Origin of the sequence: Stenotrophomonas sp. 59 (genome assembly GCF_030291095.1) — a bacterium.
In the GTDB taxonomy this organism is placed as follows: domain Bacteria; phylum Pseudomonadota; class Gammaproteobacteria; order Xanthomonadales; family Xanthomonadaceae; genus Stenotrophomonas; species Stenotrophomonas maltophilia_Q.
The window spans coordinates 4,342,982-4,399,167 of the sequence record NZ_CP127408.1; the positions used below are offsets into that span (position 1 = coordinate 4,342,982).

Genomic DNA, 56,186 nt, shown 5'->3' on the forward strand with positions numbered 1-56,186 from the left:
CTGCTGTGGCTGTGGCGTGGCGGGCGTGGAGGCGGCCATGCGCATTGACCGCCTGGACGTGGTGCTGCGTGCACGCAGCGGCTGGGAAGCGATGGAGCTGGGCAGTGCCCTCGCCCGCCGCCATGCGCGCGCCGTGTGGGGCAGCTGGCTGCTGGCCAGTGCTCCGTTGTTCGTGATCTTCAACGCGCTGGGATGGTGGCTGGATGCCTTCGGCTGGGCCTGGCTGGCGATGTGGTGGTGCAAGCCACTGTTCGAGCGTGCGCCGCTGTATGTGCTGTCACGCGGCATCTTCGGCGAACCGGTCAGCACGCTTTCGGCCCTGCGTGCGCAGCGCCACTGGGGCAACTCCGGTTTCTGGGGCTACCTGGGCTGGCGCCGCTTCAGCGTGCTGCGCAGCCTGTGCCTGCCGGTGAACCTGCTGGAAGGCAACGCACCGGGCCAGCGCGGTCCACGCCGCCGTGTGGTGGCGGCCGGCGCCGCAGGTGCGGCGACAGTGCTGACCGTGACCTGCATGGCGTTCGAAGCGGTGCTGGTGTCCGGTGCCATCGGTGCAGTGTTCATGTTCATGCCACTGGACCTGATGTCCGAATCCTGGCGTGCGGCGTGGGACATGATCGGCAAGGACACGCCGGCCTGGGCACGCTTCGGTTTCAATCTGGCCTGCTGGCTGGCCTCGGCGCTGATCGGCCCGTTCTTCGTCGGTGCGGGCTTTGGCCTGTACTTGAACCGGCGTACGCAGATGGAAGCCTGGGACGTCGAAATCGCCCTGCGCCGCCTGCGCGATCGCCTGCTGCCGGCAGCGTCGACGCTGGCCCTGCTGCTTTGCCTGGCACTGCCGCTGGTCTCCGCCCCGGTGCACGCGCAGGACGCAGATGCCGAGCCCGGACGCGCCATGGGCAAGCCCAGCGACAGCGGCATCGCCTCCGAAGAGGACGACGAAGAACCGACCGTCGACCCGGCCAACACGCCGGCCACCATCTTCGGTGGAACGCCGGTGGACACTGCTGGTTTCCGCCAGGCGGTGAATCGCGCCTATGAGGATCCGCTGCAGCGCCCGACCCGCCAGGTCACCCGCTGGAAGCCGATCGAACAGGCCGAGGAAAAGAAGAAGGAAGACAAGCAGCTGCAGAGTGACAGCAGCCCCCGGGGCGAACGCAAGGCGCGCAAGGAGGGCATCGCCTGGCTGGCACGGTTGGCCGAGTGGGGCCTGTGGGGCCTGCTGGGCATCCTGCTGCTGGTGCTGCTGCTGACGGCCCGGATGTGGTTGCCCTGGCTGCGCGGCAGCGGCCGGCGCAAGGCCGATGCACCACCGCAGGTGATGGAGGAACAGGTGGAACTGCCCGTGGTGCTGCCGCCGGACGTGGCCACCCAGGCCGGCCTGCTCTGGGACCAGGGCCGGCCCCGCCAGGCGCTGGCCCTGCTCTACCGTGCCAGCGTGGGTACCGTGGGAGAGCGCAGCGGCATCGCGCTGCCCCCCGGCGCCACCGAAGCGCAGTGCCTGCGTGCATCGCGACGCATGCCTGACGCCACCGACCGTGACCTGTTCGCGCGCATCGTCCGCATGTGGCAGTACGCGGCCTACGGTGGCCACCTGCCCAGCCGCAGCGATTTCGACGCATTGGCCGCAACGCTGCGCCAGCAGTACGGGTGGCAGGCATGAGCCCGCGCGTGTTCTGGTCGTTGTTGCTGGGCGTGCTGGTTCTGTTCGGCGTGCCGCTGACCATCCTCTACCTGCGCACGCATGAGCGCGTGACCGAGACCATCCGGCTGCCGCCGCAGGGCGAGGCCGGTTACAACCCGCTGTACGTGCTTGGCCAGGCCCTGCGTGCCGACGGCATCGACGTGCATTCGCTGCCCCGGCTGGAACTGCAGCAGATGACGCTGGGGCCGCACGACACGGTGGTGCTGCTGCAGGACAGCAGCGAACTGCCGCCGCCCGTCGCCAACGCCCTGCTGGATTGGGTCGAGGATGGCGGCCACCTGCTGGTACGCACGCCGCCGCCGGCCGAGGACGATGCCGGCAGCACGCAGGGGCCGCTGCTGGACCGGCTGGGCGTGGACAGCCTGTTCCAACGCAGCGACTGCCAGCCTTTCCATGTCGATGATGATCCGGGCCACGTTGAATTCTGCGGTGGCCGCCGTTTCACCCTGGGCTTTGCGGCCAGTGCGCAGGCCGAACGCCGTTGGGGCGGTGATCGCGATCTCGTGTTCGCACGCCTGCGCCATGGCCAGGGCAAGGTGAGCGTGCTGGCCGACATGGACTTCATGCGCAGCGAGGTGGATTCACCGGCAGCGCGCCTGGCCTCGGCGGGCGGCAAGGCCAGCGATGGCCTGCACGATGCTTCGCACCGCGACCTGACCCGCTATCTGCTCGACCCGAACTACGGCAAGGGTACGGTCTGGCTGATCTACGCCAGCCGCCCGCCATCGCTGTGGGCACGCATCTTCTACCAGGGCTGGCCACTGTGGGCGCCGCTTCTGCTGGCCCTGCTGGGTTGGCTGTGGAGCCGCTCGCAGCGCTTCGGCAGCCTGCAACCATCGCCGGTGCTGGAACGCCGCTCGCTGCTGGAGCATGTGCGCGCCAGCGGCGAACTGCTGCTGCGTTTCGGCCACGGTACACGCCTGTACGACGCCGTGCTCGCCCTGTTCCTGCATCGCCTGCGACTGCGTGCACCGGTTGCCGCCGCGCTCGATGGCGCACCACGTGAGCAGGCTATCGCCGCGCTGCTGAAGTGGCCACAAAGCCGCGTCGCCAGCGCGCTCACACCGCCTCCGCCGCACGATTCCTCCGCCCTGCGCGAGCGCATCCGCTTGCTGCTCCAGATGAGATCCCTGCTATGACCGAAGTCCCCGAGCTGCCGGCGGCCGCCGATGCCCGCCTGATCGAACGCGTCGATGCCATCCGCGAGGCCGTCGGCCGCGCCTTCATCGGCCAGGCCGACGTGCTGGACCAGATTCTGGTGGCCCTGCTGGCCGGTGGCCACGTGCTGATCGAGGGCGTGCCCGGGCTGGGCAAGACCCTGCTGGTGCGCGCGCTGGCGCAGGCGATGGAGCTGGACTACGGGCGCGTGCAGTTCACCCCCGACCTGATGCCCAGCGACGTCAGCGGCCACGCCGTGTACGACCCGAAGAGCGAGAGCTTCAAGATCCGCCGTGGCCCGGTGTTCACCAACCTGCTGCTGGCCGATGAGATCAACCGCGCGCCGGCCAAGACCCAGTCGGCGCTGCTGGAAGTGATGCAGGAGGGCCAGGTGACCATCGAAGGCAAGGCCTTCACCCTGGCGCCACCGTTCATGGCGCTGGCCACGCAGAACCCGCTGGAACAGGAAGGTACCTACCCGCTGCCGGAAGCCCAGCTGGACCGCTTCCTGCTGAAAGTGCTGATCGACTACCCGCAGCTGGAGGACGAGAAGCGCATGGTGACCGCGATCACCAGCGGCCGCTCCGCCAGCGATTTCGACCTGAGCCAGGTACCGCGCGTGCTCGGTGCCGGTGAACTGCTGGAGCTGCAGCGCGCCACCGCGGCCATCACCGTGGATGACGAAGTGATCGACTACGCGGTGCGGATCGTGGCCGCCACCCGGCAGTGGCCGGGCATCGCGGTCGGTGCCGGCCCGCGTGGCAGCATCGCGCTGGTACGTGCATCGCGCGCACAGGCGGTGCTGGCCGGCCGTGACTTCGTTACCCCCGACGACGTGCGCGACATCGCGCGCCCTGCGCTGCGCCATCGCATCGCGCTGGCCCCGGAGCTGCAGATCGAGGGCCAGGATGCCGACGACGTGCTGGGCGCGCTGCTGGCCAAGGTGGAAGCACCGCGCCGATGAGGCCTGCCCCGCTGCTGCTGGCGCTGTTGCTGGCCTGGGCCGCTCTGGGTGGCCTGGTGCTGGGCGGCCTGCTGCCACGCTGGAGCTGGGCGCTGGCCGCGGTGGCCATCGCGCTGCCTGCGCTGTTCGACCTGTGGCGGCAGGCGCGGCGTCCATCGCCGCAGATCCAGCGTGAGCTGCCCGAAGCGCTGGCATTGGGCGTGCGCCGCGAGGCCGCGCTGCGCCTGCAGGCGGACGCAGCGATGACAGTGCAGGTGTTCGACCTGGTCCCCGGCGGCTGGCCGCTGGAATCGCTGCCGCAGCGCGTGCGCCTGCAGCCCGGCAGCGCCTCCACCCTGCACTACCACCTGCAGCCGCTGCAGCGTGGGCGCTTCCGCTTCGACGGCGTGCATCTGCGCATGCGCTCGCCATGGCGGCTGTGGTGGCAGCAGCGCACCCTGCCACCGGCGCTGGACGTACGGGTCTATCCGAACTTCGTGCCGCTCACCCGCTTCGCCCTGTTCAGCGCCGACCAGGCCTCGCGCCTGGTGGGTGCGCACGTGAAGCGTCGCCGTGGTGAAGGCACCGACTTCCACCAGATGCGCGAATACCGCGTGGGCGACAGCCTGCGCCAGCTCGACTGGAAGGCCACCGCACGGGCGCGCAAGCTGGTCTCGCGCGAGTACCAGGACGAGAAGAACCAGCAGCTGCTGCTGATGCTCGACAGTGGGCGGCGCATGCTGGCCAGCGAAGGCGGTCTCTCGCATTTCGACCACGCCTTGAACGCCTCGCTGGTGGTGGCGTACCTGGCATTGCGCCAGGGCGATGCCGCCGGCCTGTTCGCTGCCGGTGGCGAGCGCCGCTGGGTGGCGCCGCAGCGTGGCATGGGCACGGTCGAGCACCTGCTGCGTGCCAGCTACGACCTGCAGCCGCGCGCGGTGGCCACCGATTACCTGGCCGCCGCCACCGAGGTGTCGCTGCGCCAGCGCCGGCGCGCACTGGTGATGCTGGTCAGCAACGTGCGCGACGAAGACATCGAGGATCTGCTGGCGGCGGTGCGCCTGCTGCAGAAACGCCACCTGGTGTGCGTTGCCAGCCTGCGTGAGCGCGAACTGGATGCTGCCCTCGATGACGAGGTGCAGTCGCTGGAGGACGCCGCCCAGGCCGGCGCTGCGGCGCTGTACCTGCAGCAGCGCGCGAAGGCGCACGAGGCACTGCGCAGCGAGAAGGTGATGGTGCTGGACGTGACCGCCGATGCCCTGCCCGGCGCGCTGGTGGAGCGCTACCTGGCGGTGAAGCGCGAAGGATTGCTCTGAGCGGTAGCGCCGGGCCATGCCCGGCGGATCACCGTGGCCGCCGGGCGTGGCCCGGCGCTACCGACGCGTCGCTCTGGTAGGTGCCAACCTTGGTTGGCACGCATGCCACCGCGTTGCCGGCCAGTGGCCGGCACTACCCCCGCAGCAATCGCCGCTGCAACCGCTCCACCGCGCGCTGCAGCAGCACCCGGTTGCGGGCCAGCTTCATCCATTGCGGCAGGCGCGAGAACATCGAACGGTTATATCCGCTGCCCTCGCGCAGCGTGGCCGTGGCGTAATCGTGCAGTGCCTGCAGGTGTTCGGCGTTGTATGCCCACAGCAGACCGGCAGCGGTCTTTTCCACCAACCGCAACGGCAAGCCGAAATCGGGGTCGATGGCTTCGTTGCCACGCCAGCGCGATAGGGTGACGTCCACATCACTGCTGCGACCACATTGGCTGCAGTCCGCAGCCATGGTCCGCAGCGGCATGGTGGCACGGGCACGACGCACCTCGATGCGTACCCACTGGTGGCCGCAGTAACCACACGGCCGGCAACCGCTGTAGCGCACCGGCCCCACCCAGTCACCGGCACCACAGCGGTTGCAGCCACACCCGCCGTCCAAGGCTTCGCTGCACCCCAGACAACGGAAGCGCCGCGCGTTGGAGGGGCCTGTCACCCAGCCCGGCGTATCGCAGCGATGGCAGCGCACTGCCACCCGGTCGGCATAGCGGAACAGGGCACGGCCGTCATCGCGATGGCGCCGCGGCGGCACCGCCATCAGACGTAGATCCGCGTCGGCGCCTCATCGACGATCGCGTGCGGCACGAAACGCGCGCTGTCGCGGGTGATCGCGCTGTCGTCCTCGCGGATGCCGATGCCGCAGGCGTGGTCCCCCACCACCCAGCTGCCGATCAGCGGATAGCCGCCTTCGAAGCGGGTGAGCGGATGCGCGCGCTGGATGATCGCGGGGCCATCGTAGGGGCCGTCGCTGCGCTGGGTGCTGCCATCGGCCAGGTGCATCTCGATGTTGGCACCCTCGCGCGAGAACAGCGGCTTGCGCACCCAGCCCGAGGCCAGCGTGCTGCCGTCATCGAAGTGCGCTTCCAGCAGGTTCGGATGGCCCACGTTGCGCTGCCACAGCAGCGGCAGGATGCCCTTGTTGCTCAGCACCGCCTTCCATGCCGGTTCCAGCAGCTGCACGCCCGAACCGGGAAGCGCGCGACCGAATTCCTCGACCATCAGGTCTTCCAGCGGGTACAGCTTGAACAGCGTACCGATCACCGAATCATCCAGCGCGGTGAAGCGGCCGTCCTCGGACAGCCCGATATCCTCGACGGCGATGGCCTGGCCATGCAGGCCGGCCTGCGAAGCGCAGTCGCGCAGGTAATCGACGGTGCCACGGTCTTCTTCGGAACTGCCGACCGCGCTGAAGTACAGCGGCGGCGGCAGCTGCGTGGCCAGTTCGCCGAAACGCTCGACCAGCGCCTCATGGATGGCGTTGAACTGGTCGGCATGCTGCGGCAGGCGGCCGGCATTGCGCTGGTCTTCCAGCCACTGCCACTGGAAGAAACTGGCCTCGAACAGCGAAGTTGGCGTGTCGTAGTTCAGTTCGTACAGCTTGGCCGGACCAGTGCCATCGTAGGCCAGGTCCAGGCGGCCATAGAGATGCGGCTGGCGCTGGCGCCAGCTGTCGGCGATCCAGTCGCGGTAGTGCGACGGAATCGCCAGCTGGTCCATCAATCGTTCGCTGCCGATGACATCACCGACCAGGTCCAGCGCCATCTGGTGCAGTTCGGCGCTGGGGTCTTCGATGTCCTGTTCGATCTGGCGCAGGGTGAACGCGTAGTACGCGCTTTCATCCCAGTACGGCTGGCCATCGATGGTGTGGAAGCGGAAACCCGCCTCTTCCGCGCGCGCCCGCCACTGGGCACGCTCGGCAATCCGGATGCGCTGCATGGGTCGATCAGCCGCCGTAGCTGCCGCTGGTGCTGCGGCGCGCGCTGGTGTTGCCGAAGCCACCACGGCTGGCAGTGACTGCACGGTTCGGTTCGCTGGTGACCGGTGCCAGGCCGGCCTTGCCGGCGCCGATACCGCTGGCGGTGTTCAGGCCTCCGGTACCGCCCGGTGCCGGACGCGCCCAGCCGGCACTCTTGTCCTGGTAGGCCGGTGCCGACGCCGGCGCCTGCGGAGCCAGGCCGCCACGGTTGCTCAGCATCTGCGACATGAAGAAGCCCATCATCATCGGGCCGATGAACGAGGTACCCGCCGACGTGTGCTGCTGCACGCACTGTTCCGGCTTGTAGTCCTTCTCGCAGGCTTCCTTGCTGGCGTACTTCGGCGCCGCATCGGCAGCCTGCTTCTGCGCTTCGGCGAAGGCATTGCGGCACGACGACGGATCGCCGGTGGCCTCGGTGCAGGCCTCGACCGAGGTGTACAGGCCTTCCTGCACCTTCACCTCCGGCTCCTTCTGGCAGGCGGTGAACAGCAGCGGCGCAGCGCTCATCAGCAGCAGCGCGGTGGTGCGGGAACGTTTCATGGCCTCATGCCCTGTCGACGGATCAATGCCCAATGATGCCAAATCCTGGCCAACAACCGGAATCGGCAAAGTCCGAAAGATGAACGGACTTTCATTTTCGTCGTTCCCCATCATCCACGCATGGCGTGGATCCATCGTGTCGACCAAGGTCGACACCCACCAACAGCATTGGGAATCTGTCGAAGGCGGGGTGGGTCCGCTGGCGGGGGTGTCCGCGGCATGGATGCCGCGGCCAAGCCCCCAAGGACGGGTTTACGGCGTCCCCCGCCAGCGGACCCACCCCGCCTCCCGCAGGAAGCCCGCTGTTGCTGTTGAGGTTGCCGGCCAGCGGCCGGCACTACCGCGGGTGCCGGGCGCAGCCCGGCCGGACCACATCCGGTGGTTGCAGCAGCAACCGAAAAAATTGGCCATGATCAGGCGACCCCCACGTCGTACGGCCCGCCCGTTCCGCCAGCCATGCCCGAATACCGTTCCCGCACCTCCACCGCCGGCCGCAACATGGCCGGCGCCCGCGCTCTGTGGCGTGCCACCGGCATGAAGGACGGCGACTTCCACAAGCCGATCATCGCCATCGCCAACTCCTTCACCCAGTTCGTGCCCGGCCACGTGCACCTGAAGGACCTCGGCCAGCTGGTCGCGCGCGAAATCGAACAGGTCGGCGGCGTCGCCAAGGAATTCAACACCATCGCCGTGGACGACGGCATCGCGATGGGCCACGACGGCATGCTGTACTCGCTGCCCAGCCGCGAGATCATCGCCGACGCCGTGGAGTACATGGTCAACGCGCACTGCGCCGACGCGCTGGTGTGCATCAGCAACTGCGACAAGATCACCCCCGGCATGCTGATGGCCGCGCTGCGCCTGAACATCCCGGTGGTGTTCGTTTCCGGCGGGCCGATGGAAGCGGGCAAGACCAAGCTGTCCGAGCACAAGCTGGACCTGGTCGATGCGATGGTGGTGGCCGCCGATGACAGCGCCTCCGACGAGAAGGTCGCGGCCTTTGAGCGCAGCGCCTGCCCCACCTGTGGCTCGTGCTCGGGCATGTTCACCGCCAACTCGATGAACTGCCTGACCGAAGCGCTGGGCCTGTCGCTGCCCGGCAACGGCACCACGCTGGCCACCCATGCCGACCGCGAAGCGCTGTTCCGCCGCGCCGGCCGCCTGATCGTCGAACTCTGCCATCGCTGGTATGGCGGCGAAGACCCGAGCGCGCTGCCGCGCGGCATCGCCACCCAGGCCGCGTTCGCCAATGCAATGACCCTGGATATCGCCATGGGCGGCTCCACCAACACCATCCTGCACCTGCTGGCCGCGGCGCAGGAAGCCGAGGTCGACTTCGACCTGACCCACATCGATGCGCTGTCGCGACGCGTGCCGCAGCTGTGCAAGGTGGCGCCGAACACGCCGAAGTACCACATCGAAGACGTGCACCGCGCCGGCGGCGTGTTCGGCATCCTGGGTGAGCTGGACCGCGCCGGCCTGCTCGATGCCTCCGTACCCACCGTGCACAGCACCAGCCTGGCCGAGGCGCTGGAACGCTGGGACGTGGTGCGCAGTGACAACGACACTCTGCACACCTTCTTCAAGGCCGGCCCGGCCGGCATACTCACCCAGGAGGCCTTCAGCCAGGCCACGCGCTGGCCGACGCTGGACATCGACCGCGCCGAAGGCTGCATCCGCTCGCTGCAGCACGCGTACTCGCTGGAGGGCGGCCTCGCCGTGCTGCGCGGCAACCTGGCCGTCGATGGCTGCGTGGTGAAGACCGCCGGCGTGGACGAATCCATCCACATCTTCGAAGGCCCCGCGCGCGTCTACGAAAGCCAGGACGCCGCCGTCGCCGGCATCCTCGCCGACGAAGTGCAGGCCGGCGAGGTGGTGGTGATCCGCTACGAAGGCCCGAAGGGCGGCCCCGGCATGCAGGAAATGCTGTACCCGACCAGCTACCTGAAGTCGAAGGGGCTGGGCAAGCAGTGTGCGCTGCTCACCGACGGCCGTTTCTCCGGCGGCACCTCGGGCCTGTCGATCGGCCACGTCTCGCCGGAAGCCGCCAGCGGCGGTGTCATCGGCCTGGTGGAAGATGGTGATCGCATCCGCATCGACATCCCTGCCCGCCGCATCGATCTGCTGCTGGACGAGGCCGTGCTGGCCCAGCGCCGCAGCGACGCCGATGCGCGTGGTTGGAAGCCGCGCGCGCCGCGCCCACGCAAGGTCACCAGTGCATTGAAAGCCTACGCCCTGCTCGCCACCAGCGCCGACAAGGGGGCCGTTCGCAACACCGCCCTGCTCGGCGATTGATCCCGATGCGGTAGTGCCGGCCGCTGGCCGGCATCTGCACGGTGCTTCACACATCGATGAGGTGGCCGGCCAGCGGCCGGCGCTGCCAATCCGCTACGCTGCGCGGCATGACCCAACGTACATCGCGCCAGCCCCTCATCGATGCCCTGCGTGGGTTCGCGCTGCTCGGCGTATTCCTGGTCAACCTGCGCTTCTTCTCGCTCGACGCGCTGATGACCGAAGCCGCGCAGCAGGCGCTGCCCAGTGCCTCGCTCGACCAGGCCATCCGCACCGGCATGGAATGGCTGGTGGACATGAAGGCGATCACGCTGTTCTCGCTGCTGTTCGGCATGGGCGTGGCGATGCAGATGGACAGCAGGGTTCCCGGCCGCATGTCCGCGCACCTGCGGCGGATGGCCGTGCTGCTGGTGATCGGCCTGCTGCATTCGGTGCTGCTGTGGTGGGGTGACATCCTGCTGGTGTATGCCGTGGTCGGCCTGCTCCTCCCGTTGTTCCGCCACCTCGGTGATCGCGCCCTGTTGTTCAGCGGCGTGTTCATTGCCCTGTTGCTGCCTCCCCTGCTGTCGCCGTGGATACGCGAATGGGTGGCCCTGCTGACTCCGCGCGCGCAGATGAACGCCGGGGCGTTCGATGCGCTGGCATCTGGCACGCTGGCGCAGGCGTGGTGGCACAACCTGCAGCTGGCGGCGTGGCTGAAGCTGAGCAACTGGGCGTTGTTGTTCTTCGTGCTCGGTCGCTTCCTGCTGGGCTACTGGGCAGGCCGTCGCGGCCTGCTGCTGCAGCCGCAGGCACATCTGCCGCTGCTGCGTTCAATTGCTCTGGGTGGCCTGCTGCTGACGGCAGCGTTCCTGTGGATCGATGCCAATGCCGATGCACTGAAACAGGCATGGCCAGCGCTGCGTGCGGGCGTGCCCGGCTACCTGCTGCGCGTGTCGTACCGCGTTGCGCCGCTGGCATTGGGCATCGCTGCGGCAGCGATCTTCGCCTTGCTCTATCTGCGCCCGTGGGCCGAACGCGTATTGCGCGTGTTCGTTCCGGCCGGGCGCATGGCACTGAGCAACTACCTGCTGCAAAGCGCGATCTGCGTACCGCTGTTTGCCGGCTTCGGGCTGGGCATCGGCCCGCAGCATGGATTGTGGCCGGTGCTGCTGGTGGCTGCAGCAGTGTTCCCGCTACAGCTGTGGGCGAGTACGTGGTGGCTGCGCGGCCATCGTTTCGGGCCGGTCGAATGGCTGTGGCGCAGCGCCAGCGAAGGGCAATGGCTGCCGTTGCGGCGCTAGAGTGTGCGCGGCCCCCAGGAAACAACCATGAACTTCGCTCGCGTGCCCATGCTGTTGGCGCTCACCGTTGCCTCTACACCCGCGCTGGCCGACGACTGCCGGTTCGACGATCGCGCCGAGCTGCTCGCGATGTCGCCGGAGGCGTTCAACCATGGCCCAGGACAGGGCTGGGATGCGCTGGCCGAGCGTGCAGGCTGCCAGCTGGAAATCGCCGGGTTGCTCGCTGCCTATCGCCAGCAGCCGAAAGCGGCTGGGCATGGCGGGCTGGCCTGGCATGAGGCAACGATGCGCGCCGATGCAGGACAGCGCGATCCTGCCATTGCCCTGATGCGCTTGACCTACAAGCCCCAAGGTGCCGATCCGGAGGGATGGAATCACTATGTCGATGCCACCATCGCCTTCCTCGATGATGATCTGCCGGCACTGAAACGGGCACGTGCGCGGCTCGCGAAACTCCCGATGCCCGCAGTCAGCGCGCGTGAGCAGGGCGATGATCGGCGATCCGCATGGCCACCGCGACTGCAGATCGTGGATTCACTGATCCGCTGCATGTACCAACCCTACGCGCTTGCCTCCCAATCCTGCCCGGAAGCCTAGTATCTGCCGGGCATGGCCCGGCGCTACCCGTGCGCCTCAGCCGATCACGCGCTTGAACGGCGGCAGCGCGTCGATGATGCGCTTGCCGTAGCGGCGGGTCAGCAGCCGCGAATCGAGAATGACCACGCGGCCGGTGTCGGTGGAGGTGCGGATCAGGCGGCCGGCGAACTGGGTCAGCGTGCGCAGCGCGTGCGGAATGGCGATCAGGTTGAACGCATTGAGCCCGCGCCCCTCGAACCATTCGCTGAGGGTGGCGGTCTGCGGATCGGTCGGCACCGCGAACGGCACCTGGGTGATCACCACCGTGGTGCAGGCTTCGCCGGGCAGGTCGAGGCCCTCGCCGAACGAGTTCAGGCCGAACAGCACCGAGCCCTCACCCGCCGCGACACGGCGCAGGTGCTCGTCGATCAACCGGGTCTTGGACATCTCGCCCTGCACCAGCACCTGCTTGCGGCGCGCGGCCGACATCAGGCCCGCCACCTTCTCCATCTTCCAGCGCGAGGTGAACAGCACCATCGAGCCCTTGGCCCAGTCCAGTTCGGTGTCCAGGTAACGCGCCACTTCGCGCGGATGGCCTTCGCGGTCGTCCGGGGTAACCGGGAACTTCGGCACGATCAGCTCGGCCTGGTTGGGCAGGTCGAACGGCGACGACAGCGATACCATCTCGGCCTCCTCGGGGATGCCGTTGTCGATCGCCAGCGACTGGAAATCGCCGCCGCCGGTCAGCGTCGCCGAGGTCATCACCACCGAGTCCACTTCATCCCACAGCAGCTTGCGCAGCACGTGCGCGGCCGACACCGGCGAGCCGTGCAGCACCAGGTCGCCGTCGCGGGTGGCGGTGACCCAGCGCGCCATCGGCGGCGCGCCGTCCTTGTCCTCGCGGCGCCACGCCTGCCACAGGTTGTACTGCTGCTCGATCATTTCCAGCGCCATGCCCAGGTTGCGCTGCAGGCGCTCGCGCGCGGCATCGTCCGGCTTGCCCTTGGCCACCTGCGCGGTAGCGGCATGCGCCCAGTTGTAGAGACTGCGGGTATCGTCGGCCAGTGCTTCGATCGGCTCGCGCCAGGCCTCGGGCAGGCGGCCGTTCGCGGCGCGCCACATCGGTTCTTCGTCGGCCGGCGCCGGCATCCACACCCGCTCGATGTGGTCACGGAACGCACGCAGCTGCTTGGCCACGTTGCTGGCCACTTCGATCGCTTCATTCGGCAGCAGGTTGCCAAGGCGATCCTTGTCGACCGCGCGGTAGGCACCGGCGATCAGGATCTGCAGGCGGCCGGTGCGCTTGGCCATTTCATCCAGCGCCAGGCTGGCCGCGCCCTGGTCGATCGCCACGTTGCCGATGTGATGGCCTTCGTCCAGCACCAGCAGCATGTCCGACGGCGGCGCGATCAACGGCTGGCCGTTGTCGCTGTCGCCGATCGACAGTGCCGACAGCAGCAGCGCATGGTTGGTGACCACGATCTGCGCATCGCGCACGGTGTTGCGCGAACGCAGCACGGCGCACTGCGCCGAATACGCACAACGGCGCCCGGCGCAGCCCGAGGCCGGCGTGGTGATGCGGCTGCGCAGGCCGGGGCTGATCGTCTCCGGCGCGTTGTCGATGTCGCCATCCCAGCTGCCGCCGGTGAAGGCATCGGTCAGGCGCTTGGCGATGTCCATCTCGATCGGCGCCAGTGGCCGGTCGAACAGCGGCGCATCATCCTCGAACATGCCGCCCTGCGAGCCCTCGCCCTGCGCCTCGGCGGCATTGCGCGTGCACAGGTAGCGGGTACGGCCCTTGGCCAGCGCCACGGTCGCTTCCAGGCCGGTGGCCTTGAGGAAGTTGGGAATGTCGCGCTCGACCAGCTGCGACTGCAGCGCCACGGTGCCGGTGCTGATCACCAGCTTCTTCTTGCTGGCCAGCGCGATCGGCACGCCCGCGGTCAGGTAGCCCAGGCTCTTGCCGACGCCGGTCGGCGCCTCGACCACGCCGACGCCGCCACTTTTCGACAGCGCGCGCGACACCACGCCGATCATCTGGCTCTGCGAGCGGCGGGTGGAAAAGCCGGGCGTATTGGCCTGCAGCGTCGTATACGCCTTGCGGATCGCGTCCTTCAAGGCGTCATCAAGCGTGCGCGGAGCGGCGACGGTTTCGGTCACGCCGGGAATTACCGTAGCTGGATCAGGCCGGGCATTGTCGCACGGCCGGCCGCATTCACCGCCGCTGGCACCCTGAACGGGCCAGCGACGACGCCCGCTGGCGGTCACGGTCCGATGGCCGGACCGTCCCAGGGGCAGATGCGCCGGGCATGACCCGGCGCGACCGGTCAGGCGGCCGGGAGCGTACGCGTACGCAGCAGGCGCACCAGCGCCCACACCACCAGCACCACGCCGATGGCCTCGACCATCGCCAGCGCGAAATGCAGCACGCCGAGGATGGCGCTCAGGCTCGACACGGCGCTGAAATCACCACTGCGCACCATCCACATCGGCAGGATGCCCGCCGCCATGCCGCCGAGGCTGGCCAGCAGCAACAGCAGCAGGCCGACCAGGGCGCCGGTGCGGGTGGCATCGCGCGGTGCACCGACCACCCAGACCAGGCCCACGCACAACGCGATCAGCACCGGCAGGCGCACGCCCACCATGCTCAGCACCGTGACCAGCAGGGTTGTGCTGTCCATCGATCAGTCCTCGCCGGCCAGCACGGCCGAGCCCTGGCGCAGCGACTGGTAGACCTCGTCGGTCTGCGGGCGCACGCCGTGCCACTGCAGGAAGCTCTCGGCGGCCTGCTCGACCAGCATGCCCAGGCCATCGACGGTGTTGCGGCAATTCGCCGCGCGCGCCCAGGCCAGGAAGGCGATGGCCGCCTCGCCGTAGTTCAGGTCGACGGCAGTGGTCATCGAGTTGACCAGCGACAGCGGCAGCTTGAACTCGACGTCGCGGTCGCGGCCGGCCGAGGTGGCATTGACGATCAGTTCGAAGTCGCCCAGGTCGCGCAGGTCTTCCCAGTAGCGGCTGATCGCGCGGCCTGGCTCACCCATCGCATCGATCAGTTCATCGGCGCGTTCCGGTGTGCGGTTGACCACCACCAGCTCGGTGATGCCGGCATCAAGCAGCGCCGGCGCGACGCTGCGCGCCGAACCACCGGCGCCGATCAGCAGCATGCGGCGGCCCCGCAGGTCCAAGCCATGGCGATCGGTCAGGTCGCGGACCAGGCCGATGCCATCGGTGGTGTCGCCGTGCCAGCGGTCGCCCTTGCGCAGCAGCGTGTTGACCGAGCCGGCGCGGCGCGCCCGTGCGGTCAGCGTGGTGCACACCGAGAAGGCGGTTTCCTTGTGCGGCAGGGTGACGTTGGCGCCGACACCGCCCTCGGCGGCGAAGGCTTCCAGGCCGGCCAGGAACGCATCCGGGGCCAGGTCGATCGCGCGGTAATCCACCGCGATGCCTTCCTGGCGACCGAACGTCGCGTGGATCTGCGGCGACTTCGAGTGGGCAACGGGGTGTCCGAAGACGGCGTAACGGTCGGTCATGGAATCCTCAAGCTGGCTAGACTGATGCTCTTTCGTGCACGGACCCGGATGATGCGCATCACCCCGCCCCTGCTGGTGCTTGCCGCCAGTCTACTCTCTGCCCCCGTGGCGATGGCGTTGAACGAGTACGGCATCGAAGGCATGGGCGTGGTCTCGACCCGTGCCGACGAAGGCCGCGCCACGATCAGCGCCGACGGCCAGCGCATCGTGTTCGCGCGCCGCGGCGAAGCCGGCTGGGGCCTGTGGGAGGCACGCGTGGTCGATGGCCGCTGGCAGCAGGCGCAGGCACTGCCGGTGGGCGTGGCCGGCGAGGCCCGCGATCCCTACTTCAGCCGTGATGGGCGCTGGCTGCTGTTCGCCGCCGGCCGCGAGGGCGCGCTGGCGCTGTACCGGGCCGCAGTGGAAGCCGATGGCCGACTGGGCAAGGCGCAGCCCCTGGCGGGCGACAGTGGTCACCGCGAAGAACGCGGGCCGGCCCTGAGCGCGGACGGCACGCGACTGCTGTTCGCCCGCCAGCAGGGCCGTGGCGCCGGCTGGGACCTGTTCGTGGCAACGCTGGATGCGCAGGGCCTGCGCGGCCCGGCCACTGCACTGACCGCCTTGAACAGCGCCGACGACGAGACCGACGGCGACTGGCTGGGCAACGACGGCGCGGTGGTGTTCAACCGTGGCAGCGGCGCGACCGCGCAGGTGTGGAGCAGCGGCTGTGCGTGGAGTGGCGTGGCCCTGCAGCCATTGGGGCTGTCGTTCAACCAGGCCGGCGGCTGGACCGGCGCACCGGTGATCGACAACGCCAAGCCGGGCGAGATGCTGGTCGCCAGCAGCGCGGCCAAGGCACCGCGTGCCGGTGGCGTGGATGTGTACCGGTTGGCGGTGCCGAAGGTGGCGGCGGTGCCGGGGTGCGTGCCGGGCGCACGCTGACGGCGCCACCGGTAGATCCACGCCATGCGTGGATGGCGCCCGCGAAGGGGTCAGAGCCCTTTCCTGCGGAAAGGGATCCGACCCCGGGCATTGCCCGTCAGCGCGACAACACCTTGGCGCGCTGCTGCTCGTACTCGATCTCGCTGAGCTGGCCATTGTCCTTGCGCTGGTTCAGCGCGGCCAGCTCGGCCTGCACGCTCTCCGGCAGGGCCTGCTCACGGGCCACGTGGCGGGCGGCGGAGAGCTGCTCCGGCGGGCGCTTGCCGGCCCGCCAGGCGGCGATGAAGACACCGACGATGATGGCGCCGAACACCAGCGTACCGATGCCCCAGATCAGCCATTGCATCCATCCCAGTTCGGGTCCCATCGCGTATTCCTCCGTCTATCGTGGCGCTATTGTCAGCGCTCGCGCAGCCATCGCGCCACCTGCGGCGCGAAATAGGTCAGCACGCCATCGGCACCGGCCCGCTTGAAGCCCAGCAGCGACTCCAGCACGCAGGCGCGCTCGTCCAGCCAGCCGTTGGCGAAGGCGGCCTTCATCATCGCGTACTCGCCACTGACCTGGTAGGCGAAGGTCGGCACGCCGAAGGTCTCCTTCACCCGGCGCACCAGGTCCAGGTACGGCATGCCCGGCTTGACCATCACCATGTCGGCGCCCTCTTCCAGGTCCAGCGCGATCTCGCGCAGGGCCTCGTCGCCGTTGGCCGGGTCCATCTGGTAGGTCTTCTTGTCGGCCTTGCCGAGGCTGGCGGCGCTGCCCACCGCATCACGGAACGGACCATAGAACGCCGAAGCGTACTTGGCCGAGTAGGCCATGATGCGCACGTTGATGTGGTTGCCGGCATCCAGCGCGCGGCGGATCGCACCGATGCGGCCGTCCATCATGTCCGACGGCGAGACGATGTCCGCACCGGCCTCGGCATGCGACACCGACTGCTTGACCAGCGCGTCGACGGTGATGTCGTTCAGCACATAGCCCTTGTCATCGATGATGCCGTCCTGGCCATGGGTGGTGTACGGGTCCAGCGCTACGTCGGTCATCACCCCCAGCTCCGGGAAGCGCGACTTCAGTGCGCGGATCGCCCGCTGCGCCAGGCCGTCTTCGGACCACGCCGCCGAGGCATCCAGCGACTTCAGCGACGGGTCGATCACCGGGAACAGGTCGATCACCGGAATGCCCAGCTCCAGCGCCTCTTCGGCCACCTTCAGCAGCTCTTCGATCGACAGCCGCTCCACACCCGGCATCGACGGCACCGCGGTGCGGCCGGCCTGTTCGTGCACGAACACCGGGTAGATCAGGTCGTCGGTGGTCAGCGTGTTCTCGCGCATCAGGCGGCGCGAGAACTCGTCGTGGCGCATGCGGCGCGGGCGGTACAGCGGGTGGGACATGGCAGGCTCCGAGGAGTGGCTATTGCAACAGGTAGCCCTGCGGCAGCAGGGGTTCGGGCAACGGGCGTTCGCCGAGCGCGTCGAGCTGGTCGATCTCGATCGTGCGCACCAGCGCGTCCAGCGGCAGGTCGTTCGGCTCCAGGCCGAACGGGTCTTCCATTTCTTCGCCCAGCTGGTCCAGGCCGAAGAAGGCATAGGCCAGCACCGCCGACAGTACCGGCGTGCCCCAGCCCAGCGAACTGGCCAGGCCGAACGGCAGCAGCACGCAGAACATCCACGCGCAGCGGTGCAGCAGCAGGGTGTAGGCGAACGGCAACGGCGTGGTGAGGATGCGCTCGCAGCCGGCCTGGATCGACGACATCGCGTGCAGGCGCTCTTCAAGCTGGGTATAGAGGATGGGGTCGAGCTGGCCAGCGCGCAGCGCCTGCGCCAGTTCGGCGGCGATCATCGCCAGCAGTGCATCGGGCACGTTCTCGCGCTGGCCCAGCTGTTCGCGCTGGCGCTTGTCCAGCCACGGCAGTGCCGCCAGGGCGACGATGCGGCCACGCAGTCGCGCCGCCAGCGCATGGGCGAACGCAGTGGTGAGGTAGGCGACGCGACGACGACGGCCCGCGTCGTCGGCCAGCAGCAGGTTCACCTGGCGCGCCAGCGAACGCGATTCGTAGACCAGCTGGCCCCACAGCTTGCGGCCTTCCCACCAGCGGTCGTAGCAGGCGCTGTTGCGGAAGCTCAGGAAGATCGACAGCACCAGGCCAAGCAGGGTGAACGGCGTGACCGAAACGCGTTCGATGCCGGTGGGCGGCGCCAGTTCCACCACCGCCGCCACGGCGATGGACAGGATCAGGATGGCCAGCACCTTCGGCGCGATCGCTTTGACGATCGAGCCGCGCAGGATGTACAGCAGTTGCCAGCCGTGGGGACGGGGTCGGATGATCATGGGGCAGCCGCGCGGGGCGCGGATTCACAGGCACGCGGGGGGCTCGCGCAGCCATTCATTGTACGCCCCTGCCCGGCCACCGGCCGTGTGCCTGCGACGCCCGGTCGCACCCGGGACCGGGCTCAGACCACCCCGCCACCCAGGCCAAGGCGCAGGATGCCGACCACCACCACGATGCCGTTCAGCACCAGCCCGGCCCAGGCCCGGCCACGCTTGCTCGGGTGGGTGAACAGGATGCCCAGCGCGGCGATCACCGCGCCGACCGCAGCGAACGGGATCAGGAACCAGTTGCCCCAGCCCAGCAGCGGAATCAGCGCCAGGATCATCCACAACAGCGCCAATACGCCCCACAACAGACTGATCACACCCATGCCGCTCTCCCGCAGTTGGTTCCTGGCCCCACCATAGACGTTCCCGTTGCTGCCGCCTACTGCCATTGGCGGGGCTGTCACCCGACCCGTGCTAGCGTGCTGTCGTGCGTGCCCCGGCCCGGGTGTTGGCGCCGATTCAGAGTGGCCCGCCGATCATCGCAACCAGTCCTGCAGGGGTAGTGCCATGAACATCCGTTGGGCCGCGTTGGCGGCCATGCTGCTGGCCGCCGCCGGCTGTGCCAGCACCTCCAAGGTGATGCTGGGCCGCGCCCGCGCACCGATCGATCCGGCGCTGGTGCAGATCTATTCGACGCCACCAGCCGGCTCCCAGGAAATCGCCCAGCTGGAATCGGCTTCCGCCGTCGGCTTCGGCACCCAGGGCCAGACCGATGCAGCGGTGGCACGCCTGAAGCGTGAAGCCGCGGCGCTCGGCGCCAACGGCGTGGTGCTGATGGGCGTCGGCAGCAGCGGCTCGCCGGTCGGCATGTCGGTCGGCGCCGGCACATTCGGCTCGCATGTGGGTGGTGGCGTCGGCATCGGTATTCCGACCACGCAGAAGCGCGCCGCCGGCGTCGCGATCTGGGTGCCGAACCCGGCACCGCCAGCGCGGTTGCCGACACAGGTGATCACGCCGCAACCGCAGCGCTGACGCAACCGCGCCAATGCTGGTAGCGCCGGGCCATGCCCGGCGGCTCTTCCGCTGCGCTCACCGGGCATGGCCCGGCGCTACCGCTTACTTCTGCTTGTACTTCGGCACGAACACCTTGTTCACCGCGTCGGCCAGCTGGTCCGGCGGCAGCAGGCCCTGGTCCAGCAGGAAGTTGTTGAATGCCAGGCGGTCGAACTTCGCGCCCAGCGCCAGTTCGGTCTGCATGCGCAGTTCCAGGATGCGGGTGTAGCCGTAGAAGTAGCTGCCGGCCTGACCCGGCATGCGCACCATGTAGCGGTCCAGTTCCTGGGTGGCCATCGCCTTGGACAGGCCGACCTGCTCCATCAGCACGCGCTCGCCGTTGGCACGGTCGGTCAGGCCAAGGTTGAGCATCGGGTCGAGCATCGCGCGCGCGGCGCGCAGCAGGCGGAACTGCAGGGCGATCATCTGCCCGTCCAGCGGCTCGTACGGCACCATCTCGGCTTCGGCATACAGCGCCCAGCCTTCCACGTTCACCGAATTGAACGCGAACATGGTGCGCGCCAGCGACACGCCGCGCTCGACCATTGCGGTGAACTGCAGCTCGTGCCCCGGGCGGCCTTCATGCGCGCTCAGCGTCCATGCCGCCGCACCGAAGTTGAAGTCGTCGTACTGCGCGCCCGGGCCGGCGGCCGGGTTGCCCAGCGGCAGCACGAAGGTGCCCTGCTGCCCGGTGTTGTTCACCAGCGGCGCCGGCAGGAAGTGCGGCGCCGGGCTGGCCGCGCTCTCGGCGGCCGAGCCCAGGCGCATCTGCATGGCGCGCTTGGGTACGTCGACGATGGCGTGTTCACGGATCAGCGGATCGATCGCATCGATCACCTTGCGGTAGTGGCCTTCCAGGTGATCGTCGGCGATCTTGTCGGCCTTCAGCGCGCGGATCACCGCCACCGGGTCGCTCGGATCAGCCACCTTCAGGCCCTTGTCCTTCACCACCAGCGGTGCCAGCTGCTGCATGGCCGAGCGGGTTTCCATGAACTCCAGCTGCGCACGCTGCATCAGCAGCTTCGGATCGATGTCGATGCCGACCTGCTTGAGCTGGTAGGCGTACAGCGGCGCTGGCAGGCGTGCGTCGGCACGTGCCTTCGGCAGCACCTCCCTGCGCGTCCAGGCGGCGTAGTCCTTCATCTGCCCGGCCAGGGTCTTCATCGCCTCGTCGGCGCCGGCGATCTGGTACTTCTTCAGCAGCGACTCGATGCCGGTGACGTAGGTCTCGACGTTGTCCAGCGACTGCTGCACTTCGATCTTCGTCGGCTGCAGCAGGCTGCTGTCCTTCAGCCGCTCTTCGTAGCGCTGGCGGGCCAGCGTGGTGAAGGCGGTGCCGCCCGGCTGCAGGCCGGCATAGGCCTTGAGGCGATCGATCGCCTTGGCGCGGCGCTCGGCCGGCACCTGGTCGGACAGCAGCAGGTTGAGGCCGCTGAACACGGTCTGCGGTGCGTCGCTCCACGGCAGCAGGTACTTCTCGTTGAGCTCGCTGCCTTCGATGTTCTGGTTGGCGGCGTGGATCATGATCTCCAGGTCCTGGCGGACGTTGGGATCCTTTTCGGCGGCCAGCTTTGCCTTCAGTTCGTCGCGTGCCTTGGCCATGGCAGCGCGGTAGCGCTTGCCGTTGTCCGGGCCGAGGTCGGCCACCTTGTCGTCATAGCCGGGCACGCCGAAGAAGCCGGTTTCCTCCGGCTGGAACGGGCCCTGCGCATCCAGCAGGATCTGCGCCAGCGCATTGCTGCGGGCGACCCAGGCCGGGCTGGCCGGGGTAGCGGCCTTGGCGGCAGGTGCCGCCAGCGCCGGCGGTGCGGACAGCAGCGGTGCGGCGCTCAGCGCCAGGGCAACGGCCAACGCGATCGGCTTCATGGTGCACTCCAGGACAGGGTTGCCCGCACCCTACGCGCTCACGGCGGTGGCGACAATCGGCGGGAAGTCATGGCGGGCTGGTTGTGCGGCCGGGCTCTGCGGAAACCTGCCGGGCGTAGAGTCGACTGTCAGTCGACTATCGCGCGAAGCGCGGGGTTTTTCGCTATCTGATCGAAGAGCAGTCGACTAACAGTCGACTCTACCCGATCGACCATCGCGCGCAGCGCGGGGTTTTCGCTTCCTGATCGAAGAGCAGTCGACTAACAGTCGACTCTACCCGGTCGCCTCTACCCGGTCGCCTCTACCCGGTCGCCTCTACCCCGTCGACTCTACCCGGTCGACGTCCCGCGGTCGCCTGCCCGTGGAGGTCACAACGCGGCGGTCAGCGGGCATTCGCCACGATCACGGCAGGCCTGCAGTTCGCATTCGTGTGCAGCCTCATCATCATCCAGCGCCGTCAGGTCGAAGGTCTGCTTGTCCTCGCCCAGCACGTACATCACCGGGTAGTCCCACACGTCATCGCGACGGGTACCCTGCACGAACAACCGCCCATGCGCGTGCGGTCCTTCCAGGGCCACGGTCAGGCCGACATCACGCTGGCCGTTGATCGCAGTCTGCATGCTGCCCAGCGGCATCGACTCGATGTTCAGCGGCTCACCGAACGCTCCCACCAGTTCGATACTGCAACCCGCGCGCCGCAGCGCCTCGCGCATCGGCGGGCTCTCGCGTGCCGCCTCGCTCCAGCGCAGCACGCTCCAGGTCACCACACCCCCTGCCCCACCCAGCACCAGCACCACCACCAACGGCATGGCCCAGCGCCAGTGGCGGCACCACCAACCGGCAGATGCCGGGTCATGGGCGGGAATCGGCGGTGGCAGGGTCATCGGCGGGCTCCTTCCCGTGCTGGATCAGGGTTTCAGGCAACGTCCCAGGAATGCTTCGGCCACACGGTAGCGATGCAGCGCATCGGCGCCGGACAGGCCGTGCTTGGCACCCGGGTAGGTCATCAGTTCGAACGGCTGGGCACGCTTCTGCAGCGCGCTCATCAGGCTGGTCGAATTGGTGAACAGCACGTTGTCGTCAGCCATGCCGTGGATCAGCAGCAGCGGCGAACGCAGGCCGTCGATATGGGTCAGCACGCGTGCTTCGCGGTAACCGGCTTCATTGCGTGCCGGCAGATCCATGTAGCGCTCGGTGTAGTGGCTGTCGTACAGGCCCCAATCGGTGACCGGTGCACCGGCCACGCCACAGGCGTAGCTGTCGGACGCCTTGGCCAGCAGCATCAGGGTCATATAGCCGCCATTGGACCAGCCCTGCACGCCGATGCGCGCCGGATCCACCCACGGCTGCTGCTTCAGCCAGGCCACGCCGCGCAGCTGGTCGGTCACTTCCACCGTACCCTGCCTGCCGTACAGCGCGCCGCCGAAATCCCGGCCACGGCGCGGGGTGCCGCGGTTGTCCAGCGAGAACACCACGTAGCCCTGCTGGGCCAGGTACTGGTTGAACAGGTGGTCGCCGCGGCCGGGCCAGCTGTCGGTGACGGTCTGGCTGGCCGGGCCGCCGTAGACATACACCGCCACCGGGTAGCGCTTGGACGGATCGAAGCCGGCCGGCTTGATGATGCTGTAGTTCAGCGGCGTCCTGCCGTCAGCAGCGGTGAGCGTGCCGAACTCGATCGGGCGCTGCGCATCACGGTAACGCGCATACGGATGCTTGGGATCGGCCAGATCGTTCTCGAGCAGGGTGGCGATCTTCTCGCCATTGGCGCGGAACAGTTCGATCTGCGGCGGCGTGCTGCTGTTGGACCAGCTGTCGACGTAGACGCTGGCGTTGCGCGCAAAGCTGGCGCTGTGCATGCCCGGCGCCTTCGACAGGCGCTGCGGCTCGCCGCCCTGCAGCGACACTGCGTAGATCTGGCTTTCGCGCGAGGTTTCGATGCCAGCGCGGAAGTAGGCCTTGCCGGCCTTCTCATCGACCGCCAGCAGTTCGTCCACCGGCCAGTTGCCGTGGGTCAGTGCAGTGGCCTTGCCCTTGCTGTCGATGCGGTACAGGTGCTGGAAACCGGTGCGTTCGGACGACCACAGCACGCTGCCATCGTCGAGGAAGCGCAGGCTGTTGTGCAACGGCACCCAGGTCGGGCTGGTCTCGTGGGCGAGCACGCGCTGGCGGTTGGAGTCGAGCGCCACTTCCACCAGGTCCAGCTGCTTCTGGTCACGCGACTGGCGCTGGAAGCTCAGGTGCTGCGCATCACGCCAGTCCACGCGGGCCAGGTAGATGTCCTGTTCCTTGCCAAGATCGACCCAGCGCGGCTGCGCATCGGCAGCCGGTGCGATCACGCCCAGCTGCACGCGCACGTTGGCGTCGCCGGCGGCCGGGTAACGCTGCTCGATCACGTCGGTGCGGTCGGCATAGACCTCGTAGCGCTTCTGCACCGGTACCGGTGATTCGTCGATGCGGGCAAAGGCGATCGCCGAATCATCCGGCGCCCACCAGTAACCGGTGTGGCGGTCCATTTCCTCGTCGGCGACGAACTCGGCCACGCCATTGCCGATGGTGGTGCTGCCGTCGCGGGTCAGCTGCAGCTGCTTGCCGCTGGCCAGGTCGATCACCCACAGGTTGCGGCCGCGGATGAAGCTGACGAAGCCGCCCTTGGGCGACAGCTTGGCATCGGTGGCGAAACCTTCACCGTGGGTCAGCTGGCGCACCGCCGCCTGGCCCTGCTGCTTGAGGTCGTACAGGTACAGCTCGCCGCCCAGCGGGAACAGCAGGCGCTGCGCGTCCGGCGACCACTGGTAATCGACGATGCCGGTCATCGCGGCGATGCGCTGGCGCTCGCGGCGCGCCTTTTCCTCATCACTGAGGGTCTCGGTGCCGGGCAGCACCACCTTGGAATCGACCAGCAGCCGGGTCTGGCCACTGCCGATGTCGTAGGTCCACAGGTCCAGCTGGTTGCGGTCGCTGTCCTTGCCGCGCAGGAAGCTGACCTGCGATCCGTCCGGCGCCACCTTGGGCTTCATCAGGGTCGGGCCGGACAGCGGCAACGGGCCGGTGATGGCTTCCAGGGTCAGCTTTTCAGCGTGGGCGGCGGTTGTGGTGGCGAGCATGAGGGCGAGCGAAGCGAACAGGTGGCGCATGGAGGATCCCGGCAAACGGCAGGTCCGCCCCCGCGATGGACGCGGAGCGGTCGTCCCCCATCCTAACCAAGCCTGTGCGGGAAGGCAGCATGACCTTCTGCCCATGGCCTGGGCTGGGGTCAGAGCCCTTTGCGCTGCAAAGGGATCCGACCCCGAGGCGGTCAGCGCTGGCCGAACAGGTGCTTGCGCTCCTCGTCGCTGAGCGGCTTGCCGGCGTTCGGATTGACCTGCTGGCGCAGGGCATAGGCACGCTGGGTAGCCGGGCGTGCGGCAATGGCTTCATGCCAGCGCTTGAGGTTCGGGAACGCGGTGAAATCCACCGGCAGCTTGTCGTAGGCGCCGATCCACGGGTAGCTGGCCATGTCAGCGATGGTGTACTCGTCGCCGGCCAGGAACGCGTGCTGGGCCAGGCGCTTTTCCATCACTCCGTGCAGGCGGCGCACTTCGTTGTCGTAGCGCTCGATGGCATACGGGATCTTTTCCGGCGCGTACACGTTGAAGTGGCCCATCTGGCCACTCATCGGGCCCAGGCCGGCCATCTGCCAGAACAGCCACTCCAGGGTGGTGACGCGGCCGCGGGGGTCGCTGGGCAGGAAGCGGCCGGTCTTCTCGGCCAGGTACAGCAGGATCGCGCCGGACTCGAACACACTCTGGGGAGCACCGCCATCGGCCGGGGCATGGTCGACGATGGCCGGCATCTTGTTGTTGGGCGAGATCGCGAGGAATTCCGGCTTGAACTGGTCGCCCGAGCCGATGTTGACCGGGTGGATGCGGTACTCCAGGCCGGCTTCTTCCAGCAGCAGGGTCACTTTGTGGCCGTTCGGGGTGGGCCAGTAATACAGGTCGATCATGGCGGCGGCTCGGGGTGCGGAAAGGAACCTGAAGTCTAGTGCGTGAGTTGGGTTGGCACCGTCATGGCGGGCCGGTAACCTCGCCTCTCCCCCGAAACGCAGCATCCCCCGCATGAGTGCAAACCGCCCGCCGCTCTCCCCGTTGTCCACGCTGATCTTCGCCTCGCGCTGGCTGCAGCTGCCGCTGTACCTGGGCCTGATCGTCGCCCAGTGCGTCTACGTCTTCCTGTTCGGCAAGGAACTGTGGCACCTGATTTCGCATTCGGCCTCGATGGGCGAGCAGCAGATCATGCTGATCGTGCTGGGCCTGATCGACGTGGTGATGATCTCCAACCTGCTGGTGATGGTGATCGTCGGTGGCTACGAAACCTTCGTCTCGCGCCTGCGCCTGGAAGGCCACCCGGACCAGCCGGAATGGCTGAGCCACGTCAACGCGAGCGTGCTGAAGGTGAAGCTGGCGATGGCGATCATCGGCATCTCCTCGATCCACCTGTTGAAGACCTTCATCGCCAGTGGTGCGCTGGGCGGCATCCCGCTGTGCACGCCGGAGCAGATGAGCGTGGCCGCTGCCAACATCGGTGTCGCCCGCTGCTCGATGCTGACCCAGGAAGGCGTGCTGTGGCAGACCATCATCCACTGCGTGTTCATCCTGTCGGCGATCGGCATCGCCTGGACCGACAAGCTGATGTCCAACAGCCACAGCAAGTCGCACGACCACTGATGCGGCAACCGACAGCGGTCCTTCGCCGCTGCCCCGTCCCGGCCACTGCCCCTTGTACGCGGCGGTGGCCGGGATGCTAGATTGCACCCTCGCCGTTGCCGGCGGTGGCGTCGGGAAACGTCACCCTGCCGCGCCCGGACCGCAGGTCCCGGCCATGCATATCAATGATTTACGTCACGTCGTCTTCTAGAGGGGAGCAGGATGTCGCACGTCTCAACGATCACCGCCGCGCGCCGGTGGCTGCCGGTTGCCCTGGCACTGGCACTGGCCGCCTGCTCGGGCAAGGAAGAATCCGCAGCGCCCGCTGCCGCCACGGCGCCTGCCGCTGCTGCACCCGCCGCACCGGTGGTCGCTGCCAAGGTGCAGTCGATGGGCACCGAGCAGCTGCGCGAGTCGGCCAGCCAGGCGCTGCGCGAGAACCGCATGTACGCACCGGCCGGCGACAACGCCATCGAGTACTACCTCGCCCTGCGTGACAAGACCCCGGACGACGCCTCGGTGAAGAGCGCGCTGACCGACCTGCTGCCCTACACCCTGATCGCAGCCGAGCAGCACCTGGGCCGCGAGGACTACGCCGAAGCGCAGCGCCTGGTGGCTCTGATCGAGAAGGTGGATGCCTCCGCGCCGGCCCTGCCGCGCCTGAAGGACGGCCTGGCCAAGGGCGTGCAGAACGCCGCCAAGCGCACCGAAGCGGAAGCCGAGAAAGCCAAGAAGGACGCCGAGGACCGCAGCAAGCAGCAGACCGAGCAGCAGCGCCTGACCGAGCAGCGCGCCAAGGAAGCCGACGCCGCCAAGCAGATTGCCGCGCAGCAGGATGCCGCGCGCCGCGACAACGAGCGCCAGGAAGCCGAACGCCAGGCCGCCGCCCGTCGTGAGGCCGAGCAGAAGCAGCAGCAGGCTGCCGCCCAGCAGGCCAGCGCCGCACGCCAGGCCGCAGCACCCGCAGCGCCCACCCTGCGCCCGGTCAGTACACCTGCGCCGCGCTATCCGGGCGAAGCCCTGCGCTCGGGAACCTCCGGCGAAGTGCTGGTGGAGATCACCGTCGGCACCGACGGCTCGGTGGTGAACGCTCGCGTGCTGCGCGCGACGCCGGGACGCGTGTTTGATCGTGAAGCCCTGAACGCCGTGAAGCGCTGGCGCTTCGAGCCGGTCAGCGCGCCGGTGACCACCCGCCGTACGCTGGTGTTCGCGCCGGGCAACAACTGAGGCACGTCGAGGTAGCGCCGGGCCACGCCCGGCGACAATGGATCAAGGCCCGGCATGTCCGGGCCTTGTCCGTTTCAGGCCGCTCCATCGATCAGGCGTTGCAGGGCCGGATCGTGCGCCATCAGCACCTGGAACAGGCCCAGCGCATGCAGCCCGGGCAGCAGCGCGCGCAGATCCGCTTCGGCCGTGGCCCGGGTGGCGGGATCGCTGGCCGGGTCCTGCCAGTCGCGCACGCTGGCCAGGAACGCACCCACACTGCCCTTGCGCACGGTCACGCCGTTCACGTGCACGTCGTTCTGATGGTCGGGGAGGATGTCGTGTGGCTGCATGGATGAGACTCCGTTGGGATCGGAAGCCAGTGTGGCGCCCCGCAGCCGGCGCATCTGCCGTATAACTGCCAATTGATATGGCAGATCAGACATCCATCGCGTTGATCGATCCCACCCTGGCGGACGCCGGCGGCGGTCCCGCGGTGCTGTCGTCGCAACTGCGCGCAACCGGACGACGCCGCACAGCACGCCACCGGCATGTGCGCGGCCAGCTGCTGGGTGTCCACCACGGCATGCTGCGCATCGAGGCCGGGGATCTGCAGTGGCTGCTTCCGGCTGGGCACGTTGCATGGATACCGCCCTCGCTGCCCCACGCACTGGTGGAGGCAGAGGATTTCGATGGCTGGAGCCTGTACTTCAGTGCTGCGGCCTGCGTGGAACTACCAGCGACACCGCGCATTTTCCAGCCCAGCACGCTGCTGCAGGCCGCGACGGCTCGTGCACTGCGATGGCCCCATCGGGTGCTGGACGCCGCGCAGGAGCGCCTGGCCGGCGTGATCGCCGATGAGATCACCGCCAGCACGCCGCTGCCGCTTGCCCTGCCGCAGCCGCGCGACCGACGCCTGCGCCGGATCGCCGCCGCACTGGCACGCGCCCCGGACGACAACCGCAGCATCGACGACTGGGCCGCCAGCAGCGGTCTGTCCAGCCGCAGCCTCGCCCGCCACTGGCTGACCGAGACCGGCATGACGCTGGGCCAATGGCGGCGACGACTGCGCGTGCTGCTGGCGCTGCCACGCCTGCTGGCCGGCGAGCCGGTGATCGGTGTTGCGCTGTCGATGGGCTATGACACGCCCAGTGCGTTCATCGCTGTGTTCAAGCGCGAGATGGGCGTGACGCCTGCGCGGTATGGGGATGGGTGAGGTGTCCAACGTTCCGGCTGTCTGCACTTGCGACTGGCACCGGTGATTGCCCAGCGTTTCGCCATTTGGCAGGCAACGCAGTCCTGAAATCAACGAGGCCCGGAATGACCGGGCCTCGTTCCGGATCCGCCGGGCATGGCCCGGCGCTACCACCCGCACTTAGCCGGAGATGGCCAGGCGCTCGTTGTGGTAACGGCGCACGGCGGCGAACCACAGCACGGCCGCCAGGCCGAGGCTGGCGCCGAGGTAGATCGCCCACACCGAGGGGGTGATGGTCTCGTGGCGGATCACCTTCAGCAGCATCTGGTTCTGCGACAGGAACGGCACTGCGTACTGCCAAAGCTGGCTCTTCACCGGGTAGGCAATCAGCGCATAGCCCGGCAGCATCGGCAGCAGCATCAGCCAGGTCATGTGGCTCTGCGCTTCCTTCATGCTCTTGGCCGCTGCGGCCAGGAACGTCAGCAGCGAGGTGCCGATCAGCAGCATCGGCAACATCACCAGCAGCATCTGCACCATGGCGACGATGTTCATGTTGAGCTGGCGGCCGATGTTGCCCGGTGCAATCTGCGCGCTCACCTTGAACGCGGCCAGGGTCAACAGCAGCGAGGCAAAGCCGACCATGCAGGCGGCGGCGATCTTGCCGCTGACAATGGCGCTGCGCGATCCCGGCGTGGCCAGCAGCGGCTCCAGCGACTGCCGCTCACGCTCGCCGGCGGTGGTGTCCATCACCAGGTAGGCGCCGCCGAGGAACGAGGTAAGGGTCAGCAGGATCGGCAGCAACGCCGACAGCATCAGGCCACGCTTGGCTTCGGCACTGGCCATGTCCTGGCTGGCCACGTCCAGCGGCCGTGCAACCTGGGCGTCGATGCCACGCGCCATCAGCCGCAGCGCTCCCACCTGCCCGTTGTAGGTGGCCAACGCCGCCTGCAGGCGCGCAGTGGGCACCTCGGCGGCACGCCGCGTGCTGTCGCGGATCACCTCCACCAGCGCCGGCTTGCCATCGGCCCAGTCCTTGCCGAAGTCCGGGCTGATGCGCAGCGCCACGTCGATGTCCTGCGAGCGGATGGCCTCGGCCAGGTCCTTCGGTGCAGCAGCGGCATTCAGGCCCTGGGCCGCCAGGAAACGCACCAGGTTCGGCGCGTGCTCGGCGCCGATGGTGGGAATCTGCAGCGGCTGCTCGATCTGCGTGCGCACGCGGCTTTCGGACAGCTTGCCCATGCCCAGGATCAGCAGCGGGTACAGCAGCGGCCCGAACAGCAGGGTCAGCGCCAGCGTGCGGCGGTCGCGCGACAGGTCACGCAGCTCCTTGCGCATCACCGTCATCAGGGTCGACATCATGCTCATGCGTGCAGGCCCTCTTCGCTGCCGATCAGTTTCACGAACGCATCCTCCAGATTGGTTTCACCGGACTGTGCGCGCAGTTCATCGGCGCTGCCGGCGGCCATCACCGTGCCCTTGGCAATGATCACGATGTGGTCGCACAGCGCCCCCACCTCCTGCATGATGTGGCTGGACAGGATCACGCAGCGGCCCTCTTCGCGCAGCCCCAGCAGGAACCGGCGCAGCGCGCGGGTGGTCATCACGTCCAGGCCGTTGGTGGGTTCGTCGAGGATGACGTTGCGCGGGTCGTGCACCAGCGCACGGGCGATGGCGGTCTTGGTGCGCTGGCCCTGCGAGAAGCCATCGGTCTGGCGATCAAGGATGTCGCCCATGTCCAGTGCATGCGACAGCACCTCGATGCGTTCGCGGATGTGCTGGGCCGAGAGGCCATGCAGTTCGCCGAAGTAGGCGATGTTCTCGCGCGCGGTCAGGCGCTTGTACACGCCACGCGCATCGGGCAGCACCCCCAGGTGGCGGCGTACCTCCACCGGGTTGCGCGCTGCATCGATGCCATCGACGCTGATGCTGCCCTGGTCGGGCGTCATCAGCGTGTACAGCATGCGCATGGTGGTGGTCTTGCCGGCACCGTTGGGGCCCAGCAGGCCGGTGATCTGGCAATCGGCGGCGCGGAAGCCGACGTTGGCCACCGCCTGGATACGGCCGGTGCGGGTATCGAAGGCCTTGTGCAGGTTGTCGGCGACGATCATGGGGCCCATCCGTTGAACGAAGTGAACGCCGGCACGTAGCTCAGCGTATCCAGGCAGCTGGCATCGATCGCCTTGGCATTGGTGGTGTCGATGAACTGGCCGAGCAGGCGCGGCATGCAGCCGGCGTTGAGCGTGCCGTGACCCTGCCCGCGGGCAACCAGCGCTCGGCCGTTGGGCAGGCCCTTGAGCACCTGCTCGGCGTAGCGCGGCGGGGTGACCGGGTCCAGTTCACCGGACAGCAGCAACACGGGCAGATCGCCCTTCAGCGCTGCGGTGCTGGCGGCCGGCGCCGGCTGGTGGGGCCACACCGGGCAGGCGGCGAAGAACGCGCGCGCTGCTTCGGCACCGAACAGCGCGTCATCGCTTTCAGGCGGGGCCTGGAAGCGCGGCGCGTCTTCGCTGCAGATCACCGACCACTGCATGCCGCGGTTGATCTGGAAATCCATGCTGCGGGTGGCGCCACGCACCAGCGAGGCCAGCGGGGCGTAGCGGCCCTGTGCGGCTTCATCCAGCACCAGTGGCAGCAGCGAGGAGTACTCGGGCACGTAGGAGAAGGCGAACGCCAGGCCAACCACGCTGTCCGGCGAAAGCACGTCCTGGCGCGGCGCGTTCGTACCGGGGTCGCGGTAATCGACCGTCACCGGCGTGCGGCGCAGGGTGTCGGCCACGCTGCGCAGCTGTTCACGGGTATCCACCGGGAAGCGCTTGCTGCAGGCGGCATCCTTGCGGCACTGCGCCGACTGCAGGGTGATGGCGTTGTCGAAGGTCCTGGCGAACTCGCCACCCACCACCAGATCGTTGGGCACCACGCCATCGATCACGATGCTGCGGGTGTGCTGCGGGTAGGCCATGGCATAGCGCTGGGCCACGCGGGTGCCATAGGAACCCCCGACCAGATTGATCTTTTCAGCGCCCAGCGCCTGGCGCACGGCGTCCAGATCGGCAATGGCTTCGGTGGTGGTGTAGAAGCGCGGATCGGCACGGCCTTTCAGCGAGGCCAGGCACTGCGTGGCGAAGTCGCGCATCACCGCTTCGGTGGGCGCAGCGTCTTCGTCCAGCTGCAGTTCCTTGCCGTCGGCGCCCAGGCAGCTGAGCGGGTTGGAGCTGCCGGTGCCGCGCTGGTCGATCAGGAACACGTCGCGCTGCTTGCGTACCTGGCGCAGGGCGGTATCGACAACGACGGCCACCTCGCTGGCGGCCTGGCCGGGGCCGCCGGCCAGGAAGAACACCGGATCGGGCTGGCTGCTGCTGCCGTCGCCCGACTCCAGCCAGGCGATGCGCAGGCCGATGCTGCGGCCTTCGGGATGGGCGCGATCCTCCGGCACCTGCAGGGTGGCGCACTGCGCTTCCACATTGGCGCTGGCGCCGACGGTGGACAAGGTGCAGGGCTGGAAGCCGATCGTGCCGAAGCGGCGGCTGGGCGCGTCGGTGCTGCCCTTCGCGTCGGCGGACGGCGGTTGGCTGCAACCGGCAAGCATCAGGCTGGCCAGCATTCCGGCCAGCGCGAGGTGGTGTCTTTGCATCGTGCGTGTTTCCCCTGGAGGACGTTCCTGCCGACCACGACGGGCTGCCGTGGAAGATGTGACCCAACTTACACGGGCAGCGCGTCGGCGGCGATGGGCAGAGGCGGATTCCCGGGCGGGACGGCGCAGGCCAGGCGATCGCGGCCCTCGGCCTTGGCCCGGTACAGCGCCGCATCGGCCGCCGCCAGCAGCGTGGACAGGTCGCCTTGGCCTTCGTCCATCGCCAGACCGATGCTGGCGGTGACCGTCACCGGTCCGGTGGCCAGGCGCGCCGGGCACCGCTGCAGAGCGGCGCGGATCGCTGCGGCCCCTGCCATTGCGTCGTCCTGCGTGCTGCCGGCCATCACCAGCACGAACTCCTCACCGCCGTAACGGCCCAGCAGGGCGTCGTGGCCCGGGGCACAGCGCTGCAGCAACGCAGCGAAATGGCGCAGTACCTGGTCGCCTGCCAGATGGCCCCAGCGGTCATTGATCTGCTTGAAGTGATCGACATCCACCAGCAGCAGCGCCAGCGGCTGCCCTTGTCGACGCAGGCGCTGCAGACGCGCCTGGCCATCGGTCAGCACGGCACGGCGGTTGAGCAGGCCGGTCAGACCGTCGGTGCGCGCCGCATGCCGCAGATCGACCAGCATCCGCTCGACCAGCAGCAGCACCATCGCGAAGCAGCGCGCCAGTTCCAGCATCACTCCGGCGATGTAGGTGGCGAACATCGGCGAACCGGTGCGCATGATGTCCTCGCCGGCATCCGGGGCCACCGGCAGGAACAAACGCACGGCATACAGCGCGGCTTCGGCCAGGAACACCGCCGCGGCCAAACGGCAACTGGTGCGTTGCTGGGCCGGGGCATGGCGCAGCAGCAGCCATGCGATCCAGCCATCGACAACCAGCGCAAACACGCTGAACACCTGCAGGCGCACGCCCAGGCTCGGCCACAGCACCAGGAAGGCAAAGATGCAGGCCATGAACGCGGCCGCCATCAACAACGGCCGCCACAGCGGCAATGGCTGCTCCAGGTGCAGCGCCACGCCGCGCAGCATCATCAGCGCGCACCCGGCCATCGCTGCATTGCCGGCCAGTACGGCCGGCACCAGTGGCAGATAGGGACGCAGCGCCAGCAGGGTCACGCCCAGGGTCAGCAGCCACAGGCTGGCGGTCCACTGGCGCAGCACGGGTTGCCCGCGCAGCACGACCAGCAGCAGCGAGAACCCCACGGCAATGCCGATGCAGAGCAGGAAGCCAAGCACGGTGATGGTGCGGAAATCCAGGGACATGCAGCGCTCGTCGGCCGGGGCGGCGCGCGCATCTTAGCGCCTTGCAGCGTGATTCCTGCGGCGTTCTTCGGCTCGAGGGTGATGCCGGGTCTGAAAACGGCGAGCAGGGCCACCGGCGCATGCGCAGAATCCGCAGAAGCCCAAGGAGACGCCCATGCACGCGTGGTACCTCGGTGGCATCGACCACCGCCCCTTCCTGCCCCTGTTCGAGATGAGTGACAACGCGCTCGCTGCACTGGGAATCCAGCGTCGCTGGGCGGGCGATTCGGGAGGCCACCCCTGCCGGATCAGCCTGAGCGATCCTCCCTGCGGCAGCGAACTGCTCCTGCTGTCCCATGTACACCTGCCGTTGCACTCGCCCTATCGCGCCTCCGGTCCGATCTTCGTGCAGCGCGGCGTGACCCGTTGCGTACTGCCCGCCGGGGAAGTGCCACCTTATGTGCAGCGCCGCATGATCTCGCTGCGCGCCTACGACCGCGCAGCGTTGATGCGTAGTGCGCAGGTCTGCGCCGGCACCGAGGTCGCCACGCAGCTGGACACGATCTTCGCCGATCCAGCGGTGGCCTTCGTCCAGCTGCACAACGCGGCACACGGCTGTTTCTCATGCCAGGCAGATCGGGTTGGCATCAACGCCACGTAGCGCCACCTCCACGACGTGATCTGCGGCACGCCGATCACGTGACCACTGGCGCATCCGTTCAGCACCACGTGAAGCCTGCGGGAAGGGCTTCACATGCACAGTCACGGATCGGCACTTCCATGGTTCCGCCGCCCGCACCACGACTCGATACTCGCTGTGGTGCCGCCGCAAGTCCGCTGCGCAGCGCAACTCCTGCGGTCACCGTTCCCTTTCGACGACCACAAGGATGCGCCATGTCACTCCGATCCACACCGTTGCTGCTGGCCACCGCGTTCGCCGCCGCAGGCCTGAGCCTGGCCGGCACTGCGGCCGCCCACGGCACCATGACCACGCCGGTCAGCCGCGTTTATGCCTGCTTCCAGGGCAATCCCGAGAACCCGACCAATCCGGCCTGTGCCGCCGCCAAGGCGATCGGCGGCTCGCAGGCGTTCTACGACTGGAACGGCATCAACCAGGCCAACGCCAATGGCAACCACCAGGCGGTGGTGCCCGATGGCAAGCTGTGCAGCGGCAACAACCCGACCTTCCGCGGCCTGGACGTGGACCGCAGCGACTGGCAGACCACGCCGATCCAGCCCGATGCGAATGGCAGGTTCACTTTCGTGTTCAAGGCCACCGCGCCGCATGCTACGCGCGACTGGCGCTTCTTCGTCACCCGCGAAGGCTGGCAGCCGGGCAGCCCGTTGCGCTGGGCCGACCTGCAGGAATTCTGCACGCTGGGCAATACTCCGCTGTCGGCCGATGGCACCTACAAGCTGCAGTGCACGCTACCGCAGCGCACCGGCCAGCACGTGATCTACAACATCTGGCAGCGCTCGGATTCGACCGAAGCGTTCTACACCTGCATGGACGTGCGCTTCCAGGGCGGCGGCACCACGCCGGCACCGCAATGGCAGGATGCCGGCCCGGTCACTGCGCGCGGTGACCTGCCGGTCGGCACCACGCTGGCGCTGCGCGTGTTCAACGCCAACGGCAACGATGTCGAGCGCGTGGAGGCCACCCTGGCCAACGGCCAGACCGCCGCGGCACAGTGGCCGCTGGTTCTGGCACGCAAGGTCAATATCGATGCACGGCATGCGCGCCTGGGTGTGCTCAGCAACGGCGTGATCACGCCGACGGCGTCGGCCACCGCCAACCGCGTGTACCTGAAGGATGGCAACCGCTTCCAGCTCGACACGAAGGTGCCGGACCCGGGCACGCCGTCGCCGGGTGGTGATTTCGATCATGTGTACCCGGCCGGTATCGGCAGCTACGTGCCGGGCCAGACCGTGGTGAAGGGCACCGACGGCAAGCTGTACGCCTGCCGCCCGTTCCCGGAAGGTGCCTGGTGCAACGTCAATGCCGATGCCTATCGTCCGGGCACGGGCTACGCTTGGCGGGATGCCTGGATCGCGTACTGAGGCAGGTTCCGGAGGTGGCATGAGGCCGCCTCCGGTACATGAGGGGGTTGCCGGCCAGCGGCCGGCACTACCCGGGCCTATTTGCTGCTGACGTACTTCTCGCGGCGGATCTGCGGGTTGCCCAGGCCAGCCGCCTTGAGCAGCTCGGCGCAGGCATCGACCATGTCCGGGTTGCCGCACAGGTAGGCGATGTCGGTGGCCGGGTCCGGCGAGAAACCGGCCAGGGCCTGCTGCACGTAGCCATGCTGCACGTCCGGGTGCGGATCGGTCGGCAGTTCGCGCGACAGGCACGGCACATAACGGAAGTTCGGGTGCTTTTCGGCGAAGCTGTAGAAATCTTCGCTGTACAGCAGCTCGCCCGGGCTGCGCGCACCCTGCAGCAGCACGATCTGCACGCCACGCTCGGCCATGGCCGTTTCCAGCAGTGGCAGCATCGAGCGGTACGGCGTGACGCCGGTACCGGTGGCGATCAGCAGGTAGCGGGCATTGTGGTCGCCGGGGTTCAGGCAGAAACGGCCGTAAGGGCCGGACGCGCTGACCTGGCCGCCGTGCTCCAGCGCCTCGAACAGCGCCGTGGCGGCACCGCCGGGCACGAAACTGACCGCGATATCCACCGCCTCGCCCGGGCCCAGCGCGTGGTCGTGGATGGTCGCCAGCGAGTAGCTGCGCTTGGTTTCGGTGCCGTCGGCGTAGCTGAAATGGACATGGATGAACTGGCCCGGCTGGAAATCCAGCGGCTGTCCATCGTCACGCACGAACTGGTAGTGGCCGACGGTCGGGGCCAGCATGCGGCGGCCGACCAGCTTGAGGGGGAATTGAACAGGCACGACTTTTCGGGACAGTGTGTAGCCGGGGCAAGCCCTCGGGGTCTTCTATAATAGCCCCTCCCCGCCCCCTCTCCAGCGCCAGCCCATGGGCGCGAAGGCTTCGAGCTTGGCATCCCAGAACGATACGGCGCCCGCCCTGCGCGTGCGCGACCTGCGCAAGACCTACGACAACGGCACCCAGGCCCTGAAGGGCGTTTCCCTGGAAGTGGCCCCGGGCGACTTCTTCGCCCTGCTGGGCCCCAACGGCGCCGGCAAGTCGACCCTGATCGGCATCATCAGCTCCCTGGTCAACCTCAGCGAGGGCCAGGTGGAAGTGTTCGGCAGCGATCTGGTACGCAACCGCAGCGCCACCATGCGCCTGATCGGCCTGGTGCCGCAGGAAATCAACTTCAACCTGTTCGAGAAGCCCTTCGACATCCTGGTGAACTACGCCGGTTTCTACGGCGTGCCGCGCGAGGAAGCTGAAAAGCGCGCCGAAGAGGAACTCAAGCGCGCACACCTGTGGGAAAAGGCGCAGGTGATGAGCCGCACCCTGTCCGGCGGCATGAAGCGTCGGCTGATGATCGCGCGCGCGATGATGACCCGCCCGCGCCTGCTGATCCTGGACGAGCCGACCGCCGGCGTGGACATCGAGATCCGCCGCGACATGTGGCGCGTGCTGAAGGAGATCAATGCCGCCGGCACCACGATCATCCTCACCACGCACTACCTGGAAGAGGCCGAGTATCTGTGCCGCCACCTGGCGATCATCAACCACGGCCAGATCGTCGAGCAGGGCCCGATGCGCGCCCTGCTGGCCAAGCTGGACGTGGAAGGCTTCCTGCTGGACATCGATGGTGAGCTGCCGGCGCAGCTGCCGGTGATCGAAGGCGCGACCCTGACCGCGCCGGACCCGCACACGCTGGACATCGACATGCCGCGCGCCATGGACCTCAACCGCGTGTTCGCCACGCTGAACGAGGCCGGCATCCGCGTGCGTTCGATGCGCACCAAGAGCAACCGCCTGGAGGAGCTGTTCGTGCGCCTCACCGGCAACCTGGAGACCTCCGCATGAGCACCACCGAGCTGACCGACGGCCAGCGCAACCGCGTCGCGCTGATGACCATCGTGCGCCGCGAAGTCGCCCGCATCATGCGCATCTGGGGCCAGACCCTGGTGCCGCCGGCGATCACCATGACCCTGTACTTCCTGATCTTCGGCAACCTGATCGGGTCGCGCGTGGGTGACATGGGCGGCTACAGCTACATGCAGTTCATCGTGCCGGGCCTGGTGATGATGAGCGTGATCCAGAACAGCTACGGCAACATCAGTTCCTCGTTCTTCGGCGCCAAGTTCGGCCGCCACGTGGAAGAACTGCTGGTCAGCCCGATGCCGAACTGGGTGATCCTGTGGGGCTACGTGGCCGGTGCCGTGCTGCGCGGCCTGATGGTGGGCGTGATCGTGCTGATCATCGCGATGTTCTTCACCCCGGTGCGCATCCCGCATCCGATCGTGATGCTGACCACGGTGATCCTGGGCGCGACGATCTTCTCGCTGGCCGGCTTCATCAACGCGGTGTATGCGAAGAAGTTCGATGACGTGGCGATCGTGCCGACCTTCATCCTGACCCCGCTGACCTACCTGGGTGGCGTGTTCTATTCGGTGAAGCTGCTGCCGGGCTGGGCCGAGGCGGCCACCCACGCCAACCCGATCTTCTACATGGTCAACGCGTTCCGCTATGGCCTGCTGGGCAGCAGTGACGTACCGCTGCCGGTGGCCTACGGCCTGATGATCGGATTCGTGGTGGTGCTGACAGCGCTGGCGCTGTGGCTGCTGCGCCGTGGCGTGGGCATGCGCAGCTGAGGGTTGCCTGCAGGGCCTGCGGCCCTGCACCTGCTCAACATCAACATCAACATCAAATGCCTGCATTCCGTGGGATGGCGGGGGGGGCGTAACGGTAGAGCCGGGCAGATGCCCGGCTCTTTTTTACCTGCAATCTCCTGCACAATCGCTGTTCTGATTCCCCCAGAACACGGTGAACCTGCAATGCGCATCCTGATCCTCGGCGCCGGCGGTACCGGCGGTTACTTCGGTGGTCGCCTGGCCCAGGCCGGCGTGGACGTGACCTTCCTCGTGCGCCCCGCCCGCGCAGCGCAGCTGGACCGCGATGGCCTGGTCATCCGCAGCCCGATCGGCGATGCCCGCTTCCCGGTGCAGCACGTCACCGCCGACGCACTGCCCGCGCTCGCCGCGCAGAAGCCGTTCGATCTGGTCATTCTCAGCTGCAAGGCCTACGACCTGGACAGTTCGATCGATGCCATCGCGCCGGCAGTCGGTGCTAACACGACGGTGCTACCGATCCTCAACGGCCTGCACCACTACAACGCTCTGGATCTGCGCTTCGGCCGCGAGGCGGTGCTCGGCGGCCTGTGCTTCATCAGCGCCACCAAGGCGCCCGACGGCGCCGTGCTGCATCTGGGCAAACCAGCCAAGCTCACCTTCGGCGAGCGCGATGGCGGCGCGATCTCCGCGCGCGTGCGTGCCTTCGCCGCCGCCTGCGCACAGGCCAATCTTGATCACCTGGCCAGCGAACGCATCGGCCAGGAACAGTGGGTCAAGTACACCTTCCTGACCGCGCTGGCCGCAGCCACCTGCCTGCTGCGCGCCGATATCGGCACCATCGTCGCTACCCACGATGGCGAGGCGATCGTGCGTGGCTTGTACGACGAGTGCCTGGCCGTCGCCGAGGCCGCCGGTGAACCGATTCCCGACAGCGCGCAGGACACCGCGCGCGGCACCTTGACCCAGGCCGGATCTGCGCTGAAGGCATCGATGCTGCGCGACCTGGAAGCAGGCCAGCAGGTCGAAGCCGAGCAGATCGTCGGCGACATGCTGGCGCGTGCGCGCAAGGCCGACCAGGAAGCCCTGCTGCTGCAGGTTGCCTACAGCAGCCTGCAGGCCTACCAGGCGCTGCGCAGCGCGTGAGCCCCAAGCCGCAGGCCGCTGTGCTGCCAGCGCGGGTGCTGATCCTCGGCCTGGGCTGGAGCGGATGCGTGCTGGCCACGCAGCTGCAGGCGCGCGGCGTGCAGGTTGCGGGGACGGTGCGCGATCCGGCAGCGGCGCCCGACGATGGCCTGCGTCGGCACCGTTTGCAGGCCGACACCGCGCCTTCGCCCGACCTGCTCGATGAGATCGCGCACGCCAACGCCGTGCTGTGCAGCGTACCGCCCGATGCCGAGGGCGATCCTGCCTTGCGCCTGCTGCTGCCCGCCCTGCTGGCCAGCCCTGCACTGCGCTGGGTCGGCTATCTGTCGTCCACTTCGGTGTATGCCGACCGCGCTGGCGGTTGGATCGACGAAACCAGCGCTGCAGATGCCACCGGGGCCATCGGTGTGCAGCGCCTGCTCGCGGAAGCACAGTGGCGTGCACTGGCTGGACAACGCGGCATCGCCTCGGCGGTGTTCCGCCTGCCCGGCCTCTATGGGCCGGAACGCAATGCGCTGCTGCAGCTGTCGCAGGGCCGCGCACGCCATGTGGTTCGCCCCGGCCTGGTGTTCAACCGCCTGCATGTGCAGGATCTTGCCGCGGTCATCATCGCCGCGATGCAGTGCCCTACCGCACAAGGGTTGTACCTGCCCAGTGACGACGAGCCGGCGCCACCGCAGGAGGTGCTGGCCTTCGCTGCACAGCTGGGTGGATTTGCGATGCCGCCCGCCGTGGCCTGGGACGACCCGGTGCTGAGCCCGGCGCTGCGGCGCTTCTACGAAAGCAACAAGCGCATCGACAGCCGTGGCACGCGTGCGGCGCTGGGGTGGCAACCGCGCTTCCCGAGTTACCGTGAAGGCCTGCGCGACCTGCTCCGGTAGTGCCGGCCGCTGGCCGGCAATCGCGCGATGATTGCGGCGTTCATGCTGTTGCCGGCCAGCGGCCGGCACTACCATCAACCGGCGTCGGGCAGCCGGAAGAACGTGCGCGTGGCAGCAGTGGCATTGGCCGCAGTCACCGCAACGTCCTCGCCACGGTCACGTGCCAGTTCTTCCACGATATGCGAGAGGAACATCGGTTCGTTGCGGCGATCCTTCGGCATCGGCTTCAGCGTGCGCGGCAGCAGGTACGGTGCGTCGGTCTCGATCATCAGGCGGTTGGCCGGGATGTTCTTCACCAGTTCGCGCAGGTGCGCGCCACGGCGCTCGTCGCACAGCCAGCCGGTAATGCCGATGTACCAGTCCTGGTCGAGATAGTCGAACAGTTCATCGCGTTCACCGGTGAAGCAATGCACCACCGCCGGGCCGATGCGGCCCTCGAAGTTCTTCATCTGTGCCATGAAATCGGCATGCGCGTCGCGCTGGTGCAGGAACAGCGGCTTTCCATTCTCCGCGGCCAGCTGCAGCTGGCGCTCGAACGCGCGGTGCTGCGCCGGGCGTGGCGAGAAATCACGGAAGTAGTCCAGCCCGCACTCACCCACGGCCACCACTTCCGGGTGAGCATGCAGCGCGCGCAACTCGGCATCGCATTCCTCGGTGTATTCCACCGCATGATGCGGGTGCACGCCGGCGGTGGCATACAGGAAGCCCGGATGCCGCTGCGCCAGCTGCAGGGCCAGCGGCGAGTGCTCGCGGCTGGCACCGGTGATGACCATCTGCACCACGCCGGCCTGGCGCGCGCGGTCCAGCACGGCGTCACGGTCGCGGTCGAAGGAATCGTGGGTCAGGTTGGCGCCGATATCGATCAGGTGCATGGTCATCGCGGGGGAAAAGTGCCCGCGCATTGTACCTGCGCCCGCCGTGGCCCCTTATCCTTTGCACATGAACGCCCCGCTCTTCCCGATTTCCCCGTTGCTGCCGCAGATCCAGCAGCACCTGGCCGCGCAGCCGCGACTGGTGCTGGAAGCCCCGCCCGGCGCCGGCAAGACCACCCAGGTGCCGCTCGCGCTGCTGGATGCGCCGTGGCTGCAGGGCCGGAAGATCATCCTGCTGGAGCCGCGCCGGGTGGCCGCACGCAGTGCCGCGATGTTCATGGCGCGCCAGCTGGGCGAAGAGGTGGGCGGCACCGTCGGCTACCGCATCCGTTTCGAGAACAAGGTTTCGTCGCGCACCCGCATCGAGGTGGTCACCGAAGGCATCCTGACCCGCATGCTGCAGGACGACCCGATGCTGGAAGAGGTCGGTGCGATCCTGTTCGACGAGTTCCACGAGCGTCATCTCAGTGGCGATCTTGGCCTGGCGCTGGCGCTGGACGTGCAGGCCCAGCTGCGCGACGACCTGCGCCTGGTGGTGATGTCGGCCACGCTGGATGGCGAGCGGCTGGCGCGCTTCCTCGATGCACCGCGCCTGAGCAGTGAGGGCCGCAGCTACCCGGTGGCGATCAGCCATTTCCCGGCGCGCCGCGATGAAGCGCTGGAGCTGCAGGTGCGCCGCGCGGTGCAGCAGGCCCTGGCCGAACACCCCGGTGACCTGCTGGTGTTCCTGCCCGGCCAGCGCGAGATCGCGCGGGTGCAGGCTGGCCTGCAGGAATCGCTGGATGCCGGCGTCGAAGTGCTGGCGCTGCACGGTGAACTGCCTGTGGAGCAGCAGGCACGCGTACTGCAGGCCGCCAACGACGGACGCCGCCGCGTGGTGCTGGCGACCAACGTCGCGGAGTCTTCGGTGACGCTGCCCGGCGTGCGCGTGGTGATCGACAGCGGCCAGGCGCGCGAACCGCGGTACGACCCCAACAGCGGCTTCACCCGGCTGGACGTGGTGGCGATCGCGCAGGCCTCGGCCGACCAGCGTGCCGGCCGTGCCGGACGCGTGGCCGAAGGCGTGGCCTGGCGGCTGTGGCCGCAGTCGCAGCGGCTGGAACCGCAGCGCCGCGCCGAGATCGACCAGGTGGAGCTGGCGGGACTGGCACTGGAGCTGGCGGCCTGGGGCAGCAGCGACCTGCGCTTCCTCGATCCGCCACCGGCTGGCCCGATGGGCGCGGCACGCGAACTGCTGCAACGGCTCGGCGCTCTGTCCGGCAGCGGCGCGATCACCGCGCTCGGCCGCCGTGTGCTGGCGCTGGGTACGCACCCGCGCATGGCGGCGATGCTGCTGGCCGCACCAGATGCACGCGCGCAGGCACTGGCGGCGGATCTGGCCGCACTGCTGGAAGCGCGCGATCCACTGCGCCAGGGCGGCGATGCCTTGGCAGCGCGCTGGCGGGCACTGGCTGCATTTCGCGGTGGACGTGCGCCGGCCGACGCCAATCGCAGTGGGCTGGCCGCCATCGATGCCGCCGCCAAGCAGTGGCGCCGACGCCTGCGCTGCGAAACCACACCGCCGGCCAGCATCGAGGCCCATGAGCTGGGCGACCTGCTCGCACACGCCTTCCCTGATCGGATCGGCTTCCAGCACCCCAACGATCCATTGCGCTACCTGCTGGCCAATGGCCGCAGCGCACGCCTGCATGAACTGAGCGACCTGCGCGGCGAACCGTGGCTGGTCGCCAGTGAACTGCGCTTCGAAGCACGCGATGCACTGCTGCTGCGCGCCGCACCGGCGGACGAAGGTGCTCTGCGCCAGGCGTGGCCGGAGCGCTTCGTCACCGAGGATGTGGTGCGCTGGGACGGCGAACGCCGCGCCCTGGTGGCACTGCGCGAGACCCGCTTCGACCGCATCGTGCTGGACAGCCGCTCGGCCGGCCGGGTCGATCCGCAGCACGCCGCACAGGCGCTGACCGACGCGGTGGCCGAGCTCGGCCTGCAGGCGCTGCCGTGGACCGAGGGCCTGCGCCAATGGCAGGCTCGCGTCGAGTCACTGCGGCACTGGATGCCGGAGCTGGGCCTGCCCGATTGCGGCGACGAGGCCCTGCTGGCCAACCGCGCGCAGTGGCTGCAGCCCGCGTTCGCCGGCAAGAGCCGCCTGGATGCGCTGGATGAAGCCAGTTTCGGCGAGGCACTGAAGTCGCCGCTGGAGTGGGCGCAGCGGCAGCTGGTCGAACGCCATGCGCCAATCCGCATCACCGTTCCCTCCGGGTTGGAACGGCCGATCACCTACGCGTTGGACAGCGAAAGTGGCGAGCCGTTGCCACCGGTGCTGGCGGTGAAGCTGCAGGAACTGTTCGGCCTGGCCGACACCCCGCGCATCGCCGATGGCCGCATACCGCTGACCCTGCATCTGCTGTCACCCGGCGGCCGCCCGCTGCAGGTCACCCAGGACCTGCGCAACTTCTGGGAAAACACCTATGCCGAGGTGAAGAAGGAAATGAAGGGGCGTTATCCGCGCCACCCCTGGCCGGATGATCCGTGGACCGCGACCGCGACGCATCGGGCCAAGCCGCGCGGGACCTGAGAGGCGGGGTCGGATCCCATTGCATCGCAATGGGCTCTGACCCCATACATTGCGCTGGGGTCAGAGCCCTTTCCCAACGGAAAGCGATCCGACCCCACCCTGCCTGATCCTGAATGGCTGCGGTAGAGTCACACCACGTGTCACCCCGACTGACATACCGTTTACGGGCAACACGCGACACTGGACTTCGACCCGAGGCAAAGGACCCCCGCATGAGCAAGCTGACCGTAATCACCGACCGCGCTCTGGAGCGCGCCCTGGAGCTGGCCCACACCGCCGGCGATGGCCTGAAGAGCGCCGGTGGCAGCCTGCGCAACGCTGACTGGATCAAGACCGGCGCCGCCATCGGCGCGGTGAAGACCGGTGGCAAGGCAGCGACCAAGTTCGTGCGCCGCAATCCGGCGGTGGCCGTGGCTGCTGCGGCAGTCGGGGTTGGCCTGCTGGGTTATGCGCTGTACCGCAAGCAGCAGAAGAAGAAGGCTGCCAATGGCCAGCTGGTGGACGGCCAGGCGCATCGCATCAGCGCACGCGACCGCCGCAACGCCACCGTCGTGGACGAGCACAGCGATATCGGCAGCGATGCCTGAGGTTGCCCGGGTCAGAGCCCTTCCTGCGGAAGGGGTCTGACCCCGATCCAGGGTCGGATCCCTTCCGCAGGAAGGGCTCTGACCCGTTCAGCCTGTGAGGGCCGGCTACCGGAAGGTATCCGGCCCTTTCCGTTTCAGCCGATCTGCCGCCACTGCCCCGGCTGCAGGTCATCCAGCCGGTACGGCCCCATCGACACCCGCACCAGGCGCAGCGTCGGCAGGTTCACCGCCGCGGTCATCCGCCGCACCTGCCGGTTGCGGCCCTCGCGGATGGTGATCGCCAGCCAGCTGTCCGGCACGGTCTTGCGGAAGCGCACCGGTGGATCGCGCGTCCACAGCGACGGCGCCGGATCGAGGCGTTCGATCTTCGCCGGCAGCGTCGGCCCGTCGTTGAGCACCACACCGTCGCGCAGCTGCTGCAGCTGGTCATCGCTGGGCGTGCCTTCCACCTGCACCCAGTAGGTCTTGTCGGCCTTGTGCCTGGGATCGGTCAGCTTGTGCGCCAGCGTGCCGTTGTCGGTCAGCAGCAGCAGGCCCTCGCTGTCATGGTCGAGCCGGCCAGCGGCATACACGCGCGGCGGCAGACCGAACCCGGCCAGGGTCGGCCGCGGCGGCACGCTGCGGTCGGTGAACTGGCAGAGCACGTTGAAGGGCTTGTTGAAGGCGATCAGCATTGCGGGCACGGCAGGCGACGGACAGCACATTGTCCCACGCCGCGCAGCTTGCTCGCCGGGCGCGGCCCGGCGCTACCGGGCGTCTCCTTGGCGGAGGCTACGGCGGGCTCAGCCGAAGACCTTCCACTCCAGCAGGAACGAGCCCAGCACCAACGCGATGCCACACGCCGCGATGACATTGGCCCGCCGTCGCAGACGGACCGGCGGCGGATTCACGGCACGCGCGCGCTGTTCCAGCAGGATGCCGGCGAACAACACCGCAAAACCCAGCGAGCCCACCAGATCGTGTGCATGACCGCCGTAGAACACGAAATCAATCAGCCGCGTCAGCACCAGCACGGCGACGGCGATGTACAACACCTTTTTCAACAGTCCACTCCATTGGCGGTAGCGCCGGGCCATGCCCGGCGGATACACAGTACGTCCATTGCAGCGCCGCTGCGCTCGCCGGGCGTGGCCCGGCGCTACCCCCTTACGGCTTGATGAAGCGCAGGGTCATGCGGTCGCTTTCGCCGATCGCCTGGTACTTCGCGTCGTCGGCCTTGTCGTGCTGGTTGGTCGGCGGCAGCGTCCACACGCCGTTCGGGTGGTCCTTGGTATCGCGCGGGTTGGCATTGACCTCGCTGCGCGCATCCAGCTTGAAGCCGGCGGCCTCGGCCATCGCGATCACCTGCTGCTGGCCGACATAGCCGGTGTCATCGTCGTCGGCCACATCGGTCTTGGCGCGATGCTCGACCACGCCCAGCACGCCGCCCGGCTTGAGCACGTTGAAGAAGCCCTGGAACATGCCCTGTGCCTGGCCGGCCTTGCGCCAGTTGTGCACGTTGCGGAAGGTCAGCACCACGTCGGCTGAATTGGCCGGGCCGAACACCGGCTTGGCCGGATCGTAGGCCACCACGGCAGTCTTGCCGAACTGCGCAGGTGCAGCGGCGTACTTCTTTTCCAGGCTGTCGCGGCTGCGCTGCTGGTAGTCGCGGCCGCGGCCCTCGGCCACGGCCATCGGATCGACCACGGCGGCGACATAATGGCCCTTGTCATGCAGCAGCGGCGCCAGGATTTCCGAGTACCAGCCGTTGCCCGGGGTGATCTCGATGACGGTCTTTTCCGGAGCCACCCTGAAGAACGACAGCGTCTGCGCCGGATGACGGAAGCCATCGCGCTTGACGTTGTTGGCATCGCGGGTGGGCGCCTTCACCGCCGCATCGATGGCCGGTGAGACCTGGATCTTCGCGGGCGCCACCGTGGCCGGTGCGGCGAACGCGGGAACAGCAGCAAGCAGCGCCGAAGCAAGCAGCAGTCGGCAACCACGCAGGGACGAAGCAGGCATCATCGGGACGACTCCAGCGGAAGATGCGGCGAGACTAGCAGTCGCAGCGTCCCAGGTGTTCACAAAACGTTAGCGGCGTGCGCGTCGCGGAACACTGTTTTGTGGCCGTCGCCGCAGCACGGTCATACAACGCGTTCTATTCTGGAGCACTTCCCCCAAGGAGTCCGTGCCCATGACGGCAACCCGCGAACTGGGCCGTTCCGGCCTGCATGTACGTCCGCTCGCCTTCGGCGGCAACGTGTTCGGCTGGAGCGCCGATGAAAAGGCCAGCTTCGCCCTGCTCGATGCCTTCGTCGATGCCGGCTTCAACCTGATCGATACCGCCGATGTGTATTCGGCCTGGGTACCCGGCAATGCCGGCGGCGAATCGGAAACGCTGATCGGCAAGTGGTTCGCGCGCAGTGGCAAGCGCGACAAGGTGGTGCTGGCGACCAAGGTGGCGAAGTGGGCCGAGCGCCCCGGCCTGACCCCGGACAACATCAATGCGGCGGTCGAGGATTCGCTGCGCCGCCTGCAGACCGACGTCATCGATCTTTACCAGGCCCACGAGGATGACGAGTCGACGCCGCTGGAAGCCACGCTGGCTGCGTTCGGACGCCTGATCGAAGCCGGCAAGGTGCGCGCCATTGGTGCCTCCAACTACAGCGCCACGCGCCTGGCTGATGCGCTGAAGGTCTCCACCGACTACAAGCTGCCGCGTTACGAAACCCTGCAGCCGGAGTACAACCTGTATGACCGAGCCGGCTACGAGAAGGAACTGGAACCGCTGGTGCAGCGCGAACAGATCGGCGTGATCGGTTACTACGCTCTGGCCAGTGGCTTCCTCAGCGGCAAATACCGCACGCCGGCCGATGCAGCCAAGAGCCCGGCGCGTGGCGAGACGGTGGTGAAGCGCTATCTGAACCCGCGCGGCCTGCGCATCCTGCAGGCGCTGGATGACGTGGCCAGCAAGCACGGCGCCAGCGCTGCGCAGATCGCACTGGCCTGGCAGATCGCACGGCCGTCGATCACCGCGCCGATCGTCAGCGCCACCAGCGTCGAACAGCTGCACGATCTGCTGGCGGCGGCGAACGTGTCGTTGAGCGTGCAGGATGTCGCGCAGCTGGATGCCGCCAGCGCCGAAGCGTGAGACCCGGTAGTGCCGGCCGCTGGCCGGCATGACACACACACCGAAGAAAATAATTGAACAAAATGGTTGCGCACGACTAAATCGTGGTTTATCGTGCGCACCTCGTTTCAACAACCACTGGAAACTTCCCTTGAACGCGCATTCCGTCGCCATCGCCAAACTGCTGCCATGCCTGCGCATGGATGGGCTGGCGCGCGCGTTCTGCAAGGAAGTCCAGCTGACAACGGCCTGATACCCGCCCTGCGGAGATCGGCCACCCCGATCTCCGAGGCCTGACGACGCCCTCGGAACGCAAGTCCCGGGGGCGTTTTCGTTTGCGTCGGCACAAGGACCCGCGATGCCAGAACTGCACCCCGCGCGGCGACCCGCCGCTCACTGACCCAGGCTTTTCCCGCCCCGCCGAAGTATTTACTTCGCGCGATCGGCAGCGCCTGGACATTATCTGCATCGCACCAAAACATTATCGCTCGCCGATAATGTCGGTGGCCTGCACCTTCGATTCTCCAACGGTCCCGTTTCCACCACGGGCTGGTGCGCGCGGCGTTGCCGTGGCGTATGCCGGAGGTCGCGGACATGCCATCGCCTGGATCGCCTGCTGGAGGCAGGCGCCGGTTCGCCGGCACGCGGTTCGATTCCGCGCGGTTCACCACTGGATAGCTCAGTAGGGTAGAGCAACGGATCCTGATTCCGTCTGTCGTGGGTTCGACTCCCACTCCAAACCACATGACCTCTCACGTCATGACTTGAAGCAACACCCGGGGCGCAAGCCCCAGCGGCCATCGTCGCCGGTCCTGCGAACGCCTTCGGGCACCACAGGAAGGGCAACGGACCGCACGCCGGGCCTCGGCCTGTCACCACCATCGCTCCCGTTCCGCTCCGGCGCTGTCTGCCGGCAGGAAGGGTAGCGAGGGCGATGACGCACCGCAGGCTCCGCGCGTGGACCGTCCGCCGATGGCCGCCCTCTTCCGCCGGCTGCGCGTGGTGTGCAGCCGGCCCTGCCACGACCTGTTCGACCCGGGTCATGGCATTCATTCCATCGGGTCGAACCACCAGAGCCATACAAGGAGAGACTCCCATGTTCTGGACCATCAAGGTCGTGATCGGCGACGGCGAGCGCGGCCTGGTGTATCGCAACCGTCGTTTCCAGCAGATCCTGCTGCCGGGTGTGCACCGCCTGTCGCTGTTCGGCGGCCGCCCGCAGGTGGACATCCACAACGCATCGAAGGGCGCGGCCTACACCGGCAGCGACCAGGACAGCCTGATCGAAGCGCTGGGCGCGACGCTGGACACGCACTTCGTGCTGGCCAACGTCGGCGCCGGCGAGGTCGGCCTGCTGCTGCGCAACGGCCGCATCGACGAGGTGCTGCCGCCGGGCAGCCGCCGTCTGTACTGGCGCGGTTCGGTCGACACCCAGGTGCGCGTGCTGGCACTCGGTGACGAGCCGCGCATCCCGGCGGACGTGCAGCAGCGCCTGGGCCAGCTGGGCGTGCTGCCACGTGTGGCGGTGATCAGCACCGTGCCGAGCGAGTCGGTGGGCCTGCTGTTCATCGACGGCACGCTGCGGCAGACGCTGGATGCCGGTCTGCACGCGTTCTGGAACTTCAACGGCAACGTGTCGGTGGAGCGTGTGGAGCTGCGTGCGCGTTCGCTGGACGTGTCCGGCCAGGAGCTGCTGAGCCGCGACAAGGTGACCCTGCGGGTGAACCTGGCCGCGACCGTGCAGGTGGTCGACCCGGTGCGTGCACACCGCACGCTCAGCAATGCCGATGAGTTCATCTATCGGCAGCTGCAGTTCGGCCTGCGCCAGGCGATCGCCGCACGCAGCCTGGACGAGCTGCTCGGTGACAAGGCGGCGCTGGACGGCGAGATCGCCGCCCATGTGCAGGCCGCGATCGAGGGCCACGGTGTACGCCTGCTCGGCGTCGGCATCAAGGACGTGATCCTGCCGGGCGAGATGAAGGAGATCCTCAACGGCGTGGTGCTGGCCGAGAAGCAGGCCCAGGCCAGCGTGATCCGTCGCCGCGAGGAGGCCAACGCCACGCGTTCGCAGCTCAACACCGCAAAGCTGATCGAGGACAACCCGGTGCTGATGCGCTTGAAGGAGCTGGAGGCGCTGGAGAAGGTCACCGAGAAGATCGACAAGCTCACCGTGTTTGGCGGCCTGGATGGCGTGCTGAAGCAGCTGGTGACGATCAGGTAGGGGGTAGCGGCGGCGCAGGGACGCGCCGCCGGCCCATCAAGGACATACACGAAGACATGGACACTCAACACAACTATCAATGGCTGCACGCCGAGGGCACCACGCCGATCAAGGGCTGGGTCAACGGCGTTCCGCTGGAAGCGCAGGCCCACGAGCAGCTGCGCAACATCGCTGCGATCCCGTTCGTCGGGCCGTGGGTGGCGGTGATGCCGGACGTGCACCTGGGCAAGGGCGCAACCGTGGGCTCGGTGATCCCGACCCGTGGCGCGATCATTCCGGCCGCGGTCGGCGTCGACATCGGCTGTGGCATGGCCGCCGTGCGCACCACCCTGCGCGCCAACGACCTGCCCGATGACCTGCGGCAGCTGCGCAACAGCATCGAGCGCAGCATCCCGGTCGGCAACGGGCGCGGCGGCGAGCACCAGCGCATGCCCGACAGCATCCACACCCGGCTGGTGCAGTCCGGGCTGGCCGCCGGGCTGGAGAAGATCAAGGACAGGCACCGCAAGATCCGCACCGACAAGCTCGACCGTCAGCTGGGAACGCTGGGCGGCGGCAACCACTTCATCGAACTGTGCCTGGACGAGACGGATGCGGTGTGGGTGATGCTGCACAGCGGCTCGCGCGGCACCGGCAACCTGATCGGCACCTACTTCATCGAGAAGGCGCGCGAGGAGCTGGCACGGCGCGTGCTCGGCTTCCACCTGCCGGACAAGGACCTGGCGTTCTTCATGGAAGGCGAGCCGCTGTTCGACGACTACGTTGAGGCCGTGTCGTGGGCGCAGGACTACGCGCGGCAGAACCGCGAGGCGATGATGTCGCGGGTGCTGGCCGAGATGCGCCACCGCTTGCCGAAGTTCCAGCTGGCGGCGATGGCGGTGAACTGCCACCACAACTACGTGCAGAAGGAAACGCACCACGGGCAGGAACTGCTGGTGACACGCAAGGGCGCGGTCAGTGCGCGCGAGGGCGAGCTGGGCATCATTCCCGGCAGCATGGGCACGCGCAGCTATATCGTGCGCGGCAAGGGCAACGCGGACAGCTTCCATAGCTGCAGCCACGGTGCCGGCCGGGTGATGAGCCGTGGCGCTGCACGCCAGCAGATCACGCTGGCCCAGCACCGCGAGGCCACCGCGCATGTGGAATGCCGTAAGGACAGCGGCGTGCTGGACGAGTCACCGGCGGCGTACAAGTCGATCGATGATGTGATGGCCGCCCAGCTGGACCTGGTGGACGTGGTGCATACGCTGCGGCAGGTGCTGTGCGTGAAGGGATGATGGAACGGTGCCGGCCAAGGCCGGCACCCACCGCCCGTCAATCAAGCGCGACCGCTAAGCAGTAGATCCACGCCATGCGTGGATGCAGCGCGGCCGACCACCTCCGGCATCCGCCGTAACTCAATCGTGCTCGACGCCGCACCACCCCGGCAGATAGCGCGCATCAGCGTGCCGCGCATGTTCGGTGGCGGTGGTCACCGCCTTGCGGAAATCGCGGCGGATCAGCTTGCGGGTCATCCGCTGGCGGAAGTAGTCCGCCCACAGGAACTCGGCGAACGGCTGCACCGACTTGGCATAGCCACCACTGCGGCGCACCTCGCCGGCCAGTGAGCGATGCGGATCATCGGCCAGGTCCAGCAGCGATTTCGGCATCGCCGACGGCGGCTGGCGTACGCCCTCGGCATCGAACGGATGCGCCCAGCAATAGCGCTCCATCACCGTCCAGAACAGCTTCCTCGGCAGGTGTGACAGATCCGCCTGCACGGCGGTCAGCACGTGCTCGATACCTTCCTCGTGCAGCGCCAGTGCCAGGTGATGATGGTCGATCAGGTGCGTCCGGTTCGACGGTCCCACCACCACCGGCACCATGTGCCGCCCGAGATAACGCGCCTTGTCGTCTTTCGGCAGCGTCTTCCACTGCGCGCGCTTGCGCTGCACTTCCAGCAGGCCCACGCTCATCTGCGTCGGCCGCAGTTCAAGGATCGCGACCGGCGACAGCCGCGGTTCGGGAATACGGGTCATGGCGTACCTCGTGCATGGTAGTGATCAACGGCCTGCTGCACGCTGTGGGTTGTTCCCTCCGGCCCCAGCAGCGCAGCGATACCGAAGCGGTCCAGTGCCTGCATCGCGCGCACCGAGCCGAGCCGCGCTATGACGAACACGATGCCCTTCTGCTGGCACAGGCCGATCACCTCGCGCAGGGTCTGCGCTGCGCTGTAGTCGATCTCGACAATCGCACTGCCCTCCAGCACGACCAGGCCCGGTGCCGGCGCCGCTTCGATGCTGGCCAGCAGTTGCCGCTTGAAGCTGTCGGCGTTGGCGAACAGCAGCGGCGCCTGGAAGGCCAGCACGGTCACGCCGGGTTCGCTCTCACCGCGGTTGCCCGGCCACCAGACCGTGCTGCCCGGCAGCCGGGTCAACGTCAGCATCGGGCTGTGCGCGATCATCCATACGCCATGCAGAAGGGCAAGGCCCACACCTATCGCAATACCCGACTGGATCGGCAGGCACACCACCGCCAGGAAGGTCAGCGCTGCCAACAGCGCTTCGCTGCGCGCACGCCGGGTGATGTCGATCAGCACGCGCAGGCGGAACAGGCGCACCGCAACGAACAGCAGCACGCCCGCCAGTGCAGCCTCGGGGATCGCCCCGAGCACGCCGCCACCGCAGAACGCCAGCAGCATCACCAGCGCCGCGGCAATCAACGCACCCAGCTGCGAGGACGCACCGGCTTCCACCACCACCGCGGTGCGCGGCGGGCTGGCATTGACCGGGAACGCACCGAACGCTGCCGACAGCAGGTTGCCGGCACCGACGCCGAGGAAATCCTTGTTGACGTCGGGTTCTTCCTCGCCGGGAAACGCGCGATCAACGGCGGCGACCTGCATGATGATGACCAGGGTCAGCAGCAGCGCCAGCGGCACCAGAGTGGTGAAGGTTTCCAGCGGCGGAAGCTGCCACGAAGGTGGATAGGGAGAGACCGCACCGAGGGTGGCTACACCCAGTCGCTCCGCCCCCAGCGAGGCGACAAGCAGCGTGGCGATGGCCACCGCGATCAATGCGCCGGGAATGCGTGGATTGATCCGGTCGCACAGCGCCATCGCCAGCAGCACGCCGAAGCCGATCAGGGTCGGCAGCAGCTGTGCGTGCGGCAACGCCCGCAGCAGTTCGTACAGGCGTTCGGGCAATTCGCTTGACGAGAGGCTGACGCCCAGCGCTACCGGCAGCTGCGAGGCCGCGATGTGCACGGCGATGCCGCCGAGGAACCCAGTCACCACAGGTACCGACAGCAGCGCGGCCACCACACCAATACGCAGCAGTGCCGCCAGTGCCAGGAACACGCCGACCAGCACTGCGAGCACCACGGCGCTTCCGGCCAGTGCACCGGCCTGCTGCGCGGCCAGGCCGGCCAGGGTAAGCGCGAAGATCGGCGTGATCGTCGAATCGGCGCCGACCGTCAGCCGGCGATTGCGGCCCAGCAGCACGAAGCCCAGCGTGCCGCCGACGAAAGCATAGAAGCCGACCTGCGGCTCGAAGCCACCCAGGCGCGCCGTTGCCATCTGTTCGGGCAGGGTGATCGCCGCCAGGGTCACACCGGCGATGGCGTCACGCGTGGCCTGCGCCGGTCGCCAGCCACGCAGGCCCTGCAGCGGTGCGAGGAGCGATCTGAGGCGGTTCGCTTCGTCCATGCCGGGTCCGGGCGCGGGGTGTTGCAACCACTATCTGCGTTGGGCAGTGGATGCCGCGTCAGTAGATCCACGCCATGCGTGGATGCGGTCCCTCGGGGTCAGAGCCGCTTCTACGAAGGGAATCCGACCCCGGAGCTGTCCTCGGCCACCAGCGCGTGGTGCACGCCGATGCCCGCACGCACGCCCTCGGCGGCAGCCAACGTGATGTTGCCAACCGTTGTGGCATCGCCCGCGGCGTACACGTTCGGCACCGAGGTGAGCTTCATCATATCGACCTCGATCAGCACGCCCAGCGGGCTTTCGGTCAGCGCGCATCCCAGCTGCTGCACCAGTGGCGTGGCCATTGCCTGCAGTGCCGGCACGAACAGCGCGCGTTGCGCGATGCGGCGGCCGTCAGCCAACTCCACTTCCAGCCAGGTCGGCTGGTCACCCTGCACGCCCATCACCGGTGTGGTCTCGATCTGCACGCCGCGCTGCTGCATGGCGGCCTGCTCCTCATCGGTGATCGGCAGGCCCTGGCTGAAGAAGGTGACATTTCCCCAATCGGCGAACAGTGGCGCCTTGCTGGCGGACATCGGGTGACCACCAAGCAGGCCGATGGCGCCACCGCCCACTTCGTAGCCGTGGCAGTAGGGGCAGTGCAGCACGGTGCTGCCCCAACGCTCGGCCAGCCCCGGCAGGTCCGGCAGCTGGTCGGCGATGCCACTGGCCAGCAACAGCTTGCGTGCGGCCAGCACCTGGCCGTCGGCGGTACGCACTTCCACGCCCGCTGCGCTGGCGGTGGCCTGCACCGCCTCAACGTGCAGCCAGCGCACGCTGGGGTAGTCCAGCAGTTGCTGGCGCGCAGTCTTCAGCAGCTCAGCGCCACTGGTGCCATCCAGCCCCAGCACGCCATGCGAATGGTTGGCGAAGCGGTTGCGCGGCAATCCGGCGTCGATGACCGTGACCGGGCGGCGGGCACGGGCCAGGATCAGGCCGGCGGCGATGCCGGCATAACTGCCGCCGACGATGAGCACATCAGGATTCATGCGGACCTTCCAGGGAACGGTGATGGGCGAGATGGCGGGCGAAGTCGGCGCCGAGCTGGTCCAGCGTGGTCGCCTGCAATCGCTGTTCAAGCATCCGTTGTGCCTCGCGCGCGCCCTCCAGCAGGGCGCTGTTGACCAGCTGCTGGATCGGGCAGCCGCCGCTGGCGTCGCGGGTACCGACCTGCACCAGCGGCGGCGCTCCCACCGCCAGATAGATGTCGTGCAGGGTGATCGCTGCGGCATCGCGGGCCAGCTGGCTGCCGCCGCCATGACCACGGGTGCTGCGCACCAGGCCGGCCTTGTGCAGCTGTGCCAGCAGGCGGCGGATCACCACCGGATGGGTCGGCAGGCACGACGCCAGCTGCTCGGAGGTGCGCGGGGCGGCATGGCCGACCAGATGCGCCATCACGTGCAGGGCGTCGGAAAGGGGGTTCGCGGATTTCATGTAACAACGATAGTTACATTTAAATCCCCTGTCGAGGGTCTTCTTTCGTTCCATATGGACACATTTGTCCTATGAAATATCTCCTTCACATCACTAAACGAAACGGGAATGTGATCAAAGTCGCACTTCAGAGAGAAGTGGCGCCGGTCGATACCGAATCGCCCCTTCCCGAGAGTCCCTCCCCATGAATGCGTCTGTCCGTGCTCCGCGCCTGCAGTCCAAGCTGCTCGGCGCGGTTTCCGTTGGTCTTGCCGTGGTCCTGCTGTGCGCTCTGGCGGGCCTGGCCTCCGCCTGGTTGAAGCTTTCCACCGAGGTTCCGCCCGAAGTCGCGCACAGCCGCGACGCCGAACGCCTGCAGCGCGAGTTCCGCGGCCAGGTGCAGGAATGGAAGAACGTGCTGCTGCGCGGCCACGACGACGCGCTGCGCCAGCGCCATCTGGACGCCTTCGACAGTGAGGGCCGCCTGGTCGAGCAGCTGGCCAAGGGCCTCACAGCCAGTCCGGACGCGCGCACGCGTGAACTGGCACAGGCCTTCATCGACCTGCACGCGCAGTTGCAGAAGGACTATCACGCCGCCCTGCAGGCATTTGCGGAGGCCGGCTACGATCCCGCTGCCGGCGACAACCTCGTGCGCGGCAAGGATCGCCCGGTGGCGAATGCGCTGGACGCGCTGAGCACGCACGCCACGCAGGTGGCCGAAGCCGCAGTGGCGGCGCGCTCGCAGCAGGCGCGGCAGACCCTGCTGCTGTGCGCGGCGCTGACCGTGCTGGCCGCGGTGCTGCTGTTGATGGGACTGGCCTGGTGGCTGCGACGCGCGGTGGTGCAGCCGGTGCTGGCGGTGGAAGCCGCCGCCCGCGCGGTGGCCGCCGGCGACCTGCAGCACGTGGTGCAGGTGCGCAGCCGCGACGAGATTGGACGCCTCGCGCAAGCCATGCAGGCGGTGCAGTCCACGCTGCGCGGCGTGCTGGATGCGCAGACTGCGATGGCACAGGCACACGAGGCCGGCACCATCAGCCACCGCATGGACGCCAGCGCGTTCCCCGGCGCCTTCGGCACCATGGTGGCCGACTGCAACACGCTGGTCGACGCACATATCCAGGTGAAGATGCGCGCGATCTCGATCATGGGCCGCTATGCCGTCGGCGACCTCAGCCAGGACATGGAGCGCCTGCCCGGCGAGAAGGCCGTGATCACCAACGCATTGGATACGGCCAAGGCCAATCTCGGTCTGATCAACGGCGAGATCCGCCGCCTGGCCGAAGCCGCTGCCGCCGGTGACTTCAGCCAACGCGGCGACAGCGCACGCTTCGAGCATGATTTCCGCGCGATGGTCGACGGCCTGAACCGCCTGATGCAGACCACCGAGCTGAACCTGGGCGAGGTTTCCAGCATGCTGCGCGCGATTGCCGACGGCCGCCTCGGCGCGCGCATGCACGGTGATTTCCAGGGCGTGTTCGCACGCATTGCAGGCGACGCCAACACCACGGCTGCACAGCTG

53 protein-coding genes and 1 tRNA gene (2 of these 54 running past the window's edge) are annotated in these 56,186 nt (G+C 68.1%); 26 read left to right on the plus strand and 28 right to left on the minus strand.

Going from position 1 to position 56,186, the window contains the following annotated elements; all coding sequences use genetic code 11:
* The 5 genes in view from QP552_RS19860 to QP552_RS19880 are tightly spaced (each overlapping or abutting the next) and all read left to right on the plus strand, a layout consistent with a single transcriptional unit that may run on beyond the window.
* Positions 1-48, plus strand: partial view of a stage II sporulation protein M gene (locus QP552_RS19860; protein ID WP_286074476.1) — the 3' end only. 945 nt of this gene lie to the left of the window's left edge; 48 of the gene's 993 nt are visible here — the last part of the coding sequence; the start codon falls outside the window, past its left edge; its stop codon occupies positions 46-48.
* A complete protein-coding gene (locus QP552_RS19865) occupies positions 38-1,660 on the plus strand; it encodes a DUF4129 domain-containing protein (RefSeq protein WP_286074477.1) in 1,623 nt (540 codons plus the stop codon). Before QP552_RS19860 ends, QP552_RS19865 begins: the two co-directional genes overlap by 11 nt.
* Positions 1,657-2,841 carry a DUF4350 domain-containing protein gene (locus QP552_RS19870; protein WP_286074479.1) on the plus strand — a complete coding sequence of 395 codons (1,185 nt, stop codon included), beginning with the start codon at positions 1,657-1,659 and terminating at the stop codon, positions 2,839-2,841. The genes QP552_RS19865 and QP552_RS19870 overlap by 4 nt, the downstream gene beginning before the upstream one ends.
* Complete coding sequence (locus QP552_RS19875) at positions 2,838-3,824, plus strand: MoxR family ATPase (RefSeq protein WP_111113432.1); 987 nt, start codon at positions 2,838-2,840, stop codon at positions 3,822-3,824. The genes QP552_RS19870 and QP552_RS19875 overlap by 4 nt, the downstream gene beginning before the upstream one ends.
* Complete coding sequence (locus QP552_RS19880) at positions 3,821-5,119, plus strand: DUF58 domain-containing protein (protein WP_286074482.1); 1,299 nt, start codon at positions 3,821-3,823, stop codon at positions 5,117-5,119. Before QP552_RS19875 ends, QP552_RS19880 begins: the two co-directional genes overlap by 4 nt.
* Before the next feature lie 133 nt (positions 5,120-5,252).
* On the opposite strand, the gene QP552_RS19885 is transcribed toward QP552_RS19880, so the two are convergent.
* The 3 genes from QP552_RS19885 to QP552_RS19895 are packed head-to-tail and all read right to left on the minus strand — an operon-like array spanning position 5,253 to position 7,637.
* On the minus strand, positions 5,253-5,879 hold the full coding sequence (locus tag QP552_RS19885) for a hypothetical protein (RefSeq protein ID WP_286074484.1): 627 nt from the start codon (positions 5,877-5,879) through the stop codon (positions 5,253-5,255).
* A complete protein-coding gene (locus QP552_RS19890) occupies positions 5,879-7,057 on the minus strand; it encodes a glutathionylspermidine synthase family protein (RefSeq protein ID WP_286074486.1) in 1,179 nt (392 codons plus the stop codon). Before QP552_RS19890 ends, QP552_RS19885 begins: the two co-directional genes overlap by 1 nt.
* Before the next feature lie 7 nt (positions 7,058-7,064).
* On the minus strand, positions 7,065-7,637 hold the full coding sequence (locus tag QP552_RS19895; protein WP_286074488.1) for a DUF1190 domain-containing protein: 573 nt from the start codon (positions 7,635-7,637) through the stop codon (positions 7,065-7,067).
* A gap of 456 nt (positions 7,638-8,093) precedes the next feature.
* On the opposite strand from QP552_RS19895, the gene ilvD reads away from it, so the two are divergent.
* The 3 genes from ilvD (at position 8,094) to QP552_RS19910 (ending at position 11,809) form a co-directional block, all read left to right on the plus strand.
* Entirely contained in the window at positions 8,094-9,932 is a 1,839-nt protein-coding gene (gene ilvD / locus QP552_RS19900; protein WP_286074489.1) for a dihydroxy-acid dehydratase, read from the plus strand.
* A 107-nt stretch (positions 9,933-10,039) separates the two neighbouring features.
* Complete coding sequence (locus QP552_RS19905; RefSeq protein ID WP_286074491.1) at positions 10,040-11,212, plus strand: DUF418 domain-containing protein; 1,173 nt, start codon at positions 10,040-10,042, stop codon at positions 11,210-11,212.
* Positions 11,213-11,215: 3 nt separating this feature from the next.
* Positions 11,216-11,809, plus strand: a complete 594-nt coding sequence (locus QP552_RS19910) for a hypothetical protein (RefSeq protein ID WP_286074492.1) — start codon at positions 11,216-11,218, stop codon at positions 11,807-11,809.
* 36 nt (positions 11,810-11,845) lie between these two features.
* Here the strand turns inward: QP552_RS19910 and dinG are convergent, their stop codons facing one another.
* From dinG to aroE, 3 genes are all read right to left on the minus strand, one after another.
* A complete protein-coding gene (dinG, locus tag QP552_RS19915) occupies positions 11,846-13,948 on the minus strand; it encodes an ATP-dependent DNA helicase DinG (RefSeq protein ID WP_233653579.1) in 2,103 nt (700 codons plus the stop codon).
* A 167-nt stretch (positions 13,949-14,115) separates the two neighbouring features.
* On the minus strand, positions 14,116-14,469 hold the full coding sequence (locus tag QP552_RS19920; protein WP_106550679.1) for a hypothetical protein: 354 nt from the start codon (positions 14,467-14,469) through the stop codon (positions 14,116-14,118).
* 3 nt (positions 14,470-14,472) lie between these two features.
* Positions 14,473-15,318: a shikimate dehydrogenase gene (gene aroE, locus QP552_RS19925; RefSeq protein WP_106550678.1), complete on the minus strand. Its 846-nt coding sequence runs from the start codon at positions 15,316-15,318 to the stop codon at positions 14,473-14,475.
* A gap of 48 nt (positions 15,319-15,366) precedes the next feature.
* Here aroE and QP552_RS19930 point away from each other — a divergent pair, with 48 nt between their 5' ends.
* A complete protein-coding gene (locus QP552_RS19930; RefSeq protein ID WP_111113101.1) occupies positions 15,367-16,239 on the plus strand; it encodes a PD40 domain-containing protein in 873 nt (290 codons plus the stop codon).
* Between the two features lie 97 nt (positions 16,240-16,336).
* Here the strand turns inward: QP552_RS19930 and QP552_RS19935 are convergent, their stop codons facing one another.
* The 4 genes from QP552_RS19935 to QP552_RS19950 form a co-directional block, all read right to left on the minus strand.
* On the minus strand, positions 16,337-16,606 hold the full coding sequence (locus tag QP552_RS19935; protein WP_111113102.1) for an SHOCT domain-containing protein: 270 nt from the start codon (positions 16,604-16,606) through the stop codon (positions 16,337-16,339).
* Between the two features lie 32 nt (positions 16,607-16,638).
* Positions 16,639-17,628 carry a porphobilinogen synthase gene (hemB, locus tag QP552_RS19940; RefSeq protein WP_049428566.1) on the minus strand — a complete coding sequence of 330 codons (990 nt, stop codon included), beginning with the start codon at positions 17,626-17,628 and terminating at the stop codon, positions 16,639-16,641.
* A gap of 19 nt (positions 17,629-17,647) precedes the next feature.
* On the minus strand, positions 17,648-18,565 hold the full coding sequence (locus QP552_RS19945; RefSeq protein WP_049428569.1) for a bestrophin family ion channel: 918 nt from the start codon (positions 18,563-18,565) through the stop codon (positions 17,648-17,650).
* A gap of 122 nt (positions 18,566-18,687) precedes the next feature.
* On the minus strand, positions 18,688-18,936 hold the full coding sequence (locus QP552_RS19950) for a hypothetical protein (protein ID WP_005411548.1): 249 nt from the start codon (positions 18,934-18,936) through the stop codon (positions 18,688-18,690).
* A gap of 184 nt (positions 18,937-19,120) precedes the next feature.
* On the opposite strand from QP552_RS19950, the gene QP552_RS19955 reads away from it, so the two are divergent.
* Positions 19,121-19,585 carry a hypothetical protein gene (locus tag QP552_RS19955; protein ID WP_106550675.1) on the plus strand — a complete coding sequence of 155 codons (465 nt, stop codon included), beginning with the start codon at positions 19,121-19,123 and terminating at the stop codon, positions 19,583-19,585.
* 84 nt (positions 19,586-19,669) lie between these two features.
* Here QP552_RS19955 and QP552_RS19960 read toward each other — a convergent pair whose 3' ends face one another.
* From QP552_RS19960 to QP552_RS19975, 4 genes are all read right to left on the minus strand, one after another.
* A complete protein-coding gene (locus tag QP552_RS19960; protein WP_286074498.1) occupies positions 19,670-21,472 on the minus strand; it encodes a DUF885 domain-containing protein in 1,803 nt (600 codons plus the stop codon).
* A 368-nt stretch (positions 21,473-21,840) separates the two neighbouring features.
* Positions 21,841-22,356 (minus strand): cytochrome c oxidase assembly factor Coa1 family protein, encoded by a 516-nt coding sequence (locus QP552_RS19965; RefSeq protein ID WP_111202353.1) that lies wholly within the window; start codon positions 22,354-22,356, stop codon positions 21,841-21,843.
* Positions 22,357-22,380: 24 nt separating this feature from the next.
* Positions 22,381-24,606 carry a S9 family peptidase gene (locus QP552_RS19970; protein WP_106550672.1) on the minus strand — a complete coding sequence of 742 codons (2,226 nt, stop codon included), beginning with the start codon at positions 24,604-24,606 and terminating at the stop codon, positions 22,381-22,383.
* Positions 24,607-24,767: 161 nt separating this feature from the next.
* Positions 24,768-25,457 carry a glutathione binding-like protein gene (locus QP552_RS19975; protein ID WP_111113181.1) on the minus strand — a complete coding sequence of 230 codons (690 nt, stop codon included), beginning with the start codon at positions 25,455-25,457 and terminating at the stop codon, positions 24,768-24,770.
* A 112-nt stretch (positions 25,458-25,569) separates the two neighbouring features.
* Between QP552_RS19975 and QP552_RS19980 the strand changes: the two genes are divergently transcribed.
* Both QP552_RS19980 and QP552_RS19985 read left to right on the plus strand, forming a co-directional pair.
* Positions 25,570-26,178: a TIGR00645 family protein gene (locus QP552_RS19980; protein WP_180838685.1), complete on the plus strand. Its 609-nt coding sequence runs from the start codon at positions 25,570-25,572 to the stop codon at positions 26,176-26,178.
* Positions 26,179-26,379: 201 nt separating this feature from the next.
* Positions 26,380-27,384, plus strand: coding sequence for an energy transducer TonB (locus QP552_RS19985; protein WP_286074499.1), 1,005 nt, complete (start codon positions 26,380-26,382; stop codon positions 27,382-27,384).
* Between the two features lie 74 nt (positions 27,385-27,458).
* Here QP552_RS19985 and QP552_RS19990 read toward each other — a convergent pair whose 3' ends face one another.
* Complete coding sequence (locus QP552_RS19990; protein ID WP_286074500.1) at positions 27,459-27,713, minus strand: hypothetical protein; 255 nt, start codon at positions 27,711-27,713, stop codon at positions 27,459-27,461.
* 77 nt (positions 27,714-27,790) lie between these two features.
* Here QP552_RS19990 and QP552_RS19995 point away from each other — a divergent pair, with 77 nt between their 5' ends.
* Positions 27,791-28,576, plus strand: a complete 786-nt coding sequence (locus QP552_RS19995) for a helix-turn-helix transcriptional regulator (protein ID WP_286074501.1) — start codon at positions 27,791-27,793, stop codon at positions 28,574-28,576.
* Between the two features lie 159 nt (positions 28,577-28,735).
* Here the strand turns inward: QP552_RS19995 and QP552_RS20000 are convergent, their stop codons facing one another.
* From QP552_RS20000 to QP552_RS20015, 4 genes are all read right to left on the minus strand, one after another.
* Complete coding sequence (locus tag QP552_RS20000) at positions 28,736-29,920, minus strand: ABC transporter permease (protein ID WP_111113176.1); 1,185 nt, start codon at positions 29,918-29,920, stop codon at positions 28,736-28,738.
* Complete coding sequence (locus QP552_RS20005) at positions 29,917-30,663, minus strand: ATP-binding cassette domain-containing protein (RefSeq protein WP_286074502.1); 747 nt, start codon at positions 30,661-30,663, stop codon at positions 29,917-29,919. The genes QP552_RS20000 and QP552_RS20005 overlap by 4 nt, the downstream gene beginning before the upstream one ends.
* Complete coding sequence (locus QP552_RS20010) at positions 30,660-32,186, minus strand: alpha/beta fold hydrolase (protein ID WP_197632951.1); 1,527 nt, start codon at positions 32,184-32,186, stop codon at positions 30,660-30,662. Before QP552_RS20010 ends, QP552_RS20005 begins: the two co-directional genes overlap by 4 nt.
* A gap of 68 nt (positions 32,187-32,254) precedes the next feature.
* Positions 32,255-33,457 carry a GGDEF domain-containing protein gene (locus QP552_RS20015; protein WP_286074503.1) on the minus strand — a complete coding sequence of 401 codons (1,203 nt, stop codon included), beginning with the start codon at positions 33,455-33,457 and terminating at the stop codon, positions 32,255-32,257.
* Positions 33,458-33,611: 154 nt separating this feature from the next.
* Between QP552_RS20015 and QP552_RS20020 the strand changes: the two genes are divergently transcribed.
* Positions 33,612-34,097, plus strand: coding sequence for a DUF1203 domain-containing protein (locus QP552_RS20020; RefSeq protein ID WP_106550663.1), 486 nt, complete (start codon positions 33,612-33,614; stop codon positions 34,095-34,097).
* Between the two features lie 233 nt (positions 34,098-34,330).
* A complete protein-coding gene (locus tag QP552_RS20025; protein ID WP_286074504.1) occupies positions 34,331-35,497 on the plus strand; it encodes a lytic polysaccharide monooxygenase in 1,167 nt (388 codons plus the stop codon).
* Between the two features lie 77 nt (positions 35,498-35,574).
* Here QP552_RS20025 and QP552_RS20030 read toward each other — a convergent pair whose 3' ends face one another.
* Entirely contained in the window at positions 35,575-36,324 is a 750-nt protein-coding gene (locus QP552_RS20030) for a ferredoxin--NADP reductase (protein ID WP_286074505.1), read from the minus strand.
* Between the two features lie 85 nt (positions 36,325-36,409).
* Between QP552_RS20030 and QP552_RS20035 the strand changes: the two genes are divergently transcribed.
* The 4 genes from QP552_RS20035 (at position 36,410) to QP552_RS20050 (ending at position 40,169) form a co-directional block, all read left to right on the plus strand.
* Positions 36,410-37,378: an ABC transporter ATP-binding protein gene (locus tag QP552_RS20035; protein ID WP_099551730.1), complete on the plus strand. Its 969-nt coding sequence runs from the start codon at positions 36,410-36,412 to the stop codon at positions 37,376-37,378.
* Entirely contained in the window at positions 37,375-38,166 is a 792-nt protein-coding gene (locus QP552_RS20040; protein WP_286074506.1) for an ABC transporter permease, read from the plus strand. Before QP552_RS20035 ends, QP552_RS20040 begins: the two co-directional genes overlap by 4 nt.
* Positions 38,167-38,349: 183 nt before the next feature.
* Complete coding sequence (gene panE, locus QP552_RS20045; protein WP_111113170.1) at positions 38,350-39,288, plus strand: 2-dehydropantoate 2-reductase; 939 nt, start codon at positions 38,350-38,352, stop codon at positions 39,286-39,288.
* Positions 39,285-40,169 (plus strand): NAD-dependent epimerase/dehydratase family protein, encoded by an 885-nt coding sequence (locus QP552_RS20050; RefSeq protein WP_111113169.1) that lies wholly within the window; start codon positions 39,285-39,287, stop codon positions 40,167-40,169. Before panE ends, QP552_RS20050 begins: the two co-directional genes overlap by 4 nt.
* 74 nt (positions 40,170-40,243) lie before the next feature.
* Here QP552_RS20050 and QP552_RS20055 read toward each other — a convergent pair whose 3' ends face one another.
* Positions 40,244-41,041 carry a TatD family hydrolase gene (locus tag QP552_RS20055; RefSeq protein WP_111113185.1) on the minus strand — a complete coding sequence of 266 codons (798 nt, stop codon included), beginning with the start codon at positions 41,039-41,041 and terminating at the stop codon, positions 40,244-40,246.
* A 67-nt stretch (positions 41,042-41,108) separates the two neighbouring features.
* Between QP552_RS20055 and hrpB the strand changes: the two genes are divergently transcribed.
* Together hrpB and QP552_RS20065 are read left to right on the plus strand one after the other, a co-directional pair.
* Positions 41,109-43,613, plus strand: a complete 2,505-nt coding sequence (hrpB, locus tag QP552_RS20060) for an ATP-dependent helicase HrpB (protein ID WP_286074507.1) — start codon at positions 41,109-41,111, stop codon at positions 43,611-43,613.
* A gap of 212 nt (positions 43,614-43,825) precedes the next feature.
* A complete protein-coding gene (locus QP552_RS20065) occupies positions 43,826-44,200 on the plus strand; it encodes a hypothetical protein (protein ID WP_106550656.1) in 375 nt (124 codons plus the stop codon).
* A gap of 134 nt (positions 44,201-44,334) precedes the next feature.
* Here the strand turns inward: QP552_RS20065 and QP552_RS20070 are convergent, their stop codons facing one another.
* The 3 genes from QP552_RS20070 to QP552_RS20080 all read right to left on the minus strand — a co-directional run bounded on the left by QP552_RS20070 (position 44,335) and on the right by QP552_RS20080 (position 46,204).
* Complete coding sequence (locus tag QP552_RS20070) at positions 44,335-44,874, minus strand: pseudouridine synthase (protein ID WP_286074508.1); 540 nt, start codon at positions 44,872-44,874, stop codon at positions 44,335-44,337.
* A 108-nt stretch (positions 44,875-44,982) separates the two neighbouring features.
* Positions 44,983-45,276: a hypothetical protein gene (locus QP552_RS20075; RefSeq protein ID WP_258394067.1), complete on the minus strand. Its 294-nt coding sequence runs from the start codon at positions 45,274-45,276 to the stop codon at positions 44,983-44,985.
* A 70-nt stretch (positions 45,277-45,346) separates the two neighbouring features.
* Positions 45,347-46,204, minus strand: coding sequence for a methyltransferase (locus QP552_RS20080; protein WP_286074509.1), 858 nt, complete (start codon positions 46,202-46,204; stop codon positions 45,347-45,349).
* A 169-nt stretch (positions 46,205-46,373) separates the two neighbouring features.
* On the opposite strand from QP552_RS20080, the gene QP552_RS20085 reads away from it, so the two are divergent.
* From QP552_RS20085 to QP552_RS20100, 4 genes are all read left to right on the plus strand, one after another.
* Positions 46,374-47,330 (plus strand): aldo/keto reductase, encoded by a 957-nt coding sequence (locus tag QP552_RS20085; RefSeq protein WP_286074510.1) that lies wholly within the window; start codon positions 46,374-46,376, stop codon positions 47,328-47,330.
* 649 nt (positions 47,331-47,979) lie between these two features.
* Positions 47,980-48,052, plus strand: a tRNA-Gln gene (locus tag QP552_RS20090).
* A gap of 353 nt (positions 48,053-48,405) precedes the next feature.
* The gene (locus tag QP552_RS20095; protein WP_286074511.1) at positions 48,406-49,530 is read left to right on the plus strand and encodes a slipin family protein; all 1,125 of its coding nucleotides are present in this window, start codon (positions 48,406-48,408) and stop codon (positions 49,528-49,530) included.
* Positions 49,531-49,586: 56 nt separating this feature from the next.
* Entirely contained in the window at positions 49,587-50,807 is a 1,221-nt protein-coding gene (locus QP552_RS20100; RefSeq protein ID WP_286074512.1) for an RtcB family protein, read from the plus strand.
* A 120-nt stretch (positions 50,808-50,927) separates the two neighbouring features.
* On the opposite strand, the gene QP552_RS20105 is transcribed toward QP552_RS20100, so the two are convergent.
* From QP552_RS20105 to QP552_RS20120, 4 genes are all read right to left on the minus strand, one after another.
* A complete protein-coding gene (locus tag QP552_RS20105) occupies positions 50,928-51,548 on the minus strand; it encodes a ParB-like protein (RefSeq protein ID WP_286074513.1) in 621 nt (206 codons plus the stop codon).
* Positions 51,545-53,215, minus strand: coding sequence for a SulP family inorganic anion transporter (locus QP552_RS20110; RefSeq protein WP_111113160.1), 1,671 nt, complete (start codon positions 53,213-53,215; stop codon positions 51,545-51,547). Before QP552_RS20110 ends, QP552_RS20105 begins: the two co-directional genes overlap by 4 nt.
* A 110-nt stretch (positions 53,216-53,325) precedes the next feature.
* Positions 53,326-54,243: an NAD(P)/FAD-dependent oxidoreductase gene (locus tag QP552_RS20115; RefSeq protein ID WP_286074514.1), complete on the minus strand. Its 918-nt coding sequence runs from the start codon at positions 54,241-54,243 to the stop codon at positions 53,326-53,328.
* Complete coding sequence (locus QP552_RS20120; protein WP_049427226.1) at positions 54,233-54,688, minus strand: Rrf2 family transcriptional regulator; 456 nt, start codon at positions 54,686-54,688, stop codon at positions 54,233-54,235. Before QP552_RS20120 ends, QP552_RS20115 begins: the two co-directional genes overlap by 11 nt.
* Before the next feature lie 184 nt (positions 54,689-54,872).
* On the opposite strand from QP552_RS20120, the gene QP552_RS20125 reads away from it, so the two are divergent.
* On the plus strand, positions 54,873-56,186 hold the 5' portion of the coding sequence (locus tag QP552_RS20125) for a methyl-accepting chemotaxis protein (RefSeq protein WP_286074515.1). 807 nt of this gene lie beyond the right edge of the window; only the first 1,314 of its 2,121 coding nucleotides appear in the window; it begins with the start codon at positions 54,873-54,875; its stop codon lies beyond the right edge, outside the window.

Coding starts and splice junctions, on each gene's coding strand:
- QP552_RS19865 (WP_286074477.1), top strand. CDS start 38: ATGCGCATTGACCGCCTGGACGTGGTGCTGCGTGCACGCAGCGGCTGG.
- QP552_RS19870 (WP_286074479.1), top strand. CDS start 1,657: ATGAGCCCGCGCGTGTTCTGGTCGTTGTTGCTGGGCGTGCTGGTTCTG.
- QP552_RS19875 (WP_111113432.1), top strand. CDS start 2,838: ATGACCGAAGTCCCCGAGCTGCCGGCGGCCGCCGATGCCCGCCTGATC.
- QP552_RS19880 (WP_286074482.1), top strand. CDS start 3,821: ATGAGGCCTGCCCCGCTGCTGCTGGCGCTGTTGCTGGCCTGGGCCGCT.
- QP552_RS19885 (WP_286074484.1), bottom strand. CDS start 5,879: ATGGCGGTGCCGCCGCGGCGCCATCGCGATGACGGCCGTGCCCTGTTC.
- QP552_RS19890 (WP_286074486.1), bottom strand. CDS start 7,057: ATGCAGCGCATCCGGATTGCCGAGCGTGCCCAGTGGCGGGCGCGCGCG.
- QP552_RS19895 (WP_286074488.1), bottom strand. CDS start 7,637: ATGAAACGTTCCCGCACCACCGCGCTGCTGCTGATGAGCGCTGCGCCG.
- ilvD (WP_286074489.1), top strand. CDS start 8,094: ATGCCCGAATACCGTTCCCGCACCTCCACCGCCGGCCGCAACATGGCC.
- QP552_RS19905 (WP_286074491.1), top strand. CDS start 10,040: ATGACCCAACGTACATCGCGCCAGCCCCTCATCGATGCCCTGCGTGGG.
- QP552_RS19920 (WP_106550679.1), bottom strand. CDS start 14,469: ATGGACAGCACAACCCTGCTGGTCACGGTGCTGAGCATGGTGGGCGTG.
- aroE (WP_106550678.1), bottom strand. CDS start 15,318: ATGACCGACCGTTACGCCGTCTTCGGACACCCCGTTGCCCACTCGAAG.
- QP552_RS19930 (WP_111113101.1), top strand. CDS start 15,367: ATGATGCGCATCACCCCGCCCCTGCTGGTGCTTGCCGCCAGTCTACTC.
- QP552_RS19935 (WP_111113102.1), bottom strand. CDS start 16,606: ATGGGACCCGAACTGGGATGGATGCAATGGCTGATCTGGGGCATCGGT.
- hemB (WP_049428566.1), bottom strand. CDS start 17,628: ATGTCCCACCCGCTGTACCGCCCGCGCCGCATGCGCCACGACGAGTTC.
- QP552_RS19945 (WP_049428569.1), bottom strand. CDS start 18,565: ATGATCATCCGACCCCGTCCCCACGGCTGGCAACTGCTGTACATCCTG.
- QP552_RS19950 (WP_005411548.1), bottom strand. CDS start 18,936: ATGGGTGTGATCAGTCTGTTGTGGGGCGTATTGGCGCTGTTGTGGATG.
- QP552_RS19955 (WP_106550675.1), top strand. CDS start 19,121: ATGAACATCCGTTGGGCCGCGTTGGCGGCCATGCTGCTGGCCGCCGCC.
- QP552_RS19960 (WP_286074498.1), bottom strand. CDS start 21,472: ATGAAGCCGATCGCGTTGGCCGTTGCCCTGGCGCTGAGCGCCGCACCG.
- QP552_RS19965 (WP_111202353.1), bottom strand. CDS start 22,356: ATGACCCTGCCACCGCCGATTCCCGCCCATGACCCGGCATCTGCCGGT.
- QP552_RS19970 (WP_106550672.1), bottom strand. CDS start 24,606: ATGCGCCACCTGTTCGCTTCGCTCGCCCTCATGCTCGCCACCACAACC.
- QP552_RS19975 (WP_111113181.1), bottom strand. CDS start 25,457: ATGATCGACCTGTATTACTGGCCCACCCCGAACGGCCACAAAGTGACC.
- QP552_RS19980 (WP_180838685.1), top strand. CDS start 25,570: ATGAGTGCAAACCGCCCGCCGCTCTCCCCGTTGTCCACGCTGATCTTC.
- QP552_RS19985 (WP_286074499.1), top strand. CDS start 26,380: ATGTCGCACGTCTCAACGATCACCGCCGCGCGCCGGTGGCTGCCGGTT.
- QP552_RS19990 (WP_286074500.1), bottom strand. CDS start 27,713: ATGCAGCCACACGACATCCTCCCCGACCATCAGAACGACGTGCACGTG.
- QP552_RS19995 (WP_286074501.1), top strand. CDS start 27,791: ATGGCAGATCAGACATCCATCGCGTTGATCGATCCCACCCTGGCGGAC.
- QP552_RS20000 (WP_111113176.1), bottom strand. CDS start 29,920: ATGAGCATGATGTCGACCCTGATGACGGTGATGCGCAAGGAGCTGCGT.
- QP552_RS20005 (WP_286074502.1), bottom strand. CDS start 30,663: ATGATCGTCGCCGACAACCTGCACAAGGCCTTCGATACCCGCACCGGC.
- QP552_RS20010 (WP_197632951.1), bottom strand. CDS start 32,186: ATGCAAAGACACCACCTCGCGCTGGCCGGAATGCTGGCCAGCCTGATG.
- QP552_RS20015 (WP_286074503.1), bottom strand. CDS start 33,457: ATGTCCCTGGATTTCCGCACCATCACCGTGCTTGGCTTCCTGCTCTGC.
- QP552_RS20020 (WP_106550663.1), top strand. CDS start 33,612: ATGCACGCGTGGTACCTCGGTGGCATCGACCACCGCCCCTTCCTGCCC.
- QP552_RS20025 (WP_286074504.1), top strand. CDS start 34,331: ATGTCACTCCGATCCACACCGTTGCTGCTGGCCACCGCGTTCGCCGCC.
- QP552_RS20035 (WP_099551730.1), top strand. CDS start 36,410: ATGGGCGCGAAGGCTTCGAGCTTGGCATCCCAGAACGATACGGCGCCC.
- QP552_RS20040 (WP_286074506.1), top strand. CDS start 37,375: ATGAGCACCACCGAGCTGACCGACGGCCAGCGCAACCGCGTCGCGCTG.
- panE (WP_111113170.1), top strand. CDS start 38,350: ATGCGCATCCTGATCCTCGGCGCCGGCGGTACCGGCGGTTACTTCGGT.
- QP552_RS20055 (WP_111113185.1), bottom strand. CDS start 41,041: ATGCACCTGATCGATATCGGCGCCAACCTGACCCACGATTCCTTCGAC.
- hrpB (WP_286074507.1), top strand. CDS start 41,109: ATGAACGCCCCGCTCTTCCCGATTTCCCCGTTGCTGCCGCAGATCCAG.
- QP552_RS20065 (WP_106550656.1), top strand. CDS start 43,826: ATGAGCAAGCTGACCGTAATCACCGACCGCGCTCTGGAGCGCGCCCTG.
- QP552_RS20070 (WP_286074508.1), bottom strand. CDS start 44,874: ATGCTGATCGCCTTCAACAAGCCCTTCAACGTGCTCTGCCAGTTCACC.
- QP552_RS20075 (WP_258394067.1), bottom strand. CDS start 45,276: ATGGCCCGGCGCTACCGCCAATGGAGTGGACTGTTGAAAAAGGTGTTG.
- QP552_RS20080 (WP_286074509.1), bottom strand. CDS start 46,204: ATGATGCCTGCTTCGTCCCTGCGTGGTTGCCGACTGCTGCTTGCTTCG.
- QP552_RS20085 (WP_286074510.1), top strand. CDS start 46,374: ATGACGGCAACCCGCGAACTGGGCCGTTCCGGCCTGCATGTACGTCCG.
- QP552_RS20095 (WP_286074511.1), top strand. CDS start 48,406: ATGTTCTGGACCATCAAGGTCGTGATCGGCGACGGCGAGCGCGGCCTG.
- QP552_RS20100 (WP_286074512.1), top strand. CDS start 49,587: ATGGACACTCAACACAACTATCAATGGCTGCACGCCGAGGGCACCACG.
- QP552_RS20105 (WP_286074513.1), bottom strand. CDS start 51,548: ATGACCCGTATTCCCGAACCGCGGCTGTCGCCGGTCGCGATCCTTGAA.
- QP552_RS20110 (WP_111113160.1), bottom strand. CDS start 53,215: ATGGACGAAGCGAACCGCCTCAGATCGCTCCTCGCACCGCTGCAGGGC.
- QP552_RS20115 (WP_286074514.1), bottom strand. CDS start 54,243: ATGAATCCTGATGTGCTCATCGTCGGCGGCAGTTATGCCGGCATCGCC.
- QP552_RS20120 (WP_049427226.1), bottom strand. CDS start 54,688: ATGAAATCCGCGAACCCCCTTTCCGACGCCCTGCACGTGATGGCGCAT.